This window comes from Roseixanthobacter psychrophilus, assembly GCF_043195195.1.
In the GTDB taxonomy this organism is placed as follows: domain Bacteria; phylum Pseudomonadota; class Alphaproteobacteria; order Rhizobiales; family Xanthobacteraceae; genus NCEH01.
Map to the genome: position 1 here is coordinate 1 of NZ_JBAFWT010000017.1, position 56,424 is coordinate 56,424.

The following is a 56,424-nucleotide window of genomic DNA, read 5'->3' on the forward strand; positions in this document are numbered from 1 at the left end:
ACGAAGTGCTGATAGCTCTTGCAGGGACTCAGCCGGCGAGGCGGAAGGCGATCACCGGCAGGTCATCCATCTTCAGCGTCTCCGCCCTCGCCGGGACCGGCCCCCGCTCGAACAGGGCGCGCAGAGATTCCGGCCGGGCCTCGACGCCAAGGATGATGGCCTGCACGATCGGCCCTTCCCTGAGGCGGAGATGGCCGTAGACATAGGGAGCCATCTTCTCGAAGCGGGGATGGCAGGCGGGCGTGATGTTGTGCGTGGCGTAGAGCAGGGTCGCCTCGCCGCTCAGCTCGACGCCTTCGACCTCCCAGCTGCCGCAATGCTCGCAGCATCCGGTCGGCGGGAAGGTCAGCTTGCCGCAGGAGCGGCAACTCGCCGCCCGGAACACGTTCTGCCCCAGTCCTTCATAATACCAGCGAATGGCGCTTGGCTGCTCGGCGACGTCCTGCATGTCACAGTCCTCCCAGAACGACCACGGTGCCGATCATGGCGTAGCCGTGGGTGTGGATGACGGAAATCTCCGGCGGGCTCGGGATCTGTCGGGCACCGGCCTTGCCGCGCATCTGCAGCACGGCCTCATAGGTATCGCTGCCGGCGCTGGCGCCCCAGGCATGGCCGAAGGCATGGCGGCCGCCATGGGTCGACATCGGCCGGTCGCCGTCGAAGCGCAGCCGCCCGGCGCGTGCCGCGTCGAGGCCGCCGCCCGGCGGCAGGTAGCCGATCGTCTCCGCCGTGCAGAGGCTGGAGATGTGCGAGCAGTCATGGGTGTGCAGATAGTCGATATCCGCCGGCCCGATAGCGGCCATGCCGAAGGCGGCATCGATGGCCCGCCGGTCGAATTCCCAATGGGTGGGGTCCTCGCCGTACCAGGGCAGATCGCTGTAACTGATGCCGAAGCCCTTGAACTCCACCGGCTGCGACTTGCCGTCCCTGGCGAGATCGGCGCGCGTCAGCACCATGGCGGAGGCACCATCGGCGGTGGTCACAAGGCTGAGCAGGCGCGAGGGCCACGCGACGAACGGGTTGTGCGCGTCCGAGCGCCAGTAGTCGAAGGCATCGGTGAAGCCCTTGTCCGCCGCCCGCTTTTCCAGCGTCTCCTGGATGTTGGCCTTTGGGTTTAGCGAGCCGTGCAGGCGCCGCGTGCGGCAGAGCTCGAACATGCCGCGGTCGTAATCCTCGATGGAGATTCCGTATTTGCGGCAGTAGCCCAGCGCGACCAGCCCGTTATAGGTCGAGAAGATGTCGTAGCCCTGCGGCACGCCATAGGCCTGGTTGACCGCCATGTCGGTCCACAGCCAGGTCTGCTGATGGGAAATGGGCTCGCGCTCATAGGGGCTGAAGCCCTTGACCTTAGTCCGGGTCGTCTCCAGCCCGTAGACCAGCACGGTGTCATAGACGCCGGCGGCGATCGACATTGCCGCCAGCGAGGCGCCCACATTGGTGGTCGAGCACTGGGCCTCGAAGTGAACGCCGGCCTTGAACTGGGTGCCGGTCCATTTCGACAGCTGGGAATAAGTGCCCGGCACCTGCGAGCTATGCACCATGGCGTTGCCGGCGAAAACCGCATCGACGTCCTGGCCGGTGAGCCCGGCGTCGTCCAGTGCCTCCTTGACGGCACGGGCGGTCAGTTCCTGGAGGCTGAGCCCCTTGAGTTCCGGCGTTTCCAGCAGGTCGCCGAACCGCGAACAACCGACGCCGGAAATGGCCACACGCTCCCTAAGCTTGCTTTCCCTCATGGCGGAGGTCCTTTCATTCACCCGGTGGGCGCACCCGGAGGGTGGGCCGAGCTGTCGGGGAAATCGGCCACGCCGTATTGTGCGCCGGTCCTGCAGCCCGCCGGAATGGGACGCCTTTCGCGCCGGCACGGTGTTGATGGGGATCAAGGGAAGCGGATAATTCTGTCCCTGGCCGCTCACATGCCGGCAGAGTGCGCGCCGGACGGGAAGCGCGCCAGTGTCGCGACGACTTCCTCATCGCTCACTTGGCTGAAGTCGCGGTAGAAGCAGCCGATCGCTCCGAACGGTTCCGGCACGTCGAGGCAGATGAGATCGTCCACTTCGGGCCGCAGTTCGGCAATCGCCTCGGCGGGGGCGACGGGGACCGCCAGCACCAGTTCCGCCGGGCCGCGCTGGCGGACCGCCTGCAACGCCGCCTTCATGGTGGCGCCGGTGGCGATGCCGTCATCGACGACGATCACACTCCTACCGACCAGTTCCGCCCGGGCGCGCCCGCCCAGATAGCGGGCCTTGCGGCGCTCGATCTCGGCAAGCTCCTGCCGGCACACGCGCTGGAAATCCGCCTCGTCGACCGCGGCGCGCGCGAGAATCGCCTCGTTGCGGACGATCACCGGCTCGGCGCCGTCGACCACGGCGCCGATGGCGAGCTCGGACTGCCAGGGCAGGCCGATCTTGCGCACCAGGATGAGATCGAGCGGCGCGGCAAGGGCCCGCGCGATCTCCGCCGCCACGGGCACGCCGCCGCGCGGCAGCGCCAGCACCACGGGACGGCGTGGGCGATAGGCGGCGAGCGCCGCCGCCAGCCGGCGCCCTGCATCGATTCGGTCCGCGAAGATCATGGGCCATCCCCCCGAGCCTGCCATGTCGACCGGCGTGGCGTCCGGCTCGCATGCTCGGAACGCGGGCCGAGTCGAACATTGACCGGCGTCAAGGGCAAGGCGCGCCTAGGCGTGCCCAGTTTGGGACTGAAATGGCGGAGACGGAGGGATTCGAACCCTCGAGACCCTTTTGGGGGTCTGCTCATTTAGCAAACGAGTGCCTTCAGCCTCTCGGCCACGTCTCCATTGCGCCCACGTATGCCGAACCGAGGACGGCTTTGCAAGCCGCCCTCGCCCTTCCCCCCGGAATTAAGTGCCGGCGTAGGATTTCTCTTCCACGATCAGCGAGCCGGAGCGCGCGTTGATCTCGCGCTTGATGGCCGCGCGTCGGTCGTTGGTCACATAGACCGCCCGCGCCAGCTCCACGAATTGCGCGTCGAAGCGCTGCTCGACCTCCAGTTCGCGCAGGGCGTCCTCGATCTCCCAGAGCGCCTCGTTCACGCTCTTGATGTCGGCGGTGAGCGCCTCAAAACCCTCCGACAGCCCATGCGCCGCGCGCAGGCGCGACAGGGCGGTGAGTTCGTGCGTCACGTTCGCCAGCTTGGCCGGATCGGCAATGCGGGCCGCCTTGATCTCGAGGATCGTGATCTTGTCGATCAATTCCCCCGCCGAAATGGGGGCGAGGATTTCCACCGGCGCCGCCGCCTCACTTGGATTCATGATTCTCCGCCTTGCCCATCTGAACGCCCGCCGCGATGGCGGTGAAGACGCCGCCCCATTGTCCCGGCTGGCCCTGCCGTACCGTGCGCACGGAGGGGTAGAAGAGGTTTTCCGGCCCCTCGCCGCCGAACGCGAAATGGGTTTCGCCGCCTGCCGCGACGAAGACCGGCCGGTTCATCGCCCCCGCCAGATGCGCCAAAGGCGCATCGACGCTGACGATGAGATCGAGATGATGGATCAAGCCCGCACTGTCGAGGAACGTGCCGTCGGCGTCGAAATCGCTCTCCAGGCGCAGGATCTTGCCGCGGAAGGAGACATGATCCATCTGCGCCGCCGCCGGGCCCTGCTGAAGCGCTACCAGGCGCACGCCGTCGAGCGCCGCCAGCGGGCCGAAGGCTTCCAGCGGCACGCTGCGCAAGGGGTCGATGCGGCCGGCATCCTCGCTCTGCCAATGGATGCCGATCACGAGATCGCCAGCGGACCGCGCATGGCTCCAGGCCGAGCGGCGGTCGGGCGGCGCCTGCAGATAGGGCACCTGCGGCCATAGGCTGGGATCGGGCGCGATCAGATGCGGCAGGCTCCCGAGGGCGACGCCGATCACCCCCTCCTGCGCCGGATCGATCTCGGCCGGGTCGGACACCACGCGCACACGCGGATCCACATTGGCGAACAGTGCCGCGTGCGCGGCGTCGGCGACCAGCAGGCGCGGTTCGATCCCGCGATCCGCCAGCACCGGCAGCAAGCGGACCAAGGCGAGCGTGTCGGAAAGGCTCTCCCCTGCGCTCACCACCAGCGCGGGCGGGCTTCCGGTTCCATCCCAGATGCCGATGTTGCGCGCGGCGAGGCGGGCACGAGCGCCCTGCGCGGCCGCGTCCAGCGCCGCCCATCCCTCGGGCCACGCGGCGCGGGACAGTGCCTCGCCGGCCTTTGCCTCAAGCACACGGGCATTGTGGGGGTCGAGATGCAGGGCCTTGGCGAGGGTGGCTCGACCATCATCACGCGCGCCGAGATAGGCCTGGAGCCGCGCCCGCGCCAGCAATGCTTCGGTGAAGGGCGGCTCGACCGCCAGCATGGCATCGAGATCCTCAAGTGCGCCTTCGGCCTCGCCGAGACCCTCGCGGGCCATGGCACGCTCGAACAGCGCCGCAGGGTTGGACGCGGCCGCCTCCAGCACCGCGTCGGCCTGCGCGCACGCGGCCGCAAAGGCGCCGAGGCGGCGCAGGATGAAAGCGTAGCGCAGACGCAAATCGGGCCGTTGCGGCGCCCGCGTCACGGCCTGCTCATAGGCCGCGGCGGCACCCTCCATGTCGCCGAGGACGAAGCAGCATTCGCCGAGCAGATGATGGCCATCGACGAAATCCGGGGCGAGCTTGATCGCGTGAAGCGCGACAACCTTCGCCGCAGCGGGATCGCCCTTGCCGAGGAGAATGAACCCCTTGTTGACAGGATGGATCGGCGACCAGGGTTGAAGCTCCAGCAGGCGCTCGCAATCCGCCAAGGCGGCATCGACATGCCCGGCCTGGACCAGCGCCACCGAGCGATTGGCGAGCGCTTCCACCGCCAGCGGATCGCGTTCGAGAACCCGCGTATAGGCTTTAGCGGCGGCCTCGTGCCGACCGAGGGCGCCGAGCGCGTTGGCGGCCTGGAAATGCGCCTCGCCCAATTGGGGGGCAAGCTTGATGGCCCGCTCGGCGGCGGCCAGCGCCTTTTCGAATTGGCCTACGCCCTGGAGCGCCACGGCCAGCAAAATCGCGGCGTTCGGATCCTTGGGCACCATGTTGGCGGTGCGGCGCGCGTTCGGCAGCGCCTCCTCGGGGCGACCGGCCTGAATGAGGGCCATGGCCAGCATGCGGTGCGCATCCACCAGCGAGGGCTGGAGCTGCACCGCGAGGCGAAAGCCCTCGATAGCCTTATCGACCTGTCCGGCCCTGGCGAATGCGGCCGCCTGGCCGAGAATGGTGCGCGGATCGGGCGACATGGGTGAAGAAGCTCCTCGACCGTGCCGCACTAGGTCCTGGCGCCCGCGTGACTTCGGCGCGGGCGGTGCGGCGGTCGCATCTAAGCCGACCCCGCGCAAAAAGCGAGAGGCGGCTGACGACCTCAGCGCGCGCGCTGGCCGAACAGGATGCTATAGGCTTCCTTGTCCTTGGAGAGGTCCGGCTTGCGCTCCTCGGCGCTGACGGCAAGCCCGCGCTGCACGGCGGGACGCATCTTCACGGTCTCCAGCCAGCGCTGGAAATGCGGGAATTCCTCGATCTTCTGCCCCTGCCGCTCCCACAGCTTGGCCCAGCCCACACAGGCCATGTCGGCGATGGAATAGTCGCCGGCCAGGAACTCGCGATCCTTGAGGCGAGTGTTCATCACGCCGTACAGGCGGTGCACCTCATTGGTGTAGCGGTCGATCGCATAAGGGATCTTTTCTGGGGCATAGATGCGGAAATGATGAGCTTGGCCGGCCATCGGCCCGAGGCCGCCCATCTGCCAGAACAGCCATTCCTCCACCGCCACCCGCTTGCGTTCCTCGGCGGGATAGAACTTGCCGGTCTTGCGGCCGAGATACTGGAGAATGGCCCCCGATTCGAACACCGAGATCGGCTGTCCGTCGGGGCCGTTGGGATCGAGAATGGCGGGGATCTTGTTGTTGGGTGAAATCGTCAGAAAATCCGGCTTGAACTGGTCGCCCTTGCCGATGTTCACCAGCTTCACGCTATAGGGCAGTTCGCACTCTTCGAGCATGATGGCGATCTTCCACCCATTGGGCGTCGGCCAGTAATGAAGCTCGATGGGCTGCTGGATTTCGGCCATATGTATGCTCCCCACTCAACCGGGAAGACCCGGCGAAGGCGCATACAGGTATTCCGCCTCGCGCGTGACGGCAAGCGGCGCACCCGCGCGCGTGCCAGGACGGAACGGCGAAAGTGCGCCCAACCGCCGCGCGCCCGGCCGCAAAACACCTCGGATCGGGCGCCGAACGGCACGTGCGCGTAATATTTTTGGTCCCCTTCCACTAAAGTCTATTGCCGTATGGGTATGACGTAGCGTCTGCTAGGACGTTACGTGGGGAATGGTGCGCCAACACCGCTATTGGTTCCAAAGAGAACCGTACCCCCTTAGGGAGGATACAGTGACCGACACTTCCAAAGTGAATGAACCCGTGCGCCCCTCGCGGCGCGGCTTCCTCACGGCAGCGGCCGCAACCGCCGCCGGAGCGACCTTGATCGCCGCTCCCGCCGTCCATGCCCAGGCGCCAATCAAGCTGAAGTTCCAGTCCACCTGGCCCAACAAGGACATCTTCCATGAATATGCGGGCGACTTCGTCCGCTATGTGAACCAGATGGCCGGCGGGCGCATCGAGCTGGAACTGCTCGCGGCCGGCGCTGTGGTCCCGGCCTTCCAGGTCCTGGACGCGGTCTCGTCCGGCATCATCGACGGCGGCCACGGCGTGTCCGCCTATTGGTACGGCAAGAACAAGGCGTTCTCGCTGTTCGGCACCGCCCCGGCCTTCGGCTGGGATGCCGACGAACTTCTGGGCTGGATCCGGTTCGGCGGCGGCCAGCAGCTTTATGATGAGCTGACGCAGAACATCCTCAAGCTGAACGTGATCGGCCTGCTCTCCGGCCCCATGCCGGCGCAGCCGCTCGGCTGGTTCAAGACCGAGATCAGCAACCCCGACCAGTTGAAGGGCATGAAATACCGCACGGTGGGTCTCGCGGCCGACCTTTCGAAGGAAATGGGCATCGCGGTCACCATCCTGCCGGGCGGCGAAATCGTCCCGGCCATGGATCGCGGCCTGATCGAGGGCGCGGAATTCAACAACCCCTCGTCCGACACCGTGCTCGGCTTCCCCGACGTCGCGAAGGTCTACATGGTCCAGTCCTATCACCAGGCGCTGGAATGCTTCGAGATCCTGTTCAACAAGGCGAAGTTCGACAGCATGCCCAAGGACGTGCAGGCGATCATCCGCGGCGCGGCCGATGCGGCCTCCTCCGAGATGATGTGGAAGGCGCAGGACCGCTATTCGAAGGACCTGGAAGCCCTCAAGGCGCGCGGGGTCAAGGTGATCCCAACACCCAAGTCGGTGCTCGAAGCCCAGCTCAACGCCTGGGATAAGGTGATCGCCAACCTGTCGGTCGACCCGTTCTTCAAGAAGGTCGTCGACAGCCAGATGGCGTGGGCCAAGCGGGTGGTCGGTTTCCGCCTGCAGTACGAGCCCGATAGCGCGCTCGCCTACAACCACTTCTTCCAGAAGGCCTGATACCGGCGCGGCGCGGGTTCCGCACGCCGCATCGTCCTGCCTGCAAACGCCCGTCCATGGCGGCCAACGCCATGGACGGTTCCGTTCATGCGGGCCGTGCGCGTGTGTGACGAGCCGTTCGCCGCCAAGGATATCGGGTCGCAGTCACGGCCGCCGTAGCGGAGACCATACGCAATGCAAGCGTTTTTGATCGGTATAGATCGATTTAATACCTTCGTCGGCAAGCTTTTCGCATGGGTCATCGTCATTCTGACGCTTGCCATCTGCTACGAGGTGTTCTGCAGATACGTGCTGCGGGCGCCCACGTCCTGGGCCTATGACGTGTCCTACATGCTGTACGGCACGCTGTTCATGATGGCAGGCGCATACACCCTCTCCCGCAACGGCCACGTGCGCGGCGACTTCCTCTATCGCAACTGGCCGCCGAAGCGCCAGGCGGCGGTGGATCTGGTGCTTTACTTCCTGTTCTTCTTCCCCGGCATCCTCGCGCTGGTCTATTCCGGCTGGGGCTATTTCTATCTGTCCTACCTGCTCAACGAACATTCCTCCTTCTCCCCCGACGGGCCGATCATCTGGCCGTTCAAGGGGCTCATCCCCATTACCGGCGTGCTCATGTTCATGCAGGGCGTGGTGGAGGTGATCCGCTGCATCATCACCCTGCGCACCGGCATATGGCCCGACCGGCTGCACGACGTGGAGGAAATGGAAAAACTCATTCTCGATGAAGCCGCCAACAAGGCGGATGCCGAGGCGATCGGCCGGGGGGCGCTGTGATGTTCATTTCCGATCCCGCCCTCGGCATCGTGATGCTGGTCCTGTTCCTCGTCTTCCTCATGCTCGGCTTTCCCATCGCGTTTACGCTGATGGCGCTGGGCGTCGGCTTTGGATACATCACCCGTGGCGACACGGTGTTCCAATTGTTCGTGCAGCGCGCCTACAGCGTGATGGCGAACGACGTGCTCATCTCCATCCCGCTGTTCCTGTTCATGGGCTATGTGGTGGAGCGGGCGAACATCCTCGACCGGCTGTTCCGGGCGATCCAGCTCGCCGCGGGCTGGATTCCCGGCTCGCTCGCCGTCGCCACCCTCATCACCTGCGCCATGTTCGCGACCGCCACCGGCATTGTCGGCGCGGTGGTGACGCTCATGGGCCTGCTCGCCTTTCCCGCCATGCTGCGGGCCGGCTACGACACCAAGATCGCCGCCGGCGTGGTGTGCGCGGGCGGCTGCCTCGGCATCCTGATCCCGCCGAGCGTCATGCTGATCCTCTATGGCGCCACGGCGGGCGTCTCGGTGGTGAAGCTCTACGCCGCCGCTTTCTTCCCGGGCCTGATGCTGACCGGCCTCTACATGGGCTATGTCATCATCCGCGCCATGCTCAATCCGGCGCTCGCACCGAAGTTGCCGAAAGAGGCCCGGGCCGGCTCGGCGGGGGAGATCGCGCTTGCGCTTGCGACCTCCTTCTTCCCCCTTGCGTTGCTGATCAGCAGCGTGCTCGGCGCCATCATCTTCGGCATCGCCACGCCCTCGGAGGCAGCGGCTGTCGGCGCGGCGGGCGCGGTGCTGCTCGCTGTCGCCTATCGCACCTTCTCCGTGAACAAGCTGAAGGAGAGCGTGTACCTGACCGCCCGCGCCTCGGCCATGGTCTGCTGGCTGTTCGTGGGCTCCGCTGTGTTCTCGGCGGTGTTCGCGCTGCTGGGCGGGCAGCGGGTGGTGGAGGAATTCATCCTAAGCCTCAACCTTGGGCCGATCGGCTTCCTGCTGCTGACCCAGGCCATCATTTTCGTGCTCGGCTGGCCGCTGGAATGGACCGAGATCATCGTGATCTTCCTGCCCATCTTCCTGCCGCTGCTGGATGATTTCGGCGTGGACCCGATCTTCTTCGGCATCCTGGTCGCCCTCAACCTGCAGACCTCGTTCCTGTCGCCGCCGGTGGCGATGGCCCCATTCTATTTGAAAGGGGTGGCACCGAAACATGTGTCGATCGACCAGATCTTCTCCGGCGTGATGCCCTTCCTCTACCTCGTGATCGTCGCCATGATCATGCTCTATGTGTTCCCCGGCATCGCCCTGTGGCTGCCGAAGGCGCTCTACGGATGAGGATTCATGGCAAAAACCACGGCGACCGAACTCTTCACGGTCGGCTATGAGCAGACGACGTCCGGCGCGTTTCAGGGCAGCCTGACCCGCGCCGGCGTCGATCTTCTGGTGGACGTGCGCGCGGTCGCCGCCTCGCGCCGTCCCGGCTTCTCAAAGACCGCGCTGGCAGCCGGGATCGCCGCGCACGGCATCGCTTATGTGCATCTGCGGGCGCTGGGCACGCCTAAGGAAGGCCGGCTCGCCGCCCGCTCCGGCGACCATGACGCGCTGATGCGCATCTATGACGCCCATCTCGCCACCGAGGCCGCGCGCGAAGCTTTGGACGAGCTGGCTTCGCTCGCTCAGGGCCGCCGCATCTGCCTCATGTGCTACGAGCGCCATGTGGAAGGCTGCCACCGCCTGCGGCTCGCGCAATTCCTGTGCGAACGGCTCGACCTGCCGGTGACGCACCTCATTCCCGAGCCATTCTGACCCTTCAGACTGACGGCCCGGCCTTGGACCATCGCCCTCAGGCCCGCGTGCGCGGCAAAGTCAGGACCAGGCAGAAGGACAGAAGGCAGCCGATGGCGCCGGCAAGGAACATGGAGCCATAGCCGAAGGCAGCCACCAGAACGCCCGCGACCGGGGCGGTGACGCCAAGCGCGATGTCGAAGAAGGCGAGAAACCCGCCCACCGCAAGGCCACGGCTCTCCGCCGGGACGCGCCGCACCGCCTCGACGCCCAGCGCGGGAAAGATCAGCGAGAAGCCGACGCCCGACAGCGCCGCGCCAGCCAGAGCCAGGCCCGGACCGGGCGCGACCCACAGCATGAGCTGCGCCGCCGCGAGAATCAGCAAGGACACTGCGGCGACCCCCTTGCCGCCGATCCGGTCCGGCAGATGCGCCAGGAACAGGCGCACCGCGATATAGGTTGCGCCGAACAGGAACAGGCCTGCCCCGGCATGTGGCCAGCCCCGGCTGGCGAACACCAGCGCCAGGAACGTGGCCAGCACGGCGAACGGCGCCGTCGCCAGCGCCAATGCCACACCATGGCGCCAGATCAGCCCCAACACTTTATGGAAGCCGAGGCGGCGACCGGGCACGGTCGGGACACTGGCGACCAGCAGGGCCATGGGCACGGCGAGCAGCGGCGCGCCCGCAGCCACCGCGGCAACGCCGACGAAACCATAGGCCTCGTTGAGGGCGATGCCGATGGGCGCTCCGATGCCTATGGCCGCATAAAGGGCGATGCCCTGCCACGCCATGACCCGTCCAGTATTGGCAAGCCCGACCCGGCCGATGCCCCAGGACATGGCGCCGGTGAGAAACAGGCTTTCCGCTAAGCCGAGGCACAGGCGACCGAGGACCAACACGGCGAGGCTCGCGCCCGCTCCGGGCACCTGAAGCGACCCGAGATAGAGCAGCCCGGCGGTCACGGCCAGCGGCAGGCCGATCACCACAGCCGTCTTCGCGCCGTAGCGATCCACTGCCGAACCGGCCGTCTGCCGCGTCAGCAAGGTGGCGATGGATTGGATCCCGACGGCGAGCCCCGCCGTGGCGATGCTGAAGCCGAGCTGGTCGTGCACCCGCAGCGCGAGCACCGGCAGCGGCACGGCGATGGCGAGCGCGCTGAAAAAGACGATCCAGACCAGGGGCAACAGGCGCAGCAGCACCGCCCTGGAGGACAGGGGCGCCAGCTCGGGAGAGGGGGAATTGGGAGGATTCAACATCAAACTGCGCTTTCGGGTACGGCGGCCTTTATGGCCGCACCACGTTGCGCGTTGGTTGACGTCAGACGCTTACGGAGGGAAGCAACCCTCATGGCCGGCTGTTTATGGCTTGGCATCGGGCGGGTCAAGTGCCTCGGTCTCAGCTGTTGGCACGTGCGCGCGGGCGTGGGAGAGCGCCTCGGGAGTGTCCACGTCCAAGAACGCCCCGGGCCCTTCCACCTCGATTTCCACCACGGCCTCGGCATGGGCGGCGATCAGATGGCGTGCGCCCACATCCCCCTCAAGTTGCGACAAAGCCGCGAAGAACCGGCGGTCCCACAGCACCGGATTGCCGCGCCGCCCGTCCGCCGCCGGCAAGGCGATCAGGCGGCCGGTGTCCGGGTCGAAGGTATCGATCAGCCGGTCGAGGATCTGCGGGCCGACCAGCGGCATGTCTCCGAGCATCACCAGGGCGGCGCCCGCGCCGTCCGGCACCGCCGAAATCCCTGCGCGCACCGAGGTGGAGAGCCCTTCGGCGAAAGCCGGATTGTGCACGAAGATCACCGGCAGGCCGGAGAGGATCTGTTCCACGCGGGCCTGCTCATGCCCTGTCACGACGAGCACCGGCGTCGCGCGGGACGCGAGGGCGGCTTCCACCACCCGTCGCACCACGGGCCGCCCGCCCACGTCGGCCAGCAATTTGTTGGGGCCGCCCATGCGGGTGCCCCGGCCCGCCGCCAGCACCACGGCGGCAACGGGGGGCTTTTCGTCCGACATTTCGTCCCTGCCTATGCCGCTGCGCGGCTGCGGCCGCGTGATGATTTCGCCGAGCAGGCCGCCGACCCCCCAGCCGCCCACATCGCGCCCCGTGACGGGCACATCCGCGAGGCAGCGCATCAGCACCCAGTCGAAGCCGTTCTCCTTCGGGCTGCGGGCGCAGCCGGGCGCCCCCAGGACCGGGATGCCCTGCAACGCGCCGAGCATCATGAGATTGCCGGGGTCGACCGGCATGCCCAGCCGCTCCACCCGCCCGCCCGCCGCTTCCAGCGCTGCGGGAATCACGTCGCGCCGGTCGACGATGGCCGAGGCGCCGAACACCACCACGCATTCCGCCCCTTCCGCATGGGCCTGATGCAGCGCCCGCGACAGATCGGGGGCGGCGTGAGGCACCCGCAGGTCGTGACAGATTTCGGCACCCGCCGGGGAAAGGCGCTGGCGCGTGACGCGCAGCGTCTTCTCCACCACCTTATCGGCGAGACCGGGCAGAAGGGTTGAAATCACCGCAACGCGGCGGCGCCGGAACGGCGCCACGCGGATCGCGGGCCGGGCAACGCGGGCGGCGGCGTCCGCAAGGTCGGCTGGAATGGCATAGGGGATGATCTTCACCGTCGCCACCATGTCGCCCTCGGCGACCGCGCGAAACGGCTCCAGCGTGGCAAACGTGACCGCCTCGTCCAGTGCGTTCAGTGCATCCACCGCCGCCCGGTCGATCTCGAGAAGGCCGGCGCGGGTGGCGAACAGGTTGGCGCGCCCGGTGAACGCCTTGGCGGCACGCATCCCCTCCCCGCCCACCAGCGCGGCGAGACGATCGGCGGCGGCATCTTCCGACACATCGCCGGGATCGAGCCGGGCAACGACCACATGGCTCACCCCGGCGGCCTGCAGCGCGGCAATCTCGCCCGGCCCGAGCCGCATGCCCTTCTTGAGAGTCAGATGCTCGGTGCGCACCGAATGCGCGACGATGGCGCCGTGCGCCAGCGCCAGCGGCAGCGGACCGAATTTCACGCCGCGACCTCGGCCTTGGCGGGCGCCGGAGCCCCCTTGCGCAATGCGCCGATGATCTGGCCGAGCACGGAAACCGCAATTTCCTGCGGGCTCGCGGCGCCGATGTCGAGCCCGATGGGTGCATGGATGCGGCCGATCTGCTCCGCCGACAGGCCGCGCGCCAGAAGCCGTTCCACCCGTTTGGCATGGGTGCGGCGCGACCCGAGCGCGCCCACGTAGAAGCATCCCGCCGCCAGGGCCGCCTCGATGGCCGGCTCGTCGATCTTCGGGTCATGGGTCAGCGCGGCGAGGGCGGTGAAGGCGTCCAGCGGCACCTCCTTCAGCGCCTCGTCGGGCCATTTGGCGATGACGGTCGTCTCGGGAAAACGCTCCGGCGTTGCGAAGGCGGTGCGGGGATCGATGATCGTCACGTCATAGCCGGCGATGCGGGCCATGGGCGCCAGGGCCTGGGAGATGTGCACGGCGCCGATCACCACGATGCGCGGCGGCGGCACATGGGCGGTGAGAAAGACCCGGCCCGCTTCGGTTTCCAGCGTGCCGCTCCTCCCTCTCGCGAGCGAGAAGCGCACTGCTTCCTCCAAGGGATCGCCGTCGAGCGCATCGCCGAAGACCAGCCGCTGCGCGCCGGTTTCCATCTCGGTGACCAGCACGGCCGCACGGCGGCCGGCCCGCGCCGCGGTCAGTTCTGCCAGAAGCTTGACGTGCATGCTGATGTTCCCCTTCGGCGCGGTGGCCGCTCGACCCTAGTCCACCCGCTCCACATAGACCCGGATCGCCCCGCCGCAGGACAGGCCCACCCGCCATGCGGTCTCGTCGGCGACGCCGAATTCAATGATGCGGGGCATGCCGGTTTCGATCACCTCCATCGCCTCGCTCACCACGGCCCCCTCGACGCAGCCGCCGGACACCGAGCCGAGAAAGGCCCCGTCCTGATCCACCGCGAGATGGCTGCCGACGGGACGCGGCGCCGAGCCCCAGGTCTCGACGACGGTCGCGAGAGCGACTCCCTTGCCTTCGCGGCGCCAGCGCAGGGCGCCCTCCAGCACATCTTCATTCGCGCTGCTCATGGAAGCCTCCTGCGGCGTGCGTTTCTGGCAATGGCGCTTCGTTCCCTATATAGGGGCGGCCCCGCATGTTGCACATGGCGCGGGCGGATCAGTTAGATTTTCACTCGGAAGGCCGCATGTCCACGCTGCGCACCGCAGACGATCTCATCGCTGCCGGCCTTGTCCCCGCCGATCGACGGGGCGCGCTGGAGCAGGTGGGCGCGCGCTATGCGGTGGCGCTCACGCCGGCGCTTTCCGACCTGATCGCGCGCGACGACCCGCACGATCCCATCGCCCGCCAATTCGTCCCCGACATCGCCGAGCTGGAGATGCGGGCCGAAGAGCGCGCCGACCCCATCGGCGACGCGGCGCATTCCCCGGTGCCCGGCATCGTGCATCGCTATCCCGACCGTGTGCTTCTGAAACTGGTGAGCGTCTGCGCCGTCTATTGCCGCTTCTGCTTTCGCCGCGAAATGGTCGGCCCGGGGGGCGAGGCCGCGCTGAGCCCGGCGCAGTTCGACGCCGCCTTGGCCTATATCGCGGCAACGCCGGCGATCTGGGAGGTGATCCTCACCGGCGGCGATCCCTTCATGGTCTCGCCCCGCCGCATGGCCGAAGTGGTTCAGCGCCTTGCCGCCATCGATCATGTGAAGATCGTGCGCTTCCACACCCGCGTCCCCATCGCGGCCCCGGAACGTGTAACTGCTGACTTCGTGGCCGCACTGAAGGCACCCGGCATCACCTCATACGTCGTGGTCCATGCCAACCATGCCCGGGAATTGCAGCAGAGCGTGCGCGATGCGCTCGCCAGGATGGTCGATGCGGGCATTCCTGTCCTGTCCCAATCGGTGCTGCTGAAGGGCGTGAACGACGACGCCGATACGCTCGCGGCCTTGTTCCGCGGGCTCCTGGAATGCCGGGTGAAGCCCTATTACCTGCATCATCCCGACCTTGCCCCCGGCACCGGCCATTTCCGCCTTCCGGTCGCGCGCGGTCAGGAGATCATGCGTGCCTTGCGCGGCCACCTCTCCGGCATCGCCCTGCCGAGCTATGTGCTCGATATTCCCGGCGGATACGGCAAGGTCCCGCTGACCCCCGGCTATCTCGACGCAGCCACCGGGCGGGTGCGCGACCATTGCGGCGATGTGCACGCCTATCCGCCCGAAGAGGCTTCAGCGGCGGACTGACCGGCCCGCCGGTGATGCCCCGGCGGCCTCGTCCGCGAGCGCCGCGACCAGGGCTTCCAGGCTTGCCAGATTATGCACCGGGCGGAACGCATCCACATGGGGCAGCATTGCCTGGATGCCGCGCGCCTTGGGCTCGAACCGATCATAGCGCAGTAAGGGATTCAGCCAGACCAGCCGATGGCCGGAGCGCCGCAGGCGGGCCATCTCCAGCTCCAGGCTCGCATCGGCGTCGCGCTCCAACCCATCGGTGACCAGCAGAACGATGGGGCTTTGTCCCATCACGCGGCGCGACCAGATCTTGTTGAAGGCGCGCAGCGAAGCCGCGATCCGCGTGCCGCCGGACCAATCCTGCGCCGATTGCCCGACTTTCTCCAGCGCCTCGTCGGGATCGCGATGGCGCAGCATGCGGGTGACGTTGGTGAGGCGTGTGCCGAACAGGAACGTGTGCACCCGGCCGCGCCGTTCGGTGAGCGCGTGCAGGAAATGCAGCACCGGCCGGGAATATTCGGCCATGGAGCCTGAGATATCCACCAGCGCCACCACCGGCCTGGGGCGAGCGACGGGCCCGCGCCTGCGCAGCGCAAGAAAGGCACCGCCACTGCCGAGCGAAGCCCGCAGCGAGGCGCGCAGATCGAATGCCACGCCCCGGCGGTCCGGCCGCAGGCGGCGCGTGCGCATCATATCGTCGGGCAGGCGCAGACGGGCGATGCGCCGGCGCGCCTGCGCCAATTCCTCGGCGCTCATCTGCGCGAAATCCTTGGTGCGCAGGACGTCTTCGGGAGAGGCGGTGAAATGGGCCTCCACCGCAATTTCGTCCTTCTGCGCCGGGGGGCGGCGGCCGACACCGGAGAACAGGGCGTCCTCCACGCGCTTGCGCATCGCCGGTTTGTCCTTGGCCGGGGCGCCCGGGGCGGGGGGCGAGAGCAAGGAGATCAGCCGTTCCGACTGCGACCGGCGCCGCCAGAACAGATGAAACGCCTGGTCGAACACCTCCTGGTGCTCGTGCGCGCTCACGAACACGGCGCGCAGCACGTTGTAGAAATCCTCGCGCGTGCCGATCCCGGCCAGATCCACGGCGCGCGCGGCATCCAGCATCGTCCCCGGACCCACCGGCAGGCCGGCGGCGCGCAAGGCACGGCCGAAATAGGCGATGTTCTCCCCAAGCCGCCCCTCAGCCATGACACAGGTCCCGCGCATTCGGGATCATTCCAGCGGCCGCAGGGCCTCTCGCGTCTCCGCGATCAGCCGCTCGATGCGCCCGGCATCGGTGCGGGCGATGTCGTCCTGGTATTTCAGCAGCACGCCGAGCGTGTCGCCCACCACCGCCGGATCGAGCGCCGCCGCATCCAGCTCCACCAAAGCGGACGCCCAATCGAGGGTCTCGGCGACGCCGGGCACCTTGAACACATCCTCCCGGCGCAGCGCCTGGACGAACCCGACCACCTCGCGGGACAGGCGTTCCGGCAGACCGGGCAGACGCGCCTTGAGGATCGCCAGTTCGCGCGCGGCGCTCGGATAATCCACCCAATGATAGAGGCAGCGCCGCTTCAGCGCGTCGTGGATCTCGCGCGTGCGGTTGGAGGTGAGGATGATCAGCGGAGGATGCGCCGCCTTCACCGTGCCGAGTTCCGGGATGGTCACCTGAAAATCCGAGAGCACTTCCAGCAGGAAGGCTTCGAACGCCTCGTCGGTGCGGTCCAGTTCGTCCACCAGCAGGACCGGAGCGCCGGCCGGGTCCGGCATCAGGGCCTCCAGCAGCGGCCGGCGCAGCAGATAGCGCTCGGAAAACACGTCGGACGCTATCGCGCCCTTGTCGCTCTCGCCGGCCGCCTCCGCGAGGCGGATGGCGATCATTTGCGCGGCATAGTTCCATTCATAGACGGCGGCGGAAAGATCCAGCCCCTCGTAGCATTGCAGGCGGATTAGCCGGCGGCCCAACGCCGCCGCCAGGGTGCGCGCCACCTCGGTCTTGCCGACGCCGGCCTCGCCCTCCAGCAGCAGCGGACGGCCCATGCGCAAGGCGAGGAAAAGCACCGTCGCCAGAGCGCGGTCGGGCACATAGCCGGCACCGGAGAGAAGGGCTTCGGTCGCCTCGATGGAGGACGGAAGGGCAGAAGCGGTCATGGGGCAGCCTGGGTCTTCAGCATTCACTCATGCCCCGATCCTGTGGCTTGCCTGGCCCGGTTTCGCAAGCGCGCGCGGGCCTGTCGACGGCGCCGAACAGGGCGCCAAAGCCGGGCGATCAGGCAAGACTGCTCCCGAACCGCCGCCCCTCAGCCGAGGATCACCGCGACGGCGCGCTTTGCCATGACCTTCACCAACTGCGCGCGATACTCCGCACTGCCGTGCAAATCCGACATGACATTTGCGGGATCGAGCGAGAGGGAGGCCACGGCGTCAGGCGAAAAATGCGCAGTCAGTGCCGCTTCCGCCTCGCCCCAGCGGAACACGCCGCTCTGCCCTGCGCCCGTGACCGCCACCCGTACGTCGCCGCCCCGCTCGGCCACGAACACGCCGGCCATGGCATAGCGCGAGGCCGGATTGCGGAATTTCTGGTAGGCGGCCCGCACACCGGCGGGGAATTCCACCGCCAGGATCACCTCGTCCGGCGCCAATGCCGTCTCGAACAGATCGGTGAAGAAATCCTCCGCCGCAATCCGCCGGGCGCTGGTGACAATGGTGGCGCCAAGCGCGAGGCAGGCGGCGGGATAATCCGCAGTTGGGTCATTGTTGGCGATCGAGCCGCCGATGGTGCCTCGGTTGCGCACCGCCGGATCGCCGATCAGGCCGGCAAGCGCCGCAAGGGCTGGAATGGCCTGCGCCACCAGCGCCGAGGCGGCAACCTCGGCGTGACGTGTCATGGCGCCGATGCGCAGGCCGCCGTCGATCCGCTCGACGCCGCTGAGACCGGGAAGGCGAGAAAGGTCCACCAGGGCCGAGGGCTGGGCGAGGCGCTGCTTGAGGGTCGGCAGCAGGGTCTGACCGCCTGCGAGCAGCTTCACGTCCTCACCTGCCCGCAGGGCGGCGAGGGCTTCATCGAGGCCGGCGGGGCGCTGATAATCGAAGGCATACATGGTGCGTCTCCCTCACTCGGCCGCGCGGCGGGCAAGCTGCCCTTGCGCGATTTTCCACAGCGTCGCGGGCGTCGCCGGCATGGGAATATCCTCCGTGCCCAGAGCGTCCGTCAAAGCATTGATCACGGCGGGCGGCGCGGCGATGGCGCCGGCCTCCCCGCATCCCTTTATGCCCAGAGGATTGGAGGGGCAGCGGGTCTCGGTCATGCCGACCACGAACGCGGGCAAATCGCCGGCGCGGGGCATGGTGTAATCCATGTAGGAGCCGGTCACGAGCTGTCCGTCGGAATCGTAGCGCACGCCTTCCAACAGTGCCTGCCCCACCCCCTGGGCGATGCCGCCATGCACCTGACCTTCGACGATCATCGGATTGATGATGGCGCCGAAATCGTCGACCGCGACCCATTTGATGATTTCAGTGGTCCCGGTCTCCGGGTCCACCTCCAGCTCGCAAATGTGGCAGCCGGCCGGGAAGGTGAAGTTTACGGGATCGTAGAACGCCCCTTCCTTCAGGCCCGGCTCGATCTCGGACGTGGGGAATTTGTGCGCGACATAAGCGTTCAGTGCGACCGCGGCAAACGCCAGCGAACGGTCGGTGCCGGCAACGGTGAACTGGCCGTCCTTGAACTCGATATCGCCCTCGGACGCTTCCAGGATATGCGCGGCGATCTTCTTGGCCTTGGCCTCCACCTTATCCAGCGCCTTGACGATGGCCGACATGCCGACGGCGCCGGAGCGCGAGCCGTAGGTGCCCATGCCGAACTGCACCTTGTCGGTGTCGCCATGCACGATGGTCACCTGGTCGATGGGAATGCCGAGCCGGGCGGAGACCAATTGGGCGAAGGTGGTCTCGTGCCCCTGGCCATGGCTGTGCGAGCCGGTGAGCACTTCTACATTGCCGGTCGGGTTCACGCGCACCTCGGCGCTCTCCCACAAGCCGACGCCGGCGCCGAGCGACCCCACGGCCGCCGAGGGGGCGATGCCGCACGCCTCAATATAATTGGACAAGCCTATTCCGCGCAGCTTGCCGCGCCGGGCGGCTTCCGCCTTGCGCGCCGGGAAATTGGCATAGTCCGAAAGCTCCAGGGCCTTATCCAGCGAGGCGGCATAGCCGCCGATGTCGTAGTTGAGGATCACCGGCGTCTGGTGCGGGAAGCTGGTGATGAAGTTGCGCCGGCGGAATTCTGCCGAATCCTGGCCGATCTCCCGCGCCGCCTTTTCCACGATGCGCTCCACCAGGAAGGTCGCCTCCGGCCGGCCGGCGCCGCGATAGGCGTCCACCGGCGCGGTATTGGTGTGGACCGCATCCACCTCGCAATAGATCGCGGGGATGTCGTACTGTCCCGACAGCAACGTCGCGTAGAGATAGGTGGGCACGCACGAGGCGAAGGTGGAGAGGTAGGCGCCCATATTGGCGATCGTCTTCACCCGGAAGGCGAGGATCTTGCCCTGGGCATCCAGCGCCAGTTCGCCATGGGTGATGTGGTCGCGTCCATGGGCATCGCACAAGAAGGCCTCGGAGCGGTCGCAAGTCCATTTCACCGGCCGCCCGACATGCTTGGAGGCCCAGGCGCAGACCGTCTCCTCCGCATAGATGAAGATCTTGGAGCCGAAGCCGCCGCCAACGTCGGGGGCGATCACCCGCAGCTTGTTCTCCGGCGCGAGGCCGACGAAGGCCGAAAGCACGAGGCGCGCCACATGCGGGTTCTGGCTGGTGGTCCACAGCGTATAAGCTTCATCCCCCGGATCATATTCGCCGATGGCGGCGCGCGGCTCCATGGGGTTGGGGGCAAGGCGATTGTTGACGAGGTCGATGGTGGTCACATGGGCGGCGCGGGCGAAGGCGGCCTCGGTGGCGGCCTTGTCGCCCAGCTCCCATTCGAACACCGTATTGCGCGGCGCCTCGTCATGGATCAGCGCGGCCCCGGCAGCCTGCGCCGAGCCGAGATCGGCCGCCGCCGGCAACACCTCGTAATCCACCTCGATGGCGGCCGCCGCGTCCTTGGCGGCGTTCAGCGTCTCGCCGATCACGACGGCCACATGGTCACCCACATAGCGCACCTTGTCCTTGGCGAGGGCGGGATGGGCGCCGGCCTTCATCGGCGAACCATCCTTGGAATGGATCATCCAACCACAGATGAGGCCGCCGAGCCCGTCCCGGGCGAGATCCTCCCCGGTCAGGATCGCCACCACGCCGGGCATGCGCGATGCCGCCGAAATATCGATGCCACGGATACGGGCATGGGCATAAGGCGAGCGAAGGAAATAGGCGTGCGCCTGGCCCGGGCGCGAAAGATCGTCGGTGTAGCGGCCCTTGCCGGTGATGAAGCGGCGATCTTCCTTGCGGCGCACCGGTGCGCCCAGCGGCGTCACCTTGCTGGAATCGAAGCTGTTGGCGTTCATGGCGTCCTCCCCGGGGGACTGGCGGATCTTGTCATCCCGCACCGCGCCCGCGTCTTGCCGGCGAGCGTCGCTGCGTCGAAAGCAGATTGCGCGGGGCCGTCAGGCCCCGATCCTCATTCGGCGGCGTGCTTCAGGGCTCCACCCATCGCGTGGGCGCCAGCTTCCACCGCCTTGACGATATTGTGATAGCCGGTGCAGCGGCACAAATTCCCGTCGAGCTGCGCGCGGATCGTCGCCTCGTCGAGATCGGGCCCGTGATGGGCCACGAGATCGAGCGCGGTCATGATCATGCCCGGCGTGCAGAAGCCGCACTGCAGGCCGTGGTGCTCGCGGAAGGCTTCCTGCATCGGATGCAGGACCGCACCATTTGCAATGCCCTCGATGGTGGTGATCGCCTGCCCCTCAGCCTGAACGGCCAGCATGGTGCAGGACTTCACAGCGGCGCCATCCACATGCACCACGCAAGCGCCGCATTGGCTGGTATCGCAGCCGACATGGGTGCCGGTAAGGAGAAGCTTTTCGCGCAGGAATTGCACCAGCAGCGTCCGCGGCTCGACCTCCGCGGACACGAGGTGGCCATTCACCGTCATGCTCACTTGCGTCATACGCACCTCCCGAAGCAGACATGGCGCTTGCGCTGGATTTCACCGACGCCCGCCATCCCGCACCTTTTATTTCTTCCAGTGTGAGTCTGCGGGACCGGTACGGTCAAGGGCGATCGGCGGCGGGCGGCGCCGATTCCATCGTTGCCGCGCTGCCGTGCGGAGGATGGCCGGCACCGTAAATCAGGGGATGCCCGCACACCGGGACCTTGCGCGCGTCCTCGCCTGTGGGAAACTCGGCTCATTGGAGCGCCCGAACCCTGGCGATTTGTTTCCGGCCGCAGCCCGCGCTATGAGTCGAACGGTGGCGCCCAATCTGCGAGCACGATCAAGAAATAGGCGCATTTGAACACGGGGGCATCGGACGGATGGAAATCTTCCTCCAGCAGCTCATCAACGGGCTGACGCTCGGCTCCATCTACGGCCTCATCGCCATCGGCTATACGATGGTGTTCGGCATCATCGGCATGGTGAACTTCGCCCATGGCGACGTCTTCATGGTCTCCATCTTCATCGGCCTGACCTGTTTTCTGCTGCTGACCACCGTGCTTGGGATAACTTCGGTGTTCCTGGTGCTCGCCATCGTGCTGGTGGTGGCGATGATCTTCACCGGGCTGGTGAGCTGGGCCATCGAGCGCGTGGCCTATCGCCCGCTGCGCGGCTCGTTCCGGCTAGCACCTATGATCTCCGCCATCGGCATGTCGATCCTGCTCTCGAACTTCGTCCAGGTGGCGCAGGGGCCGCGCAACAAGTCCATTCCGCCCCTGGTGACAGACGTGATCGTCGTGCTCGACCGGGGCGGCTATCAGGTCACCTTGGCCTATAAGCAGGTGATCATCATGGTGGTCACCGCGGTGTGCCTCGGTATCTTCTGGTGGGTGGTGCAGAAGACCTCCCTCGGCCGCGCCCAGCGCGCCTGCGAGCAGGACCGCAAGATGGCGGCACTGCTCGGCGTGGACGTGGACCGCACCATTTCCCTCACCTTCATCATCGGCGCGGCGCTAGCCGCGGTCGCGGGCACCCTGTACCTGATGAATTATGGCGTCGTGAACTTCTCCGACGGCTTCGTGCCGGGGGTAAAGGCGTTCACGGCAGCGGTGCTTGGGGGCATCGGCTCCTTGCCTGGCGCGGTGCTGGGGGGCTTGCTCATCGGCCTCATCGAGACCTTCTGGTCCGCCTATTTCTCGATCGAATACAAGGACGTGGCCGCCTTTTCGATCCTTGCGATCACGCTCATCTTCATGCCCCAGGGCCTGCTCGGCCGGCCGGAAGTGGAGAAGGTCTGATGCAGGCGGGGGTGTCTGCGGCAGGCCGGGAGTCCGCTCTGTCCATCGCCGTGAAGGATGCGCTCGTCAGCGGTGTCATCACCTTCCTGCTGCTAACCCCGCTCGTGGGACTACGGGCGACGGAAGATGGCGGCGGCCCGCTGATCCTCACCTACCGCTTCGGCCTTGTCACGATTTTCGCCGCCATCGTCATGGTGCTGCGCTTCGTGATGCACCTCACCGTGTGGCGGCCGGGGCGGGTGAAGAGCGGCAAATCCAACGCCGCTCTTTCCGCCTTTGCCGACAAGGCATCGCCGTTCGCAAAGCCGGTCTTCTTCGCCTTCGCGATCGCGTTTCCGGCGCTGGCGATCCTTGCCGCGGGCGACCTTGGCAGCAGCCGCTATTACATCGATCTTGGGATCTACATCCTCACCTATGTGATGCTCGGTTGGGGGCTGAACATCGTGGTCGGCCTCGCCGGCCTGCTCGACCTTGGCTATGTCGCTTTCTATGCGGTGGGTGCCTACACATTTGCCCTGCTTTCCACCAGCGTCCCCATCGACGCTTTCTTCGCCGGCCAATTGGGCGAGGGATTCTGGGCGACGTGGTCGTTCTGGCTGTGCCTGCCCATCTCCGGCCTGCTTGCAGCCTTCTGGGGCCTGATCCTCGGCTTTCCCGTGCTGCGGCTGCGGGGTGATTATCTCGCCATCGTCACTTTGGCGTTTGGTGAAATCATCCGCCTGGTGCTCATAAATTGGGTGGACCTGACGAACGGTGGGGCCGGGATTTCCTCCATTCCCGCCATCACCTTCTTCGGCATTCCCTTCTCGTCTGGGGAGGATGGCTTTGCGGCCCTGTTCGGGCTGCAGTTCAGCGCCATGCACCGCATGATCTTCCTTTATTTCGTCATCCTCGGCCTTGCGGCCCTGACTGCGCTGGTGACGGTGCGGCTGCGCCGCATGCCGGTGGGCCGGGCGTGGGAGGCGCTGCGCGAGGATGAGATCGCCTGCCGTTCCCTCGGCATCAACACGACCCTGACAAAGCTCACGGCGTTTTCCATCGGCGCCATGTTCGGCGGGTTCGCCGGCGCCTTCTTCGCGGTGCGGGTACGGTTCGTTTCCCCGGAATCCTTCACCTTCATGGAATCAGCGGTGATCCTGGCGATCGTGGTGCTCGGCGGCATGGGCTCGCAGATGGGGGTTGCCGCTTCCGCCATCCTGCTCATCGGCGGCATGGAATTGCTGCGCAACCTCACCTTCCTGAAGGAGCCTTGGCTGCTTGGCGCCGATTTCGATCCCACCCTCTACCGCATGCTGATCTTCGGTTTCGCTATGGTGGCAGTGATGGTCTGGCGCCCGCGCGGGCTCGTCTCCAGCCGGCTTGCCACCATCTTCCTCAAGGAGCGCAAGAAGGTCTCGGGCGACCTCGTAAAGGAGGGCCACGGATGAGGCCTTGGGACACCGACCCCATCCTGCTGGTCGATCATCTGTGCATGCGCTTCGGCGGACTGATCGCCGTCGGCGACGTGTCGCTGAGGGCCGGGCGCGGCGACATCACCGCCGTCATCGGTCCCAACGGCGCGGGCAAGACCACCGTCTTCAACTGCATTACTGGCTTTTACAAGCCGAGTTCAGGACGCATCGCCCTAGCCCAGGGCGGCCCGCCGACGCCGGCCGAGATCGCCGCCCTCACCCGCAACGGCCTCGCAGCATCGAAGACGCAAGCCGGTGCCCTGTTCCTGCTGGAGCGGCTGCCGGACCACGAGGTCGCCGCTCAGGCCAAGGTCGCCCGCACGTTCCAGAACATCCGCCTGTTCTCCGGCATGACCGTGCTTGAGAATCTGCTGGTGGCCCAGCACATGAGCCTCACCGAGAGCGGCCTGCTCTCGCCCTCTGCCTTGCTCAATCTGCCGAGCTGGCAGCGGCGCGAGAAGCAGGCGATTGCGCGCGCCCTCCATTGGCTGGAGCGGATCGCGCTCGTGGACCGGGCGGACGATCCCGCCGGCGACCTGCCTTACGGCGACCAGCGCCGGCTGGAGATCGCCCGCGCCATGTGCAGCGAGCCTGCCCTGCTCTGCCTCGACGAGCCCGCCGCCGGCCTCAATCCGCGCGAATCCGCGGCGCTCAACGCGCTTCTGCTGGCGATCCGGGAGGAGAAGACCTCGGTGCTGCTGATCGAGCACGACATGTCGGTGGTCATGGAGATTTCCGACCATGTGATCGTGCTGGAATACGGCCGCAAGATCGCCGACGGCACCCCCGCCGAGGTGCGCGCCGATCCCCGCGTCATCGCCGCCTATCTCGGCGTCGATGAAGACGCGGTCGAACAGGTGGAAGCGGAGGTGAGCCCGTGAGCCCGCTCCTCTCCCTCAGCGGGGTCAAAACCTTCTACGGCAAGATCATGGCCCTTCGCGGGGTCGACCTTGAGGTGAACGAGGGCGAGATCGTCACTCTCATCGGCGCCAATGGGGCCGGGAAATCCACCCTCATGATGACCATCTGCGGCGCGCCGCGCGCCCAGGAGGGCACCATCCTGTTCGCCGGACAGGACATCACACGCCTGCCGACCCATGAGATCATGCGGCTGAACATCGCCCAAGCGCCGGAAGGGCGGCGTATCTTCCCGCGCATGAGCGTCTACGAGAACCTGCAGATGGGCGCCGCATTGAACGGCAGCGCTCATTTCGCGGAAGATCTGGAGCGCATGTTCGAGATGTTCCCGCGCCTCAAGGAGCGCCTGCACCAGCGCGGCGGCACGCTCTCCGGTGGCGAGCAGCAAATGCTCGCGATCGCCCGCGCGCTCATGAGCCGCCCGCGCCTGCTGCTGCTCGACGAACCCTCACTCGGCCTCGCGCCGCTGGTGGTGCGGCAGATCTTCGACGTGATCCGCGACCTGAACCAGACCGAGGGCCTGACCGTATTCCTGGTGGAGCAGAACGCGTTTCACGCGCTCAAGCTGGCGCACCGGGGCTACGTGCTGGTCAATGGCACGATCACCATGGCCGGCACCGGGCGTGAGCTTCTGGAACGGCCCGAGGTCAAGGCCGCCTATCTCGAAGGAGGTGCGTGACCATGGCGAACCTGCCCCATCCCGGCCGCCCCACCTCGCCCATGATCCTCCTGCCGGTGCTGGCGCTGGCGGCGATCCTGGTGCTCTTCATCGTGCGGCCGAGCGAGGTGGTCGAAGTCTCCACCGGCGACTTCATGCTTGTGACCCTGTTCCTCGGCGGCGGCGCGGCGTGGCTCACCGGGCGGGCTATGGCGAAGGGCTGGAAACCTTTCATCCTCGTCTTTGTCTATGCGCTGCTGCTGACGGCAGCTGTGCGCTTCTGCCATTTCGCTTTGTTCAAGGGCACGCTGTTCGCACTTGGTCATTATACCGTCGAAGCAGTGCTCCTGTTCGCCATCGCCACGCTCGGCTTCCGCGCGGTGCGCAAGCAGCAGATGACGCTGCGCTACGACTGGCTTTACGAATCGGCCGGCCCTCTTTCCTGGCGCAACAAGGCCGGCACGGATGAAGCGGCGTAGCCCACATGGCGTGTCGACAGGCGATGAGAAACCGGCACAATGGCGGCCGGACGCACGTTCTGCCGCCGCGCTGAGGGTCTTCGGCGCTCGGTACAACCAGAGGAGAACAGGATGAGGAAGCTGTTACTTGCCGGCCTGACGGTCGGCGCCGGCCTCGCCCTTGCGGCGGCGGCCGGTCCGGCCGCCCATGCGCAAGCGCCTCTTAAAATGGGCGTAGGCGCCCCGATGACCGGAGCGAATGCCGCCTTCGGCGCGCAGATCAAGACCGGCGTCGACCAGGCAGTGGCGGACATCAACGCCGCCGGTGGCATCAACGGGCAGAAGATCGAGCTTTTTGTCGGCGACGACGCCTCAAAGCCAGAGCAGGGCAAGTCGGCGGCGAACAAGTTCATCTCGGACGGCGTGAAATACGTGGTCGGCCACTTCAACTCCGGCGTGTCGATCCCGACTTCGACGGATTACGAAGAATCCGGCGTGCTGCAGATCAGCCCCGCCTCCACCAATCCGCAGTTCACCGAGCGCAAGATGTGGAACACGTTCCGCACCTGCGGCCGCGATGACCAGCAAGGCGCGGTGGCCGGTGACTACATCGTCAACAATTTCAAGGGCAAGAAGGTCGCGATCGTCCATGACAAGACCCCCTACGGCAAGGGGCTTGCGGACGAAACCCAGAAGGCGATGAACAAGGGCGGCGTCAAGGAAGTGCTCTACGAGGGCATCAATCCTGGCGAGAAGGATTATTCCGCGCTCGTGTCCAAGCTCAAGGCGGCGGGCGTCGATCTCGTTTATTTCGGCGGCCTGCATCCGGAAGCCGGACTGATCGTGCGGCAGATGCGCGACCAGGGCCTCAAGAGCGTTCTGTTCTCCGGCGACGGCATCACCGACAAGGAATTCTGGTCCATCGCCGGACCCGGCGCCGCCGGCACGCTGATGACCTTCGGTCCCGACCCGCGCAAGAACCCTGCCGCGAAGGAAGTGGTGGACAAGTTCAAGGCCAAGGGCGTGGATCCGGAAGGCTATGTCCTCTATTCCTATGCCGCTGTGCAGATCATCAAGCAGGCGGCGGAAGCGACCAAGTCCACCGACCCCAAAAAGCTTGCCGACTACATGCACTCCGGCGCCACGTTCCAGACGGTGCTTGGCCCGCTCTCCTTCGACAAGAAGGGCGACATCACCAAGAAGGATTATGTCGTCTATATCTGGAAGGACGGCGCTTACAGCGAGATCTGATCGATCCGAAGGATGAAGAAACAGGGCTCGCGCTTAAGCGCGGGCCTTTTTCATGAGGCGGCATGGCCCGCCGGAAACAAAAACAAGAGGATGACGCCATGCTGAAGATCTGGGGACGCCTCAATTCCACCAATGTGAAAAAGGCGGTCTGGGCCGCAGGCGAACTGAACCTGCCGTTCGCGCATGAAAATGCCGGCGGAGCTTTCGGCGTTGTCGCCGAACCCGACTATCGCGCCATGAACCCCAACGGTCTGGTGCCCTGCATCGAAGACGGCGGCTTGGTGCTGTGGGAATCCAATGCCGTGGTTCGCTATCTTGCCGCGCAATACGGGGCGGGAACGCTGTGGCCGCTCGATCCGGCGGCGCGGGCGATCGGCGACAAATGGATGGACTGGACCACCTCCTCGTTCGCCAGCCCGTTCCGCGACGTGTTCTGGGGCCTGGTCCGCACGCCGCCCGACCAGCGCGACATGGCTGCCGTTGAAAAGGGCGCGGCCGTCTGCGCCGAGCTGCTGACGCGGGTAGACGCGGCGCTGGCGCGCCATCCCTATCTCTCGGGCGAAACCTTCGCCATGGGCGACATCCCGCTCGGCTGCTTTGCCTATGGCTGGTTCGAGATGCCGCTGGAGCGCCCATCCATGCCCCACCTTGAGGCTTGGTACGGACGTCTGAAAGAGCGTCCGGCGTATCGCACCCACGTCATGACGCCGCTCACCTGAGCGCCTCAGCCGATGGTGGAGAGTGCCGGGAAGGTCTCGATCAGCCAATAGGAGACGCTGGCGATCCAACCCGACATGAAGGCGATGCCGGTGATCACCAGCATCGCCCCCATGACCTTCTCCATCACCGGCAGCAGGCGGCGCATGTGGCGCAGCCCGTTCAGGAACGGCCGCACCGCCACCGCCGCCAGCAAGAACGGAACGCCGAGGCCAGCCGAATAGATCGCCAGAAGCCCTGCCCCCTTGGCCACCGTCGCCTCCGAGCCGGCGACGGCCAGGATCGCCCCCAGTACCGGCCCGAGGCACGGTGTCCAGCCGAACGCGAAAGCGAGCCCCATCACGAAGGCGCCCCAGAGGCCGGTGGGCTCGTTCACGTGCGGCCGGGCCGTGCGCGACAGCACATGAATCTTGAACACGCCGAGAAAGTTCAGGCCCATCACGATGATGGCGACCCCGGCGATGATCGACAGCACCTCCTGATGGGCCCGCAGGACCTCGCCCACGGCCGATGCACCTGCCCCCAATGCCACGAACACGACAGTGAAGCCAGAAACGAACAGCAGCGCCCCGAAGATCGCCCGCCGTCCGACCTGCGCCAACGGCTCCGCCTTGGAGAGGTCGTCCAGGGTCGCGCCGCCGAGGAAGCACAGATAGGGCGGGACGAGCGGAAGCACGCAAGGAGAGAGAAAGCTCGCAAGGCCCGCGGCGAAGGCGGCAGGCAGCGTGACGTCGGCCATGGGAAGGCAGCACCCTTCGAACGCGAAACCGGGGCCGGCCGCAGTCACCAGCGGCCAAGCCTCTTCGTCGCCAGTCATGAGCCGGAATGCCGCCGTCGCACAAGAGGGGGCCTTGCCCCCCTCCCCGCCATGTGATCGGCCGCTTTGCCGCAGCCGGCCCGGTGTGCCAGCCGTAAATGGCGGCGGTGGACCTGGGGGCGAACCTGATGCCCGGTCGCTCTTTCTTCACGCGCACCGGTGTCCACTTCGCGCCGAAATGCTCTAGACCTTAGGGGCGGCACCCTGCCGATGCGGATCGCTCATGCTCAACCTCATAACCGATGTACCGGGTCTCCGGATCGGCCATGCGACCGACCTCAAGCTCGGGTCCGGCGTGACGGCGGTGATCTGTGACGTGCCGACGATCGCGGCCGTGGACGTGCGTGGCGGCAGTCCCGGCACGCGCGAGACCGATCTGCTTGCCCTTGGCGCCAGCGTCCAGCACGTGGATGCCTTGGTGCTCTCCGGCGGCTCGGCCTTCGGCCTGGACGCCGGATCCGGCGTGATGTCGTGGCTGGCGGAGCACGGACGCGGCCATCCCGTAGGGGCAGTGCGCATTCCGATCGTGCCCGGCGCGATCCTGTTCGATCTGCTCAACGGCGGCGACAAGGCCTGGGGGCGGGTCTCGCCCTATGCCACGCTCGGTTACGAGGCGGCCCAGGCCGCGCGTGACGGCACCTTCGCGCTCGGCTCGGTGGGCGCGGGCACGGGCGCCACCACGGCCCATGTGAAGGGCGGGCTCGGTTCTGCCTCCGCCGTCTCACCCGGCGGCCATGTGGTCGGCGCACTGGTGGCGGTGAACGCCGTAGGGAGCCCGCTCATTGGCGCCGGCCCCCATCTGCGGGCGGCGCCGTACGAGCGAAATGCTGAATTCGGCGGCCTCGGCATGCCGCAGCATTGGCCGGACGATGCCTCCGCGCTCTCCATGAAGGGGGCCTTGCCCCGCGCCAACACCACGATCGCCATCGTCGCGACCGATGCCGTGCTGACCCGATCAGAGGCCCGCGCCTTCGCCGTGATGGCGCAGGACGGGCTGGCCCTATCGCTTTTTCCCGTCCATACGCCGCTCGACGGGGATTGCGTGTTCGCGCTTGCGACCGGCCGCAAGGAGTTGGACCCGACCCGCCACGCGGAAGCCGAACTCGGCGCGACTGCCGCCTGCGTGCTCGCGCGCGCGATCGGGCGTGCCATTTACGAGGCGACCACCTTGCCCTATCCCGGTGCCCAGGCCGCCTGGCGCGACCGCTTTCGCTGAAGGATCTTCAATGCCGCGCCTGCCAACCCTCCGCCCGATTCCCCCGCACCGCATCGGCGCGCCGCGCCTTTCCGGCCTGCTCGCGATCATCTTCTGGTGTGCCTGCGGCATCACCGCCGTGCCTCTCGCGGGTCTCTTCACGCTGATTTCGGTGCTGGGCCCCCAGGCGGCCTGGTCCGCCATCGTCGATTCCCTGGCCGCGCCCGGCGGATCCTCGCAGATGCTGCGCTTCGGCCTGTTCCCACAGGCGGTTCTTTTCGTCTGGGGTATAAGCTTTGTCATCATGACAGTCCGTCGCGCGGTCAGCACCCTGTCGGTCGCACCCATCGGGCTGGTGATCTGGCTGCTGGTGACCGCATTCAGCCAATTTGCGATCCGCGATCTGCTGGCACCCGACGGCCTCACCGTGGGCGATCTCGCCTCGCTCTTGCCGGGCCTGCTGGCGCAGGGCCTCGGGGTGGCCGGCTTCGTCGGCTATATGCGCGAAGGCGACCGCCCGCGCCGCTATTACATCGGCTGAGACCCGCTCACAGCAAGGACGGTGAGCTGCAGCGCCTTCCATGGTCAGGCAGGTGCGGCGCTTGAGCGAAACCACGGCAGCGACATCAGCGCGGCACCCATCGAAGCCCGGCCGCTGGGATTACAGCGTTCCGCGCCGGCGCGAGATGACGAAGGCGATGTAGACCCCCACCAGCGTCACCGCGAGGCCGTACCAGGTCAGCGCATATTCCAGATGGCGATTGGGGAAGGCGAGGCGCGTCTCACCCCCTTGCGGCAACCCGCCGGGATTGGGAGTGCCATCGGCATCAATGGTGAAGGGCGCAACTTTGGCGAGGCCCCGAGCCGCACCAATCTCTAGCGGGTCCCGCCGGTACCAGGCGTTGCGCGCGGGATCGTTGGCAGGCACGAACCAACTCGGCTCCTCGGGCATGCGCAGCAGCCCCGTGACAGTCACGGGCCCTTCCACTTGCCCTTGCGCCCGGCTCGAGGGCGCGCGCCGCTCCTCGGGGATGAAGCCGCGATTGACGAGAATGGCCGACCCGTCCGCCAAAATCAGGGGTGTCAGCACCTGGAAGCCCGGGCCCTTGTAGGGGCCCTTGGGTTCCGACAGCACCGTATAGATCAGGGTTTCCTTGGAATGGTCGAACCTGCCCGTGGCGCGCACCGGCTGATACTCGTCCATCTCACGGGACACGGCCGGCCATTGCGACAAGGGCAGGACAGCGTGCGGCGGCTGGGCAGCGCGCGACTCGACCTGGGCGACCAGTGCATTCTTCCAGCTCAAACGCTCCATCTGCCACGTGCCGAGGCCGAGCAACACCACAAGGGCGCTGAGCGCGGTCAAGGTGGGCAAAAGCAGCCCGCGACGTGCTGGCTCGCTCATTCGCCGTCGCGCTGCTCCAGCCGGCCTTCGGCCGCGCGGTTGCGATATTGCATGGCCACCAGGACCCCCTTGAACGGCCGCAGCAGGCCGAGTGTGACGATCAATATGCCAGGGATCCAAAGCAAGGCGTGCACCCAGAGAGGCGGCTCGAACGTCACCTCCACCCAGAACGCGAGCGCAACCACGATGAAGCCGCCGATCAGGATTACGAACACCGCCGGCCCGTCCCCCGCATCGATGAAGGAATAATCGAGGCCGCAAGCCTCGCATTCCGGGGCGAGTTGGAGGAAACCCTTGAAAAGTTTCCCTTTGCCGCACCGCGGGCAGCGGCAGGACAGGCCGGCCACGACGGGCGAGACGGGGCTGTAATAGGGTTCCATGGACACCTCAGTGGGCAGTCTTGGCCATCTGCCAAACAAAACGGGGCGGCTCCCGCCGCCCCGCCGATTCCCGTTCGAGCCCGTTTCGGGTTCCGACCGGACTAATGGGCCGAAGCGCCAGCGCCCCACACGTAGATGAACGCGAAGAGGAACAGCCAGACCACGTCCACGAAGTGCCAGTACCAAGCAGCGGCCTCGAAGCCGAAGTGCTTGTCGGGCGTGAAGTCCCCAGCGACCGCGCGCAGCAGGCACACCAGCAGGAAGATGGTGCCGACGATGACGTGGAAGCCGTGGAAGCCCGTCGCCATGAAGAAGGTGGCGCCGTAAATATTGCCGGAAAAGCCGAAGTGGACGTGCAGATATTCGAACGCCTGGCAGCTCGTGAACAGCACGCCCAGCACCACGGTCAGCAGCAGGCCCCACTTCAGACCCTGGCGGTCATTTTCCAGCAGCGCGTGATGCGCCCAGGTGACCGTGGTGCCCGAGGTGAGCAGCAGCAGCGTGTTGAGCAGCGGCAGGTGCCAGGGATCGAGCGACTCGATGCCCTTCGGCGGCCAAGTGCCGCCGGTGAATTCGAAGCGCGAATAATTGATCGCCTCGCCGGAGAACAGGGCCGCATCGAAATAGGCCCAGAACCAGGCGACAAAGAACATCACTTCGGAGGCGATGAACAAGATCATGCCGTAGCGCAGCCCGATCTGCACCACCGGGGTATGGAAGCCGAGATGACCCTCGCGGATCATGTCCCGCCACCAGCCGAACATGGTGTAGAGCACGCCCAGGAAGCCAATCCCCATGGGGATGGCCGTGCCACCATGCATCCAAACCACCGCACCGCCGGTGAGAATGAAAGCCGAGATCGAGCCCACGATGGGCCACGGGCTCGGCTCCACCATGTGATAATCGTGCTGCTTCACGTGTCCCTCGGCCATCTGAAGCGGCCTCCCCTTCCAGCATTAAAGTTCTACCAGGACCGGCGCCGCCGCCGCAATGCGACGGTTGCGTCCTGTCCCACAAACCCCGCGCCCCGCACCCGGCACGCCGATCTTTTACCTGCCGGACCCGCCGGCCGAACAGTTCACAATGCCTTCTTCGCGCTCTCGCTCGCCGCTTCGGGCGCGCGCGCGACCGGTGCCGCCGGCTTGGGCGCAGCGAAGAAGGTGTAGGACAACGTGATGGTCTTCACATTTTTGAAGTCGGGGTCATCGGCAATCGCCGGATCGATGAAGAACACCACCGGCATGTCGACCTTCTCGTTGCCCTGCATGGTCTGCTCCGAGAAACAGAAGCATTGCATCTTCACGAAATAGGCCCCGGCCTGAGCCGGCGTGACGTTATAGGTGGCGTTGCCGTAGGTCTCGGCCGAAGACAGATTGCGTGCGAGATAATAGACCATCTTGGTCTCGCCGATGCGCACCCGCACGTCCGCTTGCTCGGGCTTGAACTCCCAGGGCAGGCCGGGCGCGATGTTGGAATCGAACCGGACCTGCATGATCCGGTCGAGCACCTTCTCCGGCACCTGGGTCCCGACCCGGGTGGCGCCGCCGAAGCCGGTGAGCGAACAGAACATCGCGTATAACGGCACGATGGCATAGGCCGCGCCGACCATCCCGCCGGCAAAGGCGAGGCAAGCCAGAGCGACAAGCATGTGCCGGTACCGGCGCCGCTTGGGAGCAGCCGCGGCGTGTCCCTGCTCGGACACCGGGGGCATTCCACCTTCGCTCATGCGATCCTCACAACGGCCGGTTCAGGACAGCCGGACCCATCTTCACGATGGTCACCACGTAGAAAAGAACCACCAGAAAGCCGAGCACCGACGCGATGGCGATGGAGCGAGCCCGCCGCCGCCGCTTCTGCTCGTCCGTCAGCACGATGCCCGGCAGTTCGGGCTCGCGCTTCTCCTTCTCATCCACCACGGATCAAACTCCCACCAGCGCTTCGACCAAAAGCGAGGCGAAGAGCAAAAACAGATACAGGATTGAAAAGCCGAACAATTGCTTGCTCGCCTTCACCGCCGCCGCGCCGTCGCGCACGCGGTAGACCTTGACCGCGAACCATACCATGCCCGCGCCGAGCACAGTGGCGACCGCACCATAGCCATAACCCGCATAGCCGAATGCCACCGGCGAAACGGCAAGCGGAACCAAGAACAGCGTGTAGAGGAGAATCTGGCGGCGGGTCTCGTCGGGACCGGCGGTCACCGGCAGCATGGGCACCCCGGCACGCGCGTAATCGTCGGCGCGATAGAGCGCGAGCGCCCAGAAGTGCGGCGGCGTCCAGAAGAAGATGATGGCCACCAGAAGCAGGCTCTCGAAGCCGACCGAGCCGGTTGCGGCAGCCCACGCCACCATGGGCGGAAAGGCGCCCGCCGCGCCGCCGATGACGATGTTCTGCGGCGTCGAGCGCTTCAGCCACATGGTGTAGATCACCACGTAGAAGAAGATGGTGAAGGCCAGCAACGCGCCCGCTAGTTCGTTCACCAGCAAGCCCAGCACAACCACCGAAAACGCCGAGAGGGTAAGGCCGAAGGCAAGGGCTTCCTGCGGCGTAACGCGGCCAGCGGGGATCGGCCGATCCTTCGTGCGCGACATGATCGCGTCGATGTCGGCATCCCACCACATGTTGAGGGCACCGGCGGCTCCAGCGCCCACTGCAATGCAAAGCAAAGCTGTGAAGGCGATCACCGGATGGACATGGTCTGGGGCACGCACCAGCCCCACAAGGGCCGTAAAAACGACCAGCGACATGACTCGCGGCTTCAGCAGCGACAGGTAGTCGCGCGGCGAGGCAAGGCCGAGACCCGCCTCGGTTCCGCGGGCGACCGCCGTCTGGTTCAAGCTCACACTCACGTCGCTCATGCGTACTGGTCCTGTGGGTACGGGCCTGGCCCGCAGGGCCCGCCGCGCGGCCCCGTCACGCCTCGAACTCTACTGGTCCGGCGCCTGGCCGGTATGATGCTCGCCCGCGCGGCAGGGCCGCCCGGTCGTGTCGGCTTCGCTGGAACGGGAAAACGGCGATTGTCGGGACGCCGCATGGTCCGCTGCGAAAACCTTGCCCCCGTGAAAAGGAACCGGCGCGGGAACCCGCGCCGGTTCGCCTCGTAGGAGGAACCCGCGCTCACTTGATGCGCGGCAGGACTTCGAACTGGTGGAACGGCGGGGGAGAAGACAAGGTCCACTCCAGGGTCGTCGCACCGGGACCCCAAGGATTGGGGCCGGCAAGTTCCTTGCGCCGGAAGGCCACGACGATGCCGGTCAGGAAGATCAGCACGGCAAAACCGGAGATGTAGGAGCCGATGGAGGAGACATAATTCCAGTGCGCGAACGCATCGGGATAGTCCACATAACGGCGCGGCATGCCGGCAAGGCCGAGGAAGTGCTGCGGGAAGAACACCAGATTCACCCCGACGAATGTCACCCAAAAGTGCAGCTTCCCCCAGAATTCCGGGATCATGTAGCCGCTCATCTTCGGGAACCAATAATACCAGCCCGCGAAGATGGCGAACACGGCGCCGAGCGACAGCACGTAATGGAAGTGCGCCACCACATAATAGGTATCGTGCAGCGAGCGGTCGATGCCCGCGTTCGAAAGCACGACGCCGGTGACGCCACCCACGGTGAACAGGAAGATGAAGCCGATCGCCCACAGCATGGGGGTACGGAACTGCACCGAGCCGCCCCACATGGTGGCGATCCAGGAGAAGATCTTCACGCCGGTCGGGATGGCGATGATCATGGTCGCCGCGACGAAATAGGACTGCGTGGAAGCCGAAAGGCCCACCGTGTACATGTGGTGCGCCCACACCACGAAGCCCACCACGCCGATCGCCACCATGGCATAGGCCATGCCGAGATAGCCGAACACCGGCTTGCGCGAGAAGGTGGAGACGATGTGGGAGACGATGCCGAAGCCCGGCAGGATCAGGATGTACACCTCGGGGTGACCGAAGAACCAGAACAGGTGCTGGAACAGGATCGGATCGCCGCCGCCGGCCGGATCGAAGAACGTGGTGCCGAAGTTGCGATCCGTCAGCAGCATGGTGATGGCGCCCGCGAGCACCGGCAGCGACAGCAGCAACAGGAAGGCGGTGATGAGCTGGGCCCAGGCAAACAGCGGCATCTTGTGCAGCGTCATGCCCGGAGCGCGCATGTTGAAGATGGTGGTGATGAGGTTGATCGCCCCGAGGATCGAGGACGCGCCGGCGATATGCAGCGCGAAGATCAGCAGGTCCATGGCCGGGCCGGGATGGCCGAGCTTGGAGGACAGCGGGGGATAGATCGTCCAACCGCCGCCGAAGCCGTTGGAGCCGGCGGCCCCTTCGACGAACAGCGAGATGATGGCGAGCCCAAAGGCCGGCGGCATCAGCCAGAAGGCGATGTTGTTGATGCGCGGGAAGGCCGTGTCGGGGGCGCCGATCATCAGCGGGATGAAATAATTGCCGAAGCCGCCGATCAATGCGGGCATCACCATGAAGAAGATCATGATCAGGCCGTGACCGGTGGTGAAGACATTGAAGGTCTGCGGGTTCTTGAAATATTGCAGGCCCGGCTCCATCAGCTCCATTCGGATGCCGATGGACAGCGCACCGCCCACGATCCCCGCCACGATGGCGAAGATCAGGTACATGATGCCGATGTCCTTGTTATTCGTCGAGAACACCCACCGCTTCCATCCCGTGGGATTGTGCTCGGCATGTGCCGCGTCGTGCGCGATAGCCTCGGTGGCCATGAGTCCAGTCCTCAGTGTCTTGACGTTGCCGTCTTATCTTTAACGCCGTTGGGCCTTCAGGGACCCAACCGGGTCCTTTCGATTTCAGGCACGAGGCGGCGCGCGCCATCTCATGCCGGTCTTAGTCCGATCGTTGCGGACGCGTCCGAGGCCGATGCCTCAGTTGGACGCGTCGGCCAGCAGAAGCGGCCCACTGACCGGGGTCTGCGCGGTGCGCACCGTCGCGGGCGCAGCAGAGAACTTCTGCTTGGCCTGAGCCACCCAGGCGTCGAAATCCGCCTGACTCACCACACGCACCGCGATGGGCATGAAAGCATGGTCGCGGCCACACAGCTCCGAGCACTGGCCGTAATAGACGCCTTCCCTGGTGGCCTTGAACCAGGATTCGTTCAACCGGCCCGGGAGGGCGTCTATCTTCACCCCAAAAGAAGGCACTGCAAAGGAGTGGATCACGTCGGCGGCGGTCACCTGAATGCGCACGGTCTTGTTCACCGGCACAACCACCTCGTTGTCCACGGCGAGCAGGCGCGGCTGGTCGTGCTTGAGATCCTTCTCCGCCACCATCAGCGAATCGAAACCGAAGCCGCCGTTGTCGGGATATTCATAGGACCAGTACCACTGATGCCCTGTGACCTTCACGGTCATGTCCGCCGGCGGGATGTTCAGCTCCAGGTGGAGCAGGCGGAAGGAGGGGATCGCGATCGCCACCAGGATCATCACCGGCGCGACGGTCCAGATCACCTCGATCAGCGTATTGTGCGAGGTTTTGGAGGGGACCGGGTTCGCCCGCTCGTTGAAGCGGACCATCACGATCGCCAGCAGCACCATCACGAACAGAACGATGGTTACGATGATGGCGAGCAGGAAATTGTTGAAGGAATGAATGCTGGCCATCACTGGCGTCGCAGCTTCCTGGAGGCCGATCTGCCAATCGGACGGCTGGCCCATACCGGCCCACGCAGCCGAGCTCAAAGAGATCGCGGCGACCAGCGCGGCCACGGCGAGAGCACCGGTGCGAATGAACGAAATCATGGTAATCTGCTCTCCCTGCGCGGCGCCGTCGCTACCGGAAGCGCAGCGGTAATCGGTAGATGGCGGACGCCAAAAGCGCGCTCGGTTAACCGGCGCATTCTTGACTTAAATCAAACACAAATAACCCGCTCCCGCAATTGCGGCGCACGGGCGCACGATGCGACACAAGGTCGGCATACCCCTACGTCCGTACAGCCGGCGAACGATCCTCAGAGGACCTTTCCCAGACCCCCATGCCACCCCAAGCAGGCACCGGGAGGGTCCGAACCGGCCTCGGCGCATCAATTATTCGTTTTATTGCTCAAAGGGCCGCCGCATTCTTGACATGGACGGTCAGCCTTTTAAGCCGAAATGCACGGGGCGTTCGTTATGCCCTTCTGCTATGACGCGGCTCGTTTGGATTGCCGCCAGTTTTCGGAGCCGGTGCCCATGGAGTTCAAGTTGTCGCGGGCACACGCCCGCACCGATCGGCGCCCCAAGACCGTCCGCCGGCTTGGCAAGACCGTCCTCGCGATGGCCGCCGCGCTCGTCGGCTTGTGCGGCCTCACGGGTGCATCGGGTTCCGCAATGGCGCAGGGCGTGGTGAAACAGGTCTATGGCGACTGGCAGATTCGCTGCGACACGCCCCCCGGCGCACAAACCGAGCAATGCGTCCTGCTGCAGAGCGTCCAGGCTGACGACCGGCCGAATGTCGGACTGACGGTCATCATCCTGAAGACGGCGGATCAGAAGAGCCGCTTGCTGCGTATCCTCGCCCCGCTCGGCGTCCTGATTCCATCCGGCCTGGGGTTGAAGATCGACGATACCGATGTCGGCCGCGCCGGCTTCGTGCGCTGCCTGCCCAATGGATGCGTCGCAGAAGTGGTGATGGACGACGCCCTGATCAGCCGGCTGCGGCAGGGCAAGCAGGCGACCTTCATCATCTTCCAGACGCCGGAGGAGGGCATCGGCATCCCCCTGGGGCTGAACGGATTCGGCCCTGGCTTCGACGCCCTCAAATAGCCCAGCGGGCGGCGCACTCCCGTTTTGCGTCTTCCTCGGGCGCCCTGCGGGCACAGGGCATAAAACCCCTTGGTCCACGGCTTCATCCCGCCTTTACTGCAGCATTGCCGAGCGGCATGGTTTGGCCATTGTTGCTCTGCACAAAAGCGCCGGCGTGAGCTTGGCAGAAGGCATGGCGGATGCACGGAGACGACCACACCCTGTTCATCAGCGCCCTCGCTTTCCTGGCGGCGGCCGTGGTCTCGGTTCCGGTTGCTCGCCGTCTCGGACTTTCGCCTGTGGTCGGCTATCTCGCTGCGGGCATCGCCATCGGTCCCGCCGGGTTCAATATCGCCAATCCGGGAACCGTGATCGCGGTGGCGGAACTGGGCGTGGTCCTGCTGCTGTTCCTTATCGGCCTTGAACTGCAGCCCTCGCGCCTGCTGTCCATGGGCCGCTACATCTTCGGCCTCGGTACCGCGCAATTGCTGATCACCGGCATGGTGATCGCCACGGTGGCCTGGTTTCTCGGCTTCGGTATCGCCGGAGCGATCATTACCGGCATGGCGCTGGCCATGTCCGCGACTTCAATCGCCCTGCAATTGCTGGCAGAGCACAACGACCTGCCGTCCGGCTACGGCCAACGCGCGTTCTCCATCCTGCTGTTTCAGGATATCGCCATCGTGCCCCTGCTTGCCCTGGTGCCCCTGTTGGCGCCCGGCGAATCCGATCTCGGCACGGATGTCACGGGAACTCTGCTGAAAGCGGCCGCCGCACTCGCGGCGGTGAGCGTGATCGTGGTGTCCGGCCGGTTCCTGCTCAATCCGCTGTTCCGTCTGCTGGCGCGATCCGGGGCCCGCGAGGCGATGACCGCGGCGGCGCTTCTGGTGGTGCTCGGCGCGGCGGGGCTGATGGCCCTGGTCGGCTTGTCCATGGCCCTCGGCGCATTCCTGGCAGGCCTGCTGCTTTCGGAAAGCACCTTCCGCCACGAACTCGAGGCGAATATCGACGCCTTCCGCGGGTTGCTGCTGGCCGTGTTCTTCATGGGCGTCGGCATGTCGCTGGACCTCACGGTGCTGTTGCCGCACATCGTGCCGGTGGTGCTCGCCGCGCTGATGATCACCGCCATCAAGTTTGTGGTGGTGTTCCTGCTCTATCGCACCGACCACCGCACGGATGCCGACGCATTGCGCGCCGGTGCGGTCTTGATGCCGGCGGGCGAATTCGCGTTCGTGCTGTTTCCCCTGGCGCTCGCCAACGGGATTCTCAATCGCGAGCAGGCGGAACTTCTCACCGCCACCGCCGCGCTCACCATGATGATCGGGCCTTTGGTGTTCGCCGGCATCGGCCTGCTGCTGCCGCGCCTGCGCCATGCCGAGGCGGAGCCGGAACCGGACGATTTCACCGATGCCAGCGGCCGCGTGCTGGTGATCGGCTTTGGCCGGTTCGGGCAGATCGTTTCGCAATGCCTTCTGGCGGAAGGCGTCGGCGTCACGATCATCGACAATGATGTCGAGATGATCCAGAGCGCCGGCCGGTTCGGCGTGCATATCTATTATGGCGACGGCACGCGCCTCGACGTGCTGCGGTCGGCCGGCGCCGACCAGGCCGAGGTGATCGCCGTGTGCGTGGACGATCGCGAGGCGGCGGATCGCATCGTCGATATCGTTCAAGCGAACATGCCCAACGCCCGCCTGCACGTGCGCGCCTTCGACCGCGTGCATTCCATGGACCTGCTGCGTAAATCCGTCGACTTCGAGGTGCGCGAGACCTTGGAATCCGCCTTCGCCTTCGGCGGGCGCACCCTCGAGGCCCTCGGCTTCGACCAACAGGCCGCCGCTGCCCTGGTGGCGGACGTGCGCGCCCGGGATCGCCGCCGCCTCGAACTGCAGGTGCAGGAAGGGCTCTATGCCGGTACCGAATCGGCAGGTCAGAAAGTGGAGCCGGAGCCGCTCACCGATCCCAACAAGCCGGCAAAGCCGCTCAATCCCGAGGCGCAGGACGTGCTCGCCCACGAGACCGAATTCTCCGGCTGACGTGACTTTCTCCCCGCGTGGGTGAGGGCGGGCATCGCGCCTGATCTAGATCTTGCGTGCCTTCACAATTGCTTGTCCGGCCGGCCTCTTGCGACGCAGTCTTCAAAGAGACACACCGACGATATGAGCCAAGCGCCCGCCAAATTCCTGCATGGCTCCATCATGCGCCATGTGGCGGTGATGACCGCCACCGGATCCATCGGTCTCGTCTCGGTCTTTCTCGTCGACCTGCTCAACCTGTTTTACATCTCGCTGCTCGGCGAAGCCGAACTGGCCGCCGCCATCGGCTATGCCGGCACCATGCTGTTCTTCACCACGTCGGTGGCGCTCGGCATCATGATCGCGGGATCTGCGGTGGTCTCGCGCGCGCTTGGCGCGGGAAATCGAGAAGATGCCCGCGCGCTCGCCACCATCGCGATGCTCTATATGGTCCTGGCCTGCATCATCCTGACCGCGGTGTCGCTGCCGCTGATCCGGCCCCTGCTGGGCTTGCTCGGTGCCCAGGGCCGGACGCTCGATATCGCCGACCGGTTTCTCGTGGTCGTCACACTTTCCACGCCGCTGCTCGGCATCGGCATGATCACCTCCGGCTTGCTGCGCGCCACGGGAGACGCGGGGCGCGCCATGTGGGTGACCCTCGGCGGCGGCCTGCTGACGGCAGTGCTGGACCCGCTGCTCATCCTTGCCCTCGGCCTGGGCGTCGAGGGAGCCGCGATCGTGTCGGTCGTGTCCCGCCTGTTCATGACTTTGTACGGACTCCACGCGTGCCATAGACGGCACAATCTGTTTCGGCGGCCGACGCTCGCCATGTGGAACCGTCACGCCCGGCCCATATCGGCCATCGCGATTCCCGCGATCCTCACCAATGTGGCGACCCCCGTGGGCAACGCCTATGTCACCGCAAAGCTTGCCCCCTTCGGCGACGGCGCGGTGGCGGCCTTCGCGGTGATCGGGCGGGTGATTCCCGTCGCGTTCGGGCCGCTGTTCGCCCTCACCGGGGCCGTCGGGCCGATCTTCGGGCAAAATTTCGGTGCCGGTCGATTCGATCGCCTGCGCACCACGCTCAAGGACAGCCTGATTCTCACCCTGATCTATGTGGGCGTGGTCTGGGTCCTGCTGGCCCTGCTGCGCAATTCCATCGCATCGGCATTCGGATTGACCGCCGAGGGACAGGCGATCGTCGCCTTCTTCTGCCTCGTCACGGCGGGCAGCTTCATTTTTCTCGGCGGCCTGTTCGTGGCGAATGCCGCGTTCAATAATCTCGGGGCGCCGCTGCTCTCCACCTTCTTCAATTGGGGACGAGCCACGCTCGGTACGATCCCGCTGGTGTGGATCGGCGCCGATCTGATGGGCGCGAATGGTGTGATTCTCGGTCAGGCGCTGGGGGCCGTCGCGTTCGGCATAGCGGCCATGGTGTTCGCCTTCCGCGTGATCAACCGCATCGCAGCCGCGCCCCCGCCGGTGCACGAGCGAGGCCCGGCGCCGCATCTGTCCACAGTAGAACTGCCACCGCTGTCGTCGCCGCAGGATGCCACCGCCATCGAGCCGTGATTTTGGCAAGACGATGGCGTAAGGTCTCTTTCTCGGGAGGCCGCCATATGGACCAGTTCGTACAATTGCTGAGAGCAGCCCAAGGCGGACACGGCCTTGAGAACCTTGCCCAGATCTACGGCCTTACGGCGCAGCAGGCGCAGAAGGCGGCCGAAGCCGTGATGCCGGCCTTCGCTGCGGGCATCCAGCGGGCGATGCAATCGCCTGAAGGGCTGGCAGGCATGATGGTATTGATGATGCGCGGCCCCTACGGCGGCCTCTATGATCGTCGCCCGTCCGCGCCCGAGGAATTGTCGCGGGCCGGCGCCAGCGCGCTGGAAGCCTTCTTCGGCTCACCCGAGATCAGCCAGGCGGTCGCCAACCATGCCGCCGCGAGCAGTGGCCTTGCGAGCGCCGTGGTGCGCCAAATCATGCCGGACTTCGCGACTCTGGTCATGGGTGGGCTCACCAAGTCGCTCGCCGCCTCGGGTGCGATGAATCAGATGCTGGCCGCGATGCTGGCGCGCGCCAATGGCCTTCCGGTGCCGACCGGCAATCCCTGGGTCGACGGGCTCGCCACCTGGATGAACAGCGCCATGCCGCGCCAGTCCCAAAGCACCGGCAACCCGTGGGTCGATGCATTCGCGCAGATGATGCTTCAATCGCCCTGGACCGGAGCCGGCGGCGTTCCCTCCTGGGGCGCGGCGCCGCCGTCTTCCTCGCGTTACGGGCGGAGTACCGCCGATCGCGGCATGGCCGGTCAGGACCTGTACGGCTCGGCCACCAATGCGTGGCAGGAGCTCATCGCGGCCATGATGGAAACCATGGCGGCAGCCTCAGGGGAGGTTGCCCAGCGCAGCATGCCTCCGGCATCAACAAAGCCGCTGGCGCTGCCCCCGCCCCCTCCGCCGCCTGAGCCACCTCCGGCGCTTGGCCAGTGGCCCATGCAGGAGTATTTCGCCCAATTGTTTGCCCAGGGCTTTCCCCCGAACGCCACCGGCAACATGGATCCGGCGGCGCCGTTCTCGAATCTCGCGGCCTTCTACCCATTCCCGGATTTCTGGAGCCAGATGCTCGGGCGCAGCGCGGCGCATGGTCATGCCTCGCCACCGCGGGCCGGGACCAATCCGAAACGAAAGGGCTGAGCGCTCAACATAAAAGAGGGCCCGCGCCGGTTTGGGGCGGCACGGGCCCAGACGGGCGGTCGCGAGGGGCTTGACCGCCGAGCGTGTTCGCGATGCCGGTCAGGCGCTCCGGCGCACCTTCAACCAGACGGCTGCGCGGCGTTCGACGGCCCGACGCACCAGCAGCACCGAAGGATCGGCCAGAATCGGTTCTGCGGCCGCATCGTGCATGTCGCCGCGGGTCAGGCCGATATCGCGCAGCATATGGTCATCCATCGCCCACAGCGGGCGGATGGCGCGGCGATGCTCCATGGCCCGCACGACTTTCAGCGCTTGGCCGACAGCCTGCAGAAGGAACGCGGCCACGGCGGCGCTGAAGGGCGCGACTGCGGTGGTGCGGATTTCGCCATGAATGCTCATTGTCATCTCCATTGCCTGACGCCTGCCCGTTCTGCTCCCTGGAGCCACGGGGGGACCACCCGATCTCACCGCGCCGCGGCCGCCAACTTGTGGAGTGGGACGAGAAATCACGCTAGCGAATGTTATTCATCTGAAATATCATCAACGCTGATATATCGAGAGCGCCCATGACCATTCTGCTCGACACCGATCAGCTCCGAACCTTCGTAGCCATCGCCGAAACCGGCAGTTTCACGCGTGCGGCCGAGGTGGTGCATAAGACGCAATCGGCGGTTTCAATGCAGATGAAGCGGCTGGAGGAGCGGATCGGACGCCCCGTGTTCGCCCGTGACGGCCGCGCCTCGCGCCTCACCGAGGACGGCCAGCGCCTGCTCGACTACGCGCGGCGGATCGTGAAGCTCAATCTCGAAGCCGTGGCGAGCTTCGCCGACGCGACCTTGTCGGGCCGGGTATGCCTCGGGGTTCCGGACGATTATGCCGACCGCTATCTCCCAGAGATCATGGCGCGCTTTTCGCGCACCCACCCCTCGGTCGAACTCACGGTGATCTGCGAACCGAGTTGCGAACTGGTCGAACGCATCAAGGCCGGGACGCTGGATCTCGCCATCATCACCTATACCGAGACCACTGCCCGCGATGCCCAGGTGATCCGGCGCGAGCGCTTGCTGTGGGTCGGTTCCGCGCGCCATTCCGCGCATCTGGAGACGCCCGTCCCGCTTGCCCTCGGACGCCCCACTTGCCAATGGCGCGATGCGGCGATGACGCGCCTCGCCGGCTGCGGCCGCGCGTATCGCGTGCTCTACACCAGCCCGAATGCAGGTGCTGTGTCGGCGGCTGTGCTTTCCGGCCTCGCCGTCAGCGTTTTCCCCGAATCGGCGCTGCGTCCGGGGATGCGCGTGCTCGGCCCGGCGGACGGTTTTCCGCCTCTCCCGCCTTGCGATATCGCGCTGATGCGCAACCGGCACGAACCCAATGCGCTCGCCGATGCCCTCGCCCAGCACATCATCCAGGGGCTGGATAACGTCACCGACGCCGCCGCGGCCGAATAGGGATCAGGCGGAGGTTTCCGGGCGGCCCTTGGTTAGCACCACCACGTTGCCGGCCAGCACCAGCGCGACCCCGATCCCGGCTTCCGCTGTCCAATGATAGTCCTCGAACAGGGTCGAGATGGCGAGCGCGACAAGCGGGAAGAGGACCGTGCCGTAGCCGGCCCGGCTGGCGCCGATGCGCCGGATCAATTGCAGATAAATGGCGAAGCCGAGCAGCGTCGGCACGAGGATGAGATAGGCGAGCGCTCCTAGGTAGCGCGGCGTCCATTCCACTTGGATCGGCGCCCCCGAAACCTGGGTCGCAAGCAAGAAGACCAACCAGCCGTAGGCCATGCCCCACGCCGTGGCCGAGAACAGCGGAAGCCCGCGGCGCGAAATGACGCCGGTCAGCAGGCTGCCAAGCGAGAACAGGACGGTTCCGCTGATCGCCAGACCCAGCGACAGCAGGACGGCGCCGTCAAATCCCGTTTCCACCAGGCTCGGCTCGAAGACCAGGGCGATGCCGCCGACCCCGAGCAGCGTTCCGAGGAGAATGCGTAGCGTCAGCCGCGTACCGAAAATCAGTGCCGACAGAACGGGGATGCAGACAGAGGCCAGCGAGAACACAACCGACATGACCCCTGATTTCAGGTGGTAGCCGGCATAATAGAAGGTGAGGAAATTCAGCGAAAACAGGCAGGCGCCGAGCGCGGCGAACAGCAGATGATCGCGCGGGCGAAACGCCAGGCGCCCGCCGGAAAATCCCACCGCCGCGAACATGATGATCCCGGAAACCAGGAAGCGCAGCATGCCCGAGACTTCCGGCGCGACGACGCCCAATTGCAGGCGCAGCGGCAGCCAGCCGGTGCCCCAGATCAGGACGGTCGCGGCATAGAGCGTCGCTTCCACAGGGCCGAACGGGGCCGGGGCGGCGGGAGGCAAAGACGCGGCCATGAATTCCGAACTCCGGGAGATGTCCCGTTAGAACCGAGCCGCGCGCTGCGCGAACCTCCCAAGCGCGCATGGCCGCCATGCGTCCGGCACATGCGACTACTCTCTTCAGGCACTCAGTAAGCCAGCGCCTTGAAAGCCGGTTCGACCGACTCGTTCCAGCCGCTGAGATAGAGGTCGCGCAACTTGTCGGCGGGAGTCTTTCCGCTGGCCAGGACCTCCTTCACGGGCGCAAGGAATCGCATCTCGTCGCGGCCCTGGCTATCAAGAAGGCGCCGGCGCTTCAGGCCGGCTTCGGACAAATCCACCATATCCGCCGCCACCTCCCGCACCTTGCGGCCGGCGATGGTCGCCTCAAGGGCAAGGCGCGGAACGTCGTCCCGCAGCGTCTGCCGCTCGGCTTCGCTCCAGCCCTTCACCAGATCAAGGGCGGCATCCAGGCTCTGGGAATCATAAAGCACCCCGGCCCAGAGCGCCGGCAAGGCGCACAGCTCAGCCCAGGGCCCGGCATCGGCCCCACGCATCTCCAGGAACCGCTTCAGCCGCACCTCCGGGAAGATCGTGGAGAGATGGTTCACCCAGTCGGACAAGGTTGCCGTCTCGCCCGGCACTGCCGGATGTCGCCCGGCCAGGAGATCACGGAAGGAGGAACCGGCGACGTCGATATAGGCATCGCCGCGCTTCAAGAAATACATGGGCACGTCGAGCGCATAGTCGACATAGCGCTCAAACCCCATGCCGTCCTCGAAGGCGAAAGGCAGCATGCCGGCGCGCTGGTTGTCGGTATCGCGCCAGATTTCCGAACGGAACGACAAAAATCCGTTCAGCTTGCCCTCGGTGAAGGGTGAATTGGCGAACAGAGCGGTGGCGATGGGCTGGAGAGCGAGGCTGGCCCGCAGTTTGCGCACCATGTCGGCTTCCGAGGAGAAGTCGAGGTTCACCTGCACGGTGCAGGTGCGGAACATCATGTCGAGGCCGAGCTTGCCGACCTTCGGCATGTAGTTGGCCATGATCTTATAACGCCCCTTGGGCATCACCGGGGTTTCGGCGCGGGTCCATTTGGGGCTCATGCCGATGCCGAGAAAGCCGATTCCCATCGGCTCGGCGACCTGCCGCACCTGCGTGAGGTGGGTGTTGATCTCGGAGCAGGTCTCATGGATCGACAACAGCGGCGCGCCGGAGAGCTCGAACTGTCCGCCGGGTTCCAGCGAGATGGCGCCGCCACCGCTGGGGTCGGCAAGACCGATCAGGGTTTCCCCTTCGAGGATCGGCTCCCAGCCTGAAAGCTGCTGCATGCCTTCCAATATCGCCCGTATGCCCGCTTCGCCTTCGTAAGGCACGGGCTCATGCCGGCCGATCGTGAAGGGAATTTTTTCGTGCTCGGTGCCGATGCGGAAGGCGGATTCCGGCTTATTCCCCTGTTCTATCCAGGCGACCAGTTCGTCGCGGGATTGGATCGGGGTGGCATCCAGCATATCGCGAGCCATGCGCGCATTTTCCCTGGCACGACCCAAGCGAGCGGAAACCGCCGCGCCGGAATGCGCACCGCGTAAAGAGGTTGGATCATGCCGACATCGGCGCAGGGCGCCGGGCATGGTCGAGATCGGGCGCGCGAACATACACGCCGGCCACGCGACCGCAAACCATCGGATGCGCGCGACGTATTCCCCCTCCCCACGGCCAAGCCCGCGCTCGTCGATCCCCCTTCCGCGGTCGGAAACTGCAAGGTGTGTCCGCCCTCAGGTTGGCGCTGCGGCGCCTGCACCCTGCCCGCCCAGGGCCTCTCGCTGCCACAGGGCAAAGATCACAACTGTGAGCGGCGTTGCGAGCAGCACGCCGAGCGGACCGAGCAAGGTTCCGAAGGCGACCACTGCAAAGAGGCTGACCGCCGGCGGGAGCGAAACCATCTCCTGTTGCAGGAGCGGCGATATGAGGTTCCCCTCCAATTGCTGCACCACAAGGAACAGAAGGAGGGTCCATGTCGCCTCCTCGTAGCCTACGGTGAAGGCAAGCAGCAGGGCCGGCACCGCTGCTGCAAACGGCCCGATCATCGGCACGAACTCGGCAAGGCCTGCGAACAGGCCGAGAGCAAACGCGGAGGGAATTCCGATGAACGAAAGCCCAACCCCGCTCAGCACGCCCACGAGCAGCATCGCCACAAGCTGTGCCTTGAGGAAACCGCGCAAGCCGAGATTGGCGCGATTGAGACCGCTCTCGATTTCCGGCCTCCAACCGGCAGGAAACGCGGCAAGAAGGCCGCGCCGGTAGAGCTGCGGCTGGATCGCCAGATAGACGCCGCCGACGATGGCCAGGAAGATGCCCAGCACCGCATTGACGACATTGCTCGTGAACCCCCGCAGGGCGCTCAGCATCGTGGTACCGGAGGGGACCGCGTTCTCGGCATGACGAATCAGGTCGTCGGTGACGCCCTGCAGACCGAAGCGGTCGCGGAATTCGACCCACGCCTCCGGCAGGCGTTGGATCAACTCGCCGACCTGCGCGCGGATGATGCTCCCGAACAAATACAGAGTCAGACCAATAGCGATGGTGACGAGCAACCCCGTCACCGTGAGGGCGGCGCGCGGCGGCATCGACGTGGCGCGGGCGAGCGGCTCGGCCAGCGCATGCAGGGCCACCGCGATAAGGACAGCCGCAAAAATCAGCAGGATAATATTGGACAGAAGCCAAGCCGTGACCAAGCCGACGACGATGAGGCACCCGATCGCCACGCCGTGCGCCACGCGCGTCTCAAAACCCATGTGCGGCGTCCTTCACAGACCGAGCCTTGCCCGAGGAGGCAGCGCCGCTACGGCGAATCGCGCGGCAGCCCTTATGATGCCTCGGCAACGCCTACGGCGCCTCAGCGTTCCTGCGGCATCCTGGCAGGTTTACCCTTCCTGATCCTTGCGCCGCTCCTCTTCAACAAGTTCCTTCTTGGACAGCTTGCCGACAAGAGTCTTGGGAAGGCTGTCACGGATTTCCACCGCTTTCGGCATCTCGATTTTCGAGACCTGCGTGGCGAGGAACGCGAGCAATTCCTCCGGGGTCGCCTCCATACCGGCGCGCAGGGTCACAAAGGCCTTTGGACTTTGCCCGCGATATGCGTCGGCGACCGCGATCACCACGCACTCCCCGACCGCAGGGTGCAGATAGAGCGCTTCCTCTATGACGCGGGGATAGACATTATAGCCGCCGCATAGGATCAGATCCTTGATGCGGTCCACCAGGAACAAGTAGCCGTCGGCGTCGAAATAGCCCACGTCACCGGTACGGAAGGCGCCATCGACAAACGCATTGGCGGTTTCTTCGGGGCGGTTCCAATAGCCCGCCATCACCTGAGGCCCGCGGGCGCACACCTCCCCCCTTTCTCCCACCGGCATCAACCGCTTCGGATCGGCCAGATCGCGGATCTCGATCGTTGTGCCGGGCAAGACCGTACCGACGGAGCCATCCTTGATGACGCCCAGGGGCGGATTCGAAGCAAGCACCGGGGAGGTCTCGCTCAAACCATAGCCTTCCACCAGCTTGCAGCCGGAGAGTTCTTCAAAACGGTGGCGCACTTCCCCCGGCAGCGGCGCGCCGCCGGAAATGCAGAAACGCAGCGAGGAAAGGTCGTATTTCGAAAGCCCTGGAGCGTTGTTAATCGCGGTGTAGATCGTAGGGACGCCGGGAAACACCGTCGGCCGCTCCCGGGTGATGGTGTCCAGCAGATCGGTGAGGTGGAAGCGCGGCACCAAGATGATTTCCGCGCCGGTCGCGATCGGAATGTTCATCACAGTGGTCATGGCGAATATGTGGAACAGGGGCAGAACGCCCAGCATCTTTTCCCCGCCGGCTTCCAAGCAATTCACATGGGCCATCACCTGGCGGGCATTGGCGGTCACGTTCGCGTGGGTGAGCATGGCCCCCTTGGGGAGGCCGGTCGTGCCGCCGGTATATTGCAGCACCGCGATATCGTTCTGCGCATCAATGCTGACCGGCGCCGGACGGCCCACGCCGCGCACCAGGTCCTGATAGCGCAGGTGCCGCCCGTCCTCCCGCGAGAACTGGGCCATGTCCTTGCGCTTCAGCAGAGTAAACAGCAGGCCCTTCAGCCAGGGCAGGATGTGCGCGAAGGGGCAAACCACGATGGTCTTGAGGCCGCTCTCCTCCGCAACCGCGGCGACCCTCGAATGGATCACTTTGAGGTCGGGAACGACCATGATCGTGGTACCGGAATCGCGGATCTGATTGGCCAGCTCGCGCTCCACATAGAGCGGGCTGAAATTTACCACGATGCCGCCGGCGCGCAGCACGGCATAGTAAAAGATAACCGAATACGGCGTATTCGGAAGGCAAAGACCCACACGGGTGTCCTTGCCGACGCCCAGCCGCTGCAAACCGGCAGCAGCCGCTTCCACCATCGCGCCGAGTTGGGTGTAAGTCCATTTTCGACCCATGAAATTCAGGGCCGTGTGCGCGCCGTATTCGGCCACGCTCACCTCCAGAAGGTCCGTTACCGGCCCCCCCAGAATACCGGCATCCTGATTGCGATGGAGCATCGTCGTCCCCTTCTTCGCGGAGGCGCCCGGCACGTGGCAGCCTTGGATCTCTTGCTTTCAGAGGCACGTGGTTGCGTGCCTCCCGATGCAGGATGGGGCGCAATTGCGCCGGGAAAGCGAAGCTTTTCCGCTTTTTCAGCCTTTAGGCCGCCCCGATCCATCACTTGGTGATGAGGGCGGTCTTCTGCGGAACGGAGTCGAAACGATAGCGCACGCCGAGCGAGACAATGTCCACATAGGCGTTGTTGACCTCGGCCACGAGCACACCGCGCGTCAGATTTGCCGTATCGAGCGGACTAAGGTTGATGGACCCGGTTTCACCGAAGATGTGGCTGTAAGCGAGATCGATGCTGAGATTTTCGGTCCAGGCATAGGTCAGGCCGGCAGAAAGCCACAGCCGGTTGCTGTCGGGAAGGCGGGGCGTACGGTATTCGTCGGTAACGGGCGAGATTTCGTAGGCAATACCGGCGCGCAAGGCGAGCTTTGGATCCCACTGATACTCTAGACCGCCGGAGAAGAACCAGCCGTCCTGCCAGTGCATGGACAGGATGGAAGGATTAGAACCCACCGGTTCGATCACCAATTCCTGGAGTTTCGACCAATTGGTCCATTCCACGGTACCGAGCACGGTCCAGCGCGGATCAAGCTGGGACCGCAAGCTTGCAGTCACCTGGTCCGGCAGGTTCAGGCCAGCGGTGGTCGGCGCCTTGCCCAGCACGTTGCCTGTCGGCAAGGACAAGGTTGTGGAACCGTTGAGATTCTGGTCCAGCCCGGAGCGATAGCCGACGCCAATGGTGGTGCCGGGACGCAGGGTGAACAGGGCGCCGAGCGTGAAGCCGGCGGCGAAATCGTCGCCATTCACTTCAGCCGCCCCCTGGAGATAGCGTGGCGCACCCGAGAGAATCTGGGCCTGGTTGAGCTTGGCGTCGATGTAATTGATCACGACGCCGCCGCCGAGGGTCAGCCACTCGTTGACCTTGTAGGCTGCCGAGGCAGTCGCGTTCATATCGAAGATGCGGCTGTAGCAGCCATAATAGCGTCCCGACCAGTTACAGGGCGCGTCGGTGATCAAGCCGTACGGCGAGGTCACCGCGAGGCCAACGGCCCAGCGGTCCCACGCATAGCTAATATAGCTGGTGGGCAAGGTGCCGTTGTCGACGATATCGCCGACACCGACGTTGCCCAGATTGGTGCCGAGCGCGCTGCGAGCGCCCGCTACATCGATAGAGGCGTGGGGCGCGATATAGGTGATGTTGCCTTCCGCGGAGAGACCAGGAGCAAAGCTGATCGCCGCGGGGTTCCAATACATGGAAGCAAGGCCCGCGCCCCCGCCGGCAGCGCTGCCGGCAAAGGCCGAACCCAGATAATAGGCGCTCTGTTCGCGCAGGGCAAAGCCGCCCGCGCCAGCGGCCGAAACGCCGCCCAAAAACAGCGCCGGCATCATCAGGACGGAACCGGTACGCGCCAAAGCGTGACGTTTAGACATGATGCCCCCTTGGGTTGCGTTTCCTTAGGGCACCCCGTCTTTTGTGCGGCGCACGTAACAGTGCTTCAGATGCCCTATACGTCAACAAGCATGCCTATTCGAACGCAAGCGTCAACGGCTTGAGCTCGCTCGACATACGAAAAACATCTTTAACCACTGCTGTGTGGCAGACATGCAACGCATGCTTGCATGTGTTCTGGGCCAAGCGATCGAATTCGACCGCATCTGAAAATATTATGGCAGCAAATCTGACGTGTTTTTCCCACTGGGAGTCGAGCCCATCCATTTGTGATGTTGTGCATCGCGAAATTTCAGTCGCCGATTCCTTCGCAACGCAATAGAGCGGGCATATTCACGCATCCTTGTCTTGGCGCCGACCTTGTGCAGGGCTTGCGTCAGGGGGCAAAGCATGTATCCTGGCGTTCATTGGATGACGTATAGGTAAGGTTGCGACAGTGGCAGTCAAGCGCGGCACCACGGGTGCGATAACGGACGCATTTTTCACCGTGACGGAGTTGGCGCGAGACCTTTCCGTCACAGCGCGCACCATTCGTTTTTATGAGGATAAGGGGCTCATCACCCCCCGCCGGGCCGGCAATATTCGTGTCTACACCAAGCGTGATCGGGCACGGATGGCGCTGATCCTGCGCGGCAAGCGGCTTGGCTTCAGCTTGCGGGAAATCAAGGATTACCTGGATCTTTACGACGTCGATCCGACCCAGATCGAGCAGATCCGCCTGCTGCTGAAGCAGGTCCGCACCCGCCTCGAAATGTTGGAGGACCAACGCTTGGCGCTGGAGGAAACCATCGACGAGCTGAAGGAGATCGAGGCGCAGACCGAGGAGGCCTTGAAGCTGGACGCCGCTGCGGCACGTGCCGCGGGCTGACCGGCCGCTCCCCCACCGCACCGCCGGTCAGCCAGGCGGGCGTCGCCCCGGCATCATATCCAGTATGCCATTCCCTATCCGATCCCCTCGGATCGGCCGTGCTACGCCGCTATGGCTGGAAAGACTTGGAAACACGGACATTGTCACGAAGCAATAGCTTCACCCGGCCGTGAATAGCCTCAATCGACTTATAGACGCGACAAGCAGGAACGTCTGTCAACAAAAGAGACCTGGTAGGAGAGCCCATGCAGAACGTGGTCATCGCAGGCTATGCCCGCTCGCCTTTCGCGCCCGCCAAGAAGGGAGACCTCGCGCGCGTCCGCCCCGACGACTTGGCGGCGCAGGTGGTCCGAGAGCTCATCGCCCGCACCAAGGTCAATCCCGAAGACATCGAAGACCTGATTGTAGGCTGCGCCTTTCCCGAAGCGGAGCAGGGCTTCAACGTGGCGCGCCTCATCGGCATGATTGCCGACCTGCCGCAATCGGTGGCTGGTGTGACCGTGAACCGCTTCTGCGGCTCCTCCATGCAGGCCATCCACATGGCCGCAGGGCAGATCCAGCTTGGCGCTGGCGAGGTGTTCGTGTGCGCCGGCGTCGAGAGCATGAGCCGCGTGCCCATGACCGGCTTCAATCCAATGCCGAACCCCGCTTTGTATGAAAAGAACCATGCCGCCTACATGGGCATGGGGGACACGGCCGAAAATGTCGCGCACAAATGGCAGATCAGCCGTGCCGACCAGGACGCGTTCGCCTTGAAGAGCCAGCACAAGGCCGCCAAGGCGCAGGCCGAGGGCCGTCTGAAGGATGAGATCGTCTCGATCCAGATCAAGGGCAAATCGGTTGATGCCGACGGCTGCATCCGAGCCGGATCCAAGCCTGAGGATTTCGCCGGCCTGAAGCCGGCCTTCGATGAAAACGGCACCGTCACCGCCGGCACCTCCTCGCCGCTGACCGATGGCGCTTCCGCCGTGCTCGTCTGCACCGAAGCTTATGCCGAAAAGCACGGCCTCACCCCACTTGCGCGCCTGCGTGGCGTGGCCGTGGCTGGCTGCGCGCCGGAAATCATGGGCATCGGCCCGGTCGCGGCGACCCGCAAAGCGCTCGCGCGCTCAAACATCACAGTGAACGATCTCGATGTGGTGGAGCTGAACGAAGCCTTCGCTTCCCAGGCGCTTGCCTGCATCAGCGAATTGGCGCTGCGCGAGGACACGATCAATATCGACGGCGGTGCCATCGCCCTTGGCCATCCGCTCGGCGCCACCGGTGCCCGCATCGTCGGCAAGGCCGCTTCGCTGCTGAAGCGCGAGGGCGGGCGTTATGCACTGGCCACCCAGTGCATCGGCGGCGGACAGGGCATCGCCACTATTCTCGAACGCATCTGACCGGAGGCGCGTGAGATGAACGAAATCAAGAAGGTCGCCGTCATCGGCGCCGGCGTCATGGGCGCGGGCATCGCCGCTCATGTGGCGAATGCGGGCATTCCCGTTCTGCTGCTGGATATCGTCCCGCAAGGTGCGACCAATCGCAATGCCATCGCGGAAGGTGCCATCGCGCGCCTGCTGAAGGCGGACCCCGCCGCTTTCATGTCCAAGGCCGCAGCCAAGCTCGTCACAGCGGGAAATATCGAGGATCATCTCGACCAGATCGCGACCTGCGACTGGATCGTCGAAGCGGTGATCGAACGGCTCGATATCAAGCAGGCGCTCTATGCCAAGATCGAGGCCGCGCGTACCCCTGGCAGCGCGGTGTCCTCCAACACCTCAACCATCCCGTTGGCCGATTTGACCGCCGGTCTTCCGGAGAGTTTCGCCCGCGACTTCCTCATCACCCATTTCTTCAATCCGCCGCGCTACATGCGGCTGCTGGAGATCGTCGCGGGGCCGAAGACCGATCCGGCGACTGTGGCCAAGGTTTCCGCCTTCGCCGACGTGAAGCTCGGCAAGACGATCGTCACCTGCAAGGATACGCTGGGCTTCATCGCCAACCGGCTCGGCACCTTCTGGCTGAACCTTGCGGTCGGCGAGGCGATCGATAAGGGCCTGAAGGTCGAGGAAGCGGATGCCGTAATGGGACGGCCGTTCGGCATTCCCAAGACCGGAATCTTTGGGTTACTCGACCTCGTCGGACTCGACCTGATGCCCCATGTGCAGGGCAGCCTGGAGCGTGCGCTCCCCAAGAACGATCCCTTTCACGCTACGCTGCGCGACGTCCCCCTGCTCAAGACCATGATTGAGACCGGATATACCGGCCGCAAGGGCAAGGGCGGATTTTACCGTCTGAACCGCGAGAACGGCGGCAAGGTGAAGGAAGCCATCGACCTTTCCACCGGCCAGTATCGTCTGCAGGAAAAGGCAGCCCTGCCGGAACTGGAGGACGGTGGCGGCAAGGATCTTCTCGCCCTTCTTTCGGCCCCCGGCGCGGCCGGACGGTATTCTTGGGCGGTGATGGGGCGGACCCTCGCCTATGCCGCCCGGCTCGTGGGTGAAGCCGCCGACGACGTGGTGGCGATCGATGAGGCCATGCGCCTTGGCTACAATTGGAAATGGGGCCCGTTCGAGCTGATCGACAAGATCGGCGCGGCCAATGTCATCGCCCGCCTCAAGGCGGACGGTGAGCCCATACCCGATCTGCTTGCCATGGCCGAAGCTCAGCCTTTCTACCGGGTGGAAAACGGCACGCGGCAATACCTCGGGCTCGACGGCGCCTATCATGACGTGACGCGCCCCGACGGCGTGCTGCTGCTCGCCGACATCAAGCTCAACAGCACGCCCTTGATGAAGAACGGCTCGGCGGCGCTGTGGGACATCGGCGACGGCGTGGTGTGCCTCGAATTCACCAGCAAGGGAAATTCGCTGGACGAGGGCATCATTACCCTTCTGGGCAAGAGCATTCGTCTTGTGAAGGACAAGTACAAGGCACTTGTCATCTATAATGAAGGCTCGAATTTCTCGGTTGGGGCCAATCTTGGCCTGGCCCTGTTCGCCTGCAACATCGCGGCGTTCGGTGAGGTGGAGAAGCTGGTGGCGACCGGGCAGAAGGCCTACCAGGAGCTCAAATACGCCCCCTTCCCCGTCGTCTCCGCCCCCGCGGGCATGGCGCTCGGCGGTGGGTGCGAGATCCTGCTGCATTCCGATGCGGTCCAGGCCCACGCGGAAAGCTATATCGGCCTGGTGGAATGCGGCGTCGGTCTGCTGCCCGGCTGGGGCGGCTGCAAGGAGATGCTGACCCGCTGGCAGAACGCCAAGGGCATGCCCAAGGGGCCCATGCCCGCCACTTCGAAGGTGTTCGAGCTGGTCAGCGTCGCCACGGTCTCCAAGTCCGCCGCCGAGGCGAAGGAATATCTGTTCCTGCGCGAAGGCGACGGCATCACGATGAACCGCGACCGCCTGCTTGCGGATGCGAAGGCCAAGGCCCTGGCGCTGGCGGAAAACTATGTGCCGCCCAAGCCCAAGGACCTCACCTTACCCGGCCCGTCGGGCAAGACCGCCCTGGTCATGGCGGCGGAAGGTTTCCACAAGCGCGGCATGGCCACCAAGCACGACCTGGTGGTGGCGGGTGCCTTGGCCGAAGTGCTGTCCGGCGGCAAGGCGGACCATATCGAGCCGGTGACGGAAGCCCAGGTGCTGGAACTGGAGCGAGCGAATTTCATGCGCCTCATCAAGACCAACGCGACGCTCGCTCGCATCGAGCACACACTGGAAACCGGCCGCCCGCTGCGGAACTGAGTGCCCGCTC

Annotated in this window: 52 protein-coding genes and 1 tRNA gene; 22 read left to right on the forward strand and 31 right to left on the reverse strand. The window is 65.6% G+C overall.

What is annotated here, in order from left to right; all coding sequences use genetic code 11:
- Positions 1-28: 28 nt before the first annotated feature.
- The 7 genes from V5F77_RS15610 to V5F77_RS15640 form a co-directional block, all read right to left on the reverse strand.
- Positions 29-448 carry a Zn-ribbon domain-containing OB-fold protein gene (locus V5F77_RS15610; protein WP_429006284.1) on the reverse strand — a complete coding sequence of 140 codons (420 nt, stop codon included), beginning with the start codon at positions 446-448 and terminating at the stop codon, positions 29-31.
- A gap of 1 nt (position 449) precedes the next feature.
- Entirely contained in the window at positions 450-1,733 is a 1,284-nt protein-coding gene (locus V5F77_RS15615; protein WP_429006285.1) for a thiolase family protein, read from the reverse strand.
- Positions 1,734-1,909: 176 nt separating this feature from the next.
- Entirely contained in the window at positions 1,910-2,572 is a 663-nt protein-coding gene (locus tag V5F77_RS15620; RefSeq protein ID WP_429006286.1) for a phosphoribosyltransferase, read from the reverse strand.
- Between the two features lie 132 nt (positions 2,573-2,704).
- Positions 2,705-2,796, reverse strand: a tRNA-Ser gene (locus tag V5F77_RS15625).
- Positions 2,797-2,860: 64 nt separating this feature from the next.
- Positions 2,861-3,271 (reverse strand): DUF6165 family protein, encoded by a 411-nt coding sequence (locus V5F77_RS15630; RefSeq protein ID WP_429006287.1) that lies wholly within the window; start codon positions 3,269-3,271, stop codon positions 2,861-2,863.
- Positions 3,258-5,249, reverse strand: a complete 1,992-nt coding sequence (locus V5F77_RS15635; protein WP_429006288.1) for a tetratricopeptide repeat protein — start codon at positions 5,247-5,249, stop codon at positions 3,258-3,260. Before V5F77_RS15635 ends, V5F77_RS15630 begins: the two co-directional genes overlap by 14 nt.
- A 122-nt stretch (positions 5,250-5,371) precedes the next feature.
- The gene (locus V5F77_RS15640; RefSeq protein WP_429006289.1) at positions 5,372-6,076 is read right to left on the reverse strand and encodes a glutathione S-transferase N-terminal domain-containing protein; all 705 of its coding nucleotides are present in this window, start codon (positions 6,074-6,076) and stop codon (positions 5,372-5,374) included.
- A 319-nt stretch (positions 6,077-6,395) separates the two neighbouring features.
- Between V5F77_RS15640 and V5F77_RS15645 the strand changes: the two genes are divergently transcribed.
- The 4 genes from V5F77_RS15645 to V5F77_RS15660 all read left to right on the forward strand — a co-directional run bounded on the left by V5F77_RS15645 (position 6,396) and on the right by V5F77_RS15660 (position 10,096).
- Positions 6,396-7,526, forward strand: coding sequence for a TRAP transporter substrate-binding protein (locus tag V5F77_RS15645; RefSeq protein ID WP_429006290.1), 1,131 nt, complete (start codon positions 6,396-6,398; stop codon positions 7,524-7,526).
- 174 nt (positions 7,527-7,700) lie between these two features.
- Positions 7,701-8,300, forward strand: coding sequence for a TRAP transporter small permease subunit (locus V5F77_RS15650; RefSeq protein ID WP_429006291.1), 600 nt, complete (start codon positions 7,701-7,703; stop codon positions 8,298-8,300).
- Positions 8,300-9,625: a TRAP transporter large permease gene (locus V5F77_RS15655; RefSeq protein WP_429006292.1), complete on the forward strand. Its 1,326-nt coding sequence runs from the start codon at positions 8,300-8,302 to the stop codon at positions 9,623-9,625. Before V5F77_RS15650 ends, V5F77_RS15655 begins: the two co-directional genes overlap by 1 nt.
- 6 nt (positions 9,626-9,631) lie before the next feature.
- Complete coding sequence (locus V5F77_RS15660; protein WP_429006293.1) at positions 9,632-10,096, forward strand: DUF488 domain-containing protein; 465 nt, start codon at positions 9,632-9,634, stop codon at positions 10,094-10,096.
- 37 nt (positions 10,097-10,133) lie between these two features.
- Here the strand turns inward: V5F77_RS15660 and V5F77_RS15665 are convergent, their stop codons facing one another.
- From V5F77_RS15665 to V5F77_RS15680, 4 genes are all read right to left on the reverse strand, one after another.
- Positions 10,134-11,333 (reverse strand): MFS transporter, encoded by a 1,200-nt coding sequence (locus V5F77_RS15665; protein ID WP_429006294.1) that lies wholly within the window; start codon positions 11,331-11,333, stop codon positions 10,134-10,136.
- Between the two features lie 102 nt (positions 11,334-11,435).
- The gene (locus V5F77_RS15670) at positions 11,436-13,097 is read right to left on the reverse strand and encodes an NTP transferase domain-containing protein (RefSeq protein ID WP_429006295.1); all 1,662 of its coding nucleotides are present in this window, start codon (positions 13,095-13,097) and stop codon (positions 11,436-11,438) included.
- Entirely contained in the window at positions 13,094-13,804 is a 711-nt protein-coding gene (locus tag V5F77_RS15675) for an XdhC family protein (protein ID WP_429006296.1), read from the reverse strand. The genes V5F77_RS15670 and V5F77_RS15675 overlap by 4 nt, the downstream gene beginning before the upstream one ends.
- Before the next feature lie 36 nt (positions 13,805-13,840).
- Positions 13,841-14,164, reverse strand: a complete 324-nt coding sequence (locus V5F77_RS15680; protein WP_429006297.1) for an XdhC family protein — start codon at positions 14,162-14,164, stop codon at positions 13,841-13,843.
- 116 nt (positions 14,165-14,280) lie between these two features.
- On the opposite strand from V5F77_RS15680, the gene V5F77_RS15685 reads away from it, so the two are divergent.
- Positions 14,281-15,330 carry a lysine-2,3-aminomutase-like protein gene (locus V5F77_RS15685; RefSeq protein WP_429006298.1) on the forward strand — a complete coding sequence of 350 codons (1,050 nt, stop codon included), beginning with the start codon at positions 14,281-14,283 and terminating at the stop codon, positions 15,328-15,330.
- Here V5F77_RS15685 and V5F77_RS15690 read toward each other — a convergent pair.
- From V5F77_RS15690 to V5F77_RS15710, 5 genes are all read right to left on the reverse strand, one after another.
- Positions 15,316-16,509, reverse strand: a complete 1,194-nt coding sequence (locus V5F77_RS15690; RefSeq protein ID WP_429006299.1) for a vWA domain-containing protein — start codon at positions 16,507-16,509, stop codon at positions 15,316-15,318. The genes V5F77_RS15685 and V5F77_RS15690 overlap by 15 nt on opposite strands.
- 24 nt (positions 16,510-16,533) lie before the next feature.
- Complete coding sequence (locus V5F77_RS15695) at positions 16,534-17,454, reverse strand: AAA family ATPase (protein WP_429006300.1); 921 nt, start codon at positions 17,452-17,454, stop codon at positions 16,534-16,536.
- 149 nt (positions 17,455-17,603) lie between these two features.
- Positions 17,604-18,404, reverse strand: coding sequence for an FAD binding domain-containing protein (locus V5F77_RS15700; protein ID WP_429006301.1), 801 nt, complete (start codon positions 18,402-18,404; stop codon positions 17,604-17,606).
- 12 nt (positions 18,405-18,416) lie between these two features.
- Complete coding sequence (locus V5F77_RS15705; protein WP_429006302.1) at positions 18,417-20,807, reverse strand: xanthine dehydrogenase family protein molybdopterin-binding subunit; 2,391 nt, start codon at positions 20,805-20,807, stop codon at positions 18,417-18,419.
- Positions 20,808-20,920: 113 nt separating this feature from the next.
- The gene (locus V5F77_RS15710; protein WP_429006303.1) at positions 20,921-21,412 is read right to left on the reverse strand and encodes a (2Fe-2S)-binding protein; all 492 of its coding nucleotides are present in this window, start codon (positions 21,410-21,412) and stop codon (positions 20,921-20,923) included.
- A 365-nt stretch (positions 21,413-21,777) separates the two neighbouring features.
- On the opposite strand from V5F77_RS15710, the gene V5F77_RS15715 reads away from it, so the two are divergent.
- From V5F77_RS15715 to V5F77_RS15745, 7 genes are all read left to right on the forward strand, one after another.
- On the forward strand, positions 21,778-22,695 hold the full coding sequence (locus tag V5F77_RS15715; RefSeq protein WP_429006304.1) for a branched-chain amino acid ABC transporter permease: 918 nt from the start codon (positions 21,778-21,780) through the stop codon (positions 22,693-22,695).
- Positions 22,695-24,122, forward strand: a complete 1,428-nt coding sequence (gene livM, locus V5F77_RS15720) for a high-affinity branched-chain amino acid ABC transporter permease LivM (RefSeq protein WP_429006305.1) — start codon at positions 22,695-22,697, stop codon at positions 24,120-24,122. Before V5F77_RS15715 ends, livM begins: the two co-directional genes overlap by 1 nt.
- Positions 24,119-25,027 (forward strand): ABC transporter ATP-binding protein, encoded by a 909-nt coding sequence (locus tag V5F77_RS15725; protein ID WP_429006306.1) that lies wholly within the window; start codon positions 24,119-24,121, stop codon positions 25,025-25,027. Before livM ends, V5F77_RS15725 begins: the two co-directional genes overlap by 4 nt.
- A gap of 47 nt (positions 25,028-25,074) precedes the next feature.
- On the forward strand, positions 25,075-25,743 hold the full coding sequence (locus V5F77_RS15730) for an ABC transporter ATP-binding protein (RefSeq protein WP_429006377.1): 669 nt from the start codon (positions 25,075-25,077) through the stop codon (positions 25,741-25,743).
- A gap of 2 nt (positions 25,744-25,745) precedes the next feature.
- Positions 25,746-26,201 carry a DUF6867 family protein gene (locus V5F77_RS15735; RefSeq protein ID WP_429006307.1) on the forward strand — a complete coding sequence of 152 codons (456 nt, stop codon included), beginning with the start codon at positions 25,746-25,748 and terminating at the stop codon, positions 26,199-26,201.
- A gap of 111 nt (positions 26,202-26,312) precedes the next feature.
- On the forward strand, positions 26,313-27,431 hold the full coding sequence (locus V5F77_RS15740) for a branched-chain amino acid ABC transporter substrate-binding protein (RefSeq protein WP_429006308.1): 1,119 nt from the start codon (positions 26,313-26,315) through the stop codon (positions 27,429-27,431).
- A gap of 98 nt (positions 27,432-27,529) precedes the next feature.
- Entirely contained in the window at positions 27,530-28,150 is a 621-nt protein-coding gene (locus V5F77_RS15745) for a glutathione S-transferase (RefSeq protein ID WP_429006309.1), read from the forward strand.
- 5 nt (positions 28,151-28,155) lie between these two features.
- Here V5F77_RS15745 and V5F77_RS15750 read toward each other — a convergent pair whose 3' ends face one another.
- Positions 28,156-28,887 (reverse strand): cytochrome c biogenesis CcdA family protein, encoded by a 732-nt coding sequence (locus V5F77_RS15750; protein WP_429006378.1) that lies wholly within the window; start codon positions 28,885-28,887, stop codon positions 28,156-28,158.
- 301 nt (positions 28,888-29,188) lie between these two features.
- Here V5F77_RS15750 and V5F77_RS15755 point away from each other — a divergent pair, with 301 nt between their 5' ends.
- A complete protein-coding gene (locus tag V5F77_RS15755) occupies positions 29,189-30,181 on the forward strand; it encodes a P1 family peptidase (RefSeq protein ID WP_429006310.1) in 993 nt (330 codons plus the stop codon).
- A gap of 10 nt (positions 30,182-30,191) precedes the next feature.
- Complete coding sequence (locus V5F77_RS15760) at positions 30,192-30,701, forward strand: hypothetical protein (RefSeq protein WP_429006311.1); 510 nt, start codon at positions 30,192-30,194, stop codon at positions 30,699-30,701.
- 120 nt (positions 30,702-30,821) lie between these two features.
- On the opposite strand, the gene V5F77_RS15765 is transcribed toward V5F77_RS15760, so the two are convergent.
- From V5F77_RS15765 to coxB, 8 genes are all read right to left on the reverse strand, one after another.
- Positions 30,822-31,565: an SURF1 family protein gene (locus tag V5F77_RS15765; protein ID WP_429006312.1), complete on the reverse strand. Its 744-nt coding sequence runs from the start codon at positions 31,563-31,565 to the stop codon at positions 30,822-30,824.
- Positions 31,562-31,945: a DUF983 domain-containing protein gene (locus tag V5F77_RS15770; RefSeq protein ID WP_429006313.1), complete on the reverse strand. Its 384-nt coding sequence runs from the start codon at positions 31,943-31,945 to the stop codon at positions 31,562-31,564. Before V5F77_RS15770 ends, V5F77_RS15765 begins: the two co-directional genes overlap by 4 nt.
- 101 nt (positions 31,946-32,046) lie before the next feature.
- Positions 32,047-32,877, reverse strand: coding sequence for a cytochrome c oxidase subunit 3 (locus tag V5F77_RS15775; protein ID WP_429006314.1), 831 nt, complete (start codon positions 32,875-32,877; stop codon positions 32,047-32,049).
- A gap of 146 nt (positions 32,878-33,023) precedes the next feature.
- Positions 33,024-33,647: a cytochrome c oxidase assembly protein gene (locus tag V5F77_RS15780; protein ID WP_429006379.1), complete on the reverse strand. Its 624-nt coding sequence runs from the start codon at positions 33,645-33,647 to the stop codon at positions 33,024-33,026.
- Positions 33,648-33,678: 31 nt separating this feature from the next.
- Positions 33,679-33,861: a hypothetical protein gene (locus tag V5F77_RS15785; RefSeq protein ID WP_429006315.1), complete on the reverse strand. Its 183-nt coding sequence runs from the start codon at positions 33,859-33,861 to the stop codon at positions 33,679-33,681.
- 3 nt (positions 33,862-33,864) lie between these two features.
- Positions 33,865-34,803: a heme o synthase gene (gene cyoE, locus V5F77_RS15790; protein ID WP_429006316.1), complete on the reverse strand. Its 939-nt coding sequence runs from the start codon at positions 34,801-34,803 to the stop codon at positions 33,865-33,867.
- A gap of 259 nt (positions 34,804-35,062) precedes the next feature.
- A complete protein-coding gene (gene ctaD, locus V5F77_RS15795; RefSeq protein WP_429006317.1) occupies positions 35,063-36,673 on the reverse strand; it encodes a cytochrome c oxidase subunit I in 1,611 nt (536 codons plus the stop codon).
- Between the two features lie 159 nt (positions 36,674-36,832).
- A complete protein-coding gene (coxB, locus tag V5F77_RS15800; protein WP_429006318.1) occupies positions 36,833-37,705 on the reverse strand; it encodes a cytochrome c oxidase subunit II in 873 nt (290 codons plus the stop codon).
- Between the two features lie 513 nt (positions 37,706-38,218).
- Here coxB and V5F77_RS15805 point away from each other — a divergent pair.
- The 4 genes from V5F77_RS15805 to V5F77_RS15820 all read left to right on the forward strand — a co-directional run bounded on the left by V5F77_RS15805 (position 38,219) and on the right by V5F77_RS15820 (position 43,397).
- Positions 38,219-38,707, forward strand: a complete 489-nt coding sequence (locus V5F77_RS15805; RefSeq protein ID WP_429006380.1) for an invasion associated locus B family protein — start codon at positions 38,219-38,221, stop codon at positions 38,705-38,707.
- A 179-nt stretch (positions 38,708-38,886) separates the two neighbouring features.
- Positions 38,887-40,722: a monovalent cation:proton antiporter-2 (CPA2) family protein gene (locus V5F77_RS15810; RefSeq protein ID WP_429006319.1), complete on the forward strand. Its 1,836-nt coding sequence runs from the start codon at positions 38,887-38,889 to the stop codon at positions 40,720-40,722.
- A gap of 123 nt (positions 40,723-40,845) precedes the next feature.
- On the forward strand, positions 40,846-42,273 hold the full coding sequence (locus V5F77_RS15815; RefSeq protein ID WP_429006320.1) for an MATE family efflux transporter: 1,428 nt from the start codon (positions 40,846-40,848) through the stop codon (positions 42,271-42,273).
- Positions 42,274-42,320: 47 nt separating this feature from the next.
- Complete coding sequence (locus V5F77_RS15820) at positions 42,321-43,397, forward strand: DUF937 domain-containing protein (RefSeq protein WP_429006321.1); 1,077 nt, start codon at positions 42,321-42,323, stop codon at positions 43,395-43,397.
- A 99-nt stretch (positions 43,398-43,496) separates the two neighbouring features.
- Here the strand turns inward: V5F77_RS15820 and V5F77_RS15825 are convergent, their stop codons facing one another.
- The gene (locus V5F77_RS15825; protein ID WP_429006322.1) at positions 43,497-43,796 is read right to left on the reverse strand and encodes a DUF1127 domain-containing protein; all 300 of its coding nucleotides are present in this window, start codon (positions 43,794-43,796) and stop codon (positions 43,497-43,499) included.
- Positions 43,797-43,963: 167 nt separating this feature from the next.
- On the opposite strand from V5F77_RS15825, the gene V5F77_RS15830 reads away from it, so the two are divergent.
- The gene (locus tag V5F77_RS15830) at positions 43,964-44,845 is read left to right on the forward strand and encodes a LysR substrate-binding domain-containing protein (RefSeq protein WP_429006323.1); all 882 of its coding nucleotides are present in this window, start codon (positions 43,964-43,966) and stop codon (positions 44,843-44,845) included.
- Positions 44,846-44,848: 3 nt separating this feature from the next.
- Here V5F77_RS15830 and V5F77_RS15835 read toward each other — a convergent pair whose 3' ends face one another.
- The 5 genes from V5F77_RS15835 to V5F77_RS15855 all read right to left on the reverse strand — a co-directional run bounded on the left by V5F77_RS15835 (position 44,849) and on the right by V5F77_RS15855 (position 51,802).
- Positions 44,849-45,778, reverse strand: coding sequence for a DMT family transporter (locus tag V5F77_RS15835; RefSeq protein ID WP_429006324.1), 930 nt, complete (start codon positions 45,776-45,778; stop codon positions 44,849-44,851).
- A 113-nt stretch (positions 45,779-45,891) separates the two neighbouring features.
- Positions 45,892-47,262, reverse strand: a complete 1,371-nt coding sequence (locus V5F77_RS15840; RefSeq protein WP_429006325.1) for a glutamate--cysteine ligase — start codon at positions 47,260-47,262, stop codon at positions 45,892-45,894.
- 252 nt (positions 47,263-47,514) lie between these two features.
- Entirely contained in the window at positions 47,515-48,534 is a 1,020-nt protein-coding gene (locus V5F77_RS15845; RefSeq protein ID WP_429006326.1) for an AI-2E family transporter, read from the reverse strand.
- Positions 48,535-48,663: 129 nt separating this feature from the next.
- Positions 48,664-50,316 (reverse strand): long-chain-fatty-acid--CoA ligase, encoded by a 1,653-nt coding sequence (locus V5F77_RS15850; RefSeq protein ID WP_429006327.1) that lies wholly within the window; start codon positions 50,314-50,316, stop codon positions 48,664-48,666.
- Between the two features lie 160 nt (positions 50,317-50,476).
- Entirely contained in the window at positions 50,477-51,802 is a 1,326-nt protein-coding gene (locus tag V5F77_RS15855) for an OmpP1/FadL family transporter (protein WP_429006328.1), read from the reverse strand.
- Between the two features lie 455 nt (positions 51,803-52,257).
- Here V5F77_RS15855 and V5F77_RS15860 point away from each other — a divergent pair, with 455 nt between their 5' ends.
- From V5F77_RS15860 to V5F77_RS15870, 3 genes are all read left to right on the forward strand, one after another.
- Positions 52,258-52,689 carry a MerR family transcriptional regulator gene (locus V5F77_RS15860; RefSeq protein WP_429006329.1) on the forward strand — a complete coding sequence of 144 codons (432 nt, stop codon included), beginning with the start codon at positions 52,258-52,260 and terminating at the stop codon, positions 52,687-52,689.
- Positions 52,690-52,934: 245 nt separating this feature from the next.
- A complete protein-coding gene (locus V5F77_RS15865) occupies positions 52,935-54,071 on the forward strand; it encodes a thiolase family protein (RefSeq protein ID WP_429006330.1) in 1,137 nt (378 codons plus the stop codon).
- Between the two features lie 15 nt (positions 54,072-54,086).
- Positions 54,087-56,414, forward strand: coding sequence for a 3-hydroxyacyl-CoA dehydrogenase/enoyl-CoA hydratase family protein (locus V5F77_RS15870; protein ID WP_429006331.1), 2,328 nt, complete (start codon positions 54,087-54,089; stop codon positions 56,412-56,414).
- The last annotated feature ends 10 nt before the right edge of the window (positions 56,415-56,424 follow it).

Excerpts from the sequence above, each read along its gene's own strand:
- V5F77_RS15610 (WP_429006284.1), bottom strand. The coding sequence starts at position 448 with ATGCAGGACGTCGCCGAGCAGCCAAGCGCCATTCGCTGGTATTATGAA.
- V5F77_RS15615 (WP_429006285.1), bottom strand. The coding sequence starts at position 1,733 with ATGAGGGAAAGCAAGCTTAGGGAGCGTGTGGCCATTTCCGGCGTCGGT.
- V5F77_RS15620 (WP_429006286.1), bottom strand. The coding sequence starts at position 2,572 with ATGATCTTCGCGGACCGAATCGATGCAGGGCGCCGGCTGGCGGCGGCG.
- V5F77_RS15630 (WP_429006287.1), bottom strand. The coding sequence starts at position 3,271 with ATGAATCCAAGTGAGGCGGCGGCGCCGGTGGAAATCCTCGCCCCCATT.
- V5F77_RS15635 (WP_429006288.1), bottom strand. The coding sequence starts at position 5,249 with ATGTCGCCCGATCCGCGCACCATTCTCGGCCAGGCGGCCGCATTCGCC.
- V5F77_RS15640 (WP_429006289.1), bottom strand. The coding sequence starts at position 6,076 with ATGGCCGAAATCCAGCAGCCCATCGAGCTTCATTACTGGCCGACGCCC.
- V5F77_RS15650 (WP_429006291.1), top strand. The coding sequence starts at position 7,701 with ATGCAAGCGTTTTTGATCGGTATAGATCGATTTAATACCTTCGTCGGC.
- V5F77_RS15655 (WP_429006292.1), top strand. The coding sequence starts at position 8,300 with ATGTTCATTTCCGATCCCGCCCTCGGCATCGTGATGCTGGTCCTGTTC.
- V5F77_RS15660 (WP_429006293.1), top strand. The coding sequence starts at position 9,632 with ATGGCAAAAACCACGGCGACCGAACTCTTCACGGTCGGCTATGAGCAG.
- V5F77_RS15665 (WP_429006294.1), bottom strand. The coding sequence starts at position 11,333 with ATGTTGAATCCTCCCAATTCCCCCTCTCCCGAGCTGGCGCCCCTGTCC.
- V5F77_RS15675 (WP_429006296.1), bottom strand. The coding sequence starts at position 13,804 with ATGCACGTCAAGCTTCTGGCAGAACTGACCGCGGCGCGGGCCGGCCGC.
- V5F77_RS15680 (WP_429006297.1), bottom strand. The coding sequence starts at position 14,164 with ATGAGCAGCGCGAATGAAGATGTGCTGGAGGGCGCCCTGCGCTGGCGC.
- V5F77_RS15685 (WP_429006298.1), top strand. The coding sequence starts at position 14,281 with ATGTCCACGCTGCGCACCGCAGACGATCTCATCGCTGCCGGCCTTGTC.
- V5F77_RS15690 (WP_429006299.1), bottom strand. The coding sequence starts at position 16,509 with ATGGCTGAGGGGCGGCTTGGGGAGAACATCGCCTATTTCGGCCGTGCC.
- V5F77_RS15695 (WP_429006300.1), bottom strand. The coding sequence starts at position 17,454 with ATGACCGCTTCTGCCCTTCCGTCCTCCATCGAGGCGACCGAAGCCCTT.
- V5F77_RS15700 (WP_429006301.1), bottom strand. The coding sequence starts at position 18,404 with ATGTATGCCTTCGATTATCAGCGCCCCGCCGGCCTCGATGAAGCCCTC.
- V5F77_RS15705 (WP_429006302.1), bottom strand. The coding sequence starts at position 20,807 with ATGAACGCCAACAGCTTCGATTCCAGCAAGGTGACGCCGCTGGGCGCA.
- V5F77_RS15710 (WP_429006303.1), bottom strand. The coding sequence starts at position 21,412 with ATGACGCAAGTGAGCATGACGGTGAATGGCCACCTCGTGTCCGCGGAG.
- V5F77_RS15715 (WP_429006304.1), top strand. The coding sequence starts at position 21,778 with ATGGAAATCTTCCTCCAGCAGCTCATCAACGGGCTGACGCTCGGCTCC.
- livM (WP_429006305.1), top strand. The coding sequence starts at position 22,695 with ATGCAGGCGGGGGTGTCTGCGGCAGGCCGGGAGTCCGCTCTGTCCATC.
- V5F77_RS15725 (WP_429006306.1), top strand. The coding sequence starts at position 24,119 with ATGAGGCCTTGGGACACCGACCCCATCCTGCTGGTCGATCATCTGTGC.
- V5F77_RS15730 (WP_429006377.1), top strand. The coding sequence starts at position 25,075 with ATGGCCCTTCGCGGGGTCGACCTTGAGGTGAACGAGGGCGAGATCGTC.
- V5F77_RS15735 (WP_429006307.1), top strand. The coding sequence starts at position 25,746 with ATGGCGAACCTGCCCCATCCCGGCCGCCCCACCTCGCCCATGATCCTC.
- V5F77_RS15740 (WP_429006308.1), top strand. The coding sequence starts at position 26,313 with ATGAGGAAGCTGTTACTTGCCGGCCTGACGGTCGGCGCCGGCCTCGCC.
- V5F77_RS15745 (WP_429006309.1), top strand. The coding sequence starts at position 27,530 with ATGCTGAAGATCTGGGGACGCCTCAATTCCACCAATGTGAAAAAGGCG.
- V5F77_RS15750 (WP_429006378.1), bottom strand. The coding sequence starts at position 28,887 with ATGGCCGACGTCACGCTGCCTGCCGCCTTCGCCGCGGGCCTTGCGAGC.
- V5F77_RS15755 (WP_429006310.1), top strand. The coding sequence starts at position 29,189 with ATGCTCAACCTCATAACCGATGTACCGGGTCTCCGGATCGGCCATGCG.
- V5F77_RS15760 (WP_429006311.1), top strand. The coding sequence starts at position 30,192 with ATGCCGCGCCTGCCAACCCTCCGCCCGATTCCCCCGCACCGCATCGGC.
- V5F77_RS15765 (WP_429006312.1), bottom strand. The coding sequence starts at position 31,565 with ATGAGCGAGCCAGCACGTCGCGGGCTGCTTTTGCCCACCTTGACCGCG.
- V5F77_RS15770 (WP_429006313.1), bottom strand. The coding sequence starts at position 31,945 with ATGGAACCCTATTACAGCCCCGTCTCGCCCGTCGTGGCCGGCCTGTCC.
- V5F77_RS15775 (WP_429006314.1), bottom strand. The coding sequence starts at position 32,877 with ATGGCCGAGGGACACGTGAAGCAGCACGATTATCACATGGTGGAGCCG.
- cyoE (WP_429006316.1), bottom strand. The coding sequence starts at position 34,803 with ATGAGCGACGTGAGTGTGAGCTTGAACCAGACGGCGGTCGCCCGCGGA.
- ctaD (WP_429006317.1), bottom strand. The coding sequence starts at position 36,673 with ATGGCCACCGAGGCTATCGCGCACGACGCGGCACATGCCGAGCACAAT.
- coxB (WP_429006318.1), bottom strand. The coding sequence starts at position 37,705 with ATGATTTCGTTCATTCGCACCGGTGCTCTCGCCGTGGCCGCGCTGGTC.
- V5F77_RS15805 (WP_429006380.1), top strand. The coding sequence starts at position 38,219 with ATGGCCGCCGCGCTCGTCGGCTTGTGCGGCCTCACGGGTGCATCGGGT.
- V5F77_RS15810 (WP_429006319.1), top strand. The coding sequence starts at position 38,887 with ATGCACGGAGACGACCACACCCTGTTCATCAGCGCCCTCGCTTTCCTG.
- V5F77_RS15815 (WP_429006320.1), top strand. The coding sequence starts at position 40,846 with ATGAGCCAAGCGCCCGCCAAATTCCTGCATGGCTCCATCATGCGCCAT.
- V5F77_RS15820 (WP_429006321.1), top strand. The coding sequence starts at position 42,321 with ATGGACCAGTTCGTACAATTGCTGAGAGCAGCCCAAGGCGGACACGGC.
- V5F77_RS15825 (WP_429006322.1), bottom strand. The coding sequence starts at position 43,796 with ATGAGCATTCATGGCGAAATCCGCACCACCGCAGTCGCGCCCTTCAGC.
- V5F77_RS15830 (WP_429006323.1), top strand. The coding sequence starts at position 43,964 with ATGACCATTCTGCTCGACACCGATCAGCTCCGAACCTTCGTAGCCATC.
- V5F77_RS15835 (WP_429006324.1), bottom strand. The coding sequence starts at position 45,778 with ATGGCCGCGTCTTTGCCTCCCGCCGCCCCGGCCCCGTTCGGCCCTGTG.
- V5F77_RS15840 (WP_429006325.1), bottom strand. The coding sequence starts at position 47,262 with ATGGCTCGCGATATGCTGGATGCCACCCCGATCCAATCCCGCGACGAA.
- V5F77_RS15845 (WP_429006326.1), bottom strand. The coding sequence starts at position 48,534 with ATGGGTTTTGAGACGCGCGTGGCGCACGGCGTGGCGATCGGGTGCCTC.
- V5F77_RS15850 (WP_429006327.1), bottom strand. The coding sequence starts at position 50,316 with ATGCTCCATCGCAATCAGGATGCCGGTATTCTGGGGGGGCCGGTAACG.
- V5F77_RS15855 (WP_429006328.1), bottom strand. The coding sequence starts at position 51,802 with ATGTCTAAACGTCACGCTTTGGCGCGTACCGGTTCCGTCCTGATGATG.
- V5F77_RS15865 (WP_429006330.1), top strand. The coding sequence starts at position 52,935 with ATGCAGAACGTGGTCATCGCAGGCTATGCCCGCTCGCCTTTCGCGCCC.
- V5F77_RS15870 (WP_429006331.1), top strand. The coding sequence starts at position 54,087 with ATGAACGAAATCAAGAAGGTCGCCGTCATCGGCGCCGGCGTCATGGGC.